The following is a 57,106-nucleotide window of genomic DNA, read 5'->3' as shown; positions in this document are numbered from 1 at the left end:
CGCCGGGGACACACCCCGCCGGCCCGTCCGTGTTCCCGGCGGACCCGGCGGACCCGGCTGCCCCGGCGGTCCCGGCGTTCTCGGTGTTGTCGGTGCCACCCGATAGCCTGCGACAACGCAGGAACACCTGGGCGAACGGCACCACCCGTTCCGCCAGGCACCGGACAGGCGATCGGGCATGAGGGAGGGGGCACCGTGCGGGTACTGGGCGTGGACCCGGGGCTGACGCGCTGCGGCGTCGGAGTCGTCGAGGGCGTGGCCGGCCGCCCGCTGACCATGCTCGGCGTGGGGGTCGTCCGGACGCCCGCCGACGCGGAGCTGGGGCAGCGGCTGGTCGCCATCGAGCGCGGCATCGAGGCGTGGCTGGACGAGCACCGGCCCGAAGTCGTCGCCGTGGAGCGGGTGTTCAGCCAGCACAACGTCAGTACGGTGATGGGCACCGCACAGGCCAGCGCGGTCGCGATGCTCTGTGCCTCACGCCGCGGCATCCCCGTAGCCCTGCACACCCCCAGCGAGGTCAAGGCCGCCGTCTCCGGCAGCGGCAGAGCCGACAAGGCCCAGGTCGGGGCGATGGTGACCCGGCTGCTCCGGCTCGACGCGCCTCCGAAACCGGCCGACGCCGCCGACGCCCTGGCGCTCGCCATCTGCCACATCTGGCGGGCCCCCGCCCAGAACAGGCTCCAGCAGGCCGTCGCCGCCCACCGCACCCTGAAAGGCCGTACCGCATGATCGCCTTCGTCTCCGGACCGGTGGCCGCCCTGGCCCCGACCACCGCCGTCATCGAGGTCGGCGGGATCGGCATGTCGGTCCAGTGCGCACCCAACACGCTGTCCGCCCTGCGCATCGGCCAGCAGGCCAAGCTCGCCACCTCCCTCGTGGTGCGGGAGGACTCCCTCACGCTCTACGGCTTCGCCGACGACGACGAACGCCAGACCTTCGAACTCCTCCAGACCGCGAGCGGCGTCGGCCCCCGGCTCGCCCAGGCCATGCTCGCCGTGCACTCGCCGGACGCCCTGCGGCTCGCCGTCTCCACCGGTGACGAGAAATCGCTCACCGCGGTACCGGGCATCGGCAAGAAGGGCGCCCAGAAGCTCCTCCTGGAGCTCAAGGACCGGCTCGGAGCCCCGCTCGGCACCGGCGGCGCGCACCTCGCAGCGCAGCGCACCGCATCCGGACCCGCGCCGTGGAGCGAGCAGCTGCACTCCGCGCTGGTCGGCCTCGGGTACGCGCCGCGTGACGCGGAGGAGGCCGTCGCCGCTGTCACTCCCCAGGCCGAGGCCGCCGCCGAGCCCAACGTCGGCGCGCTCCTCAAGGCCGCCCTGCAGACCCTCAACCGCGCCCGCTGATCGAGAGACCCGCATGCTGCCTCCTCAGAACGAGTGGGACGACACCGTCCCCGACACCGAAGAGCGCCTGGTGGGAGCCGACGCCGACGGTGAGGACCAGGCTGTCGAAGCCGCACTGCGCCCCAAGGACCTGGACGAGTTCGTGGGCCAGGAGAAGGTCAGACTCCAGCTCGACCTGGTCCTGCGGGCGGCCAGGCAGCGCGGCGCCACCGCCGACCATGTGCTGCTCTCCGGCGCCCCGGGCCTCGGCAAGACCACTCTTTCGATGATCATCGCGGCCGAGATGGGCGCTCCCATCCGGATCACGTCCGGCCCCGCGATCCAGCACGCCGGGGATCTGGCTGCGATCCTCTCGTCCCTCCAGGAGGGCGAGGTCCTCTTCCTGGACGAGATCCACCGGATGTCCAGGCCCGCCGAGGAAATGCTCTACATGGCGATGGAGGACTTCCGGGTCGACGTCATCGTCGGCAAGGGGCCAGGCGCCACCGCCATCCCGCTGGAGCTGCCGCCCTTCACCCTGGTCGGCGCCACCACCAGGGCGGGCCTGCTGCCGCCGCCGCTGCGCGACCGCTTCGGCTTCACCGGGCACATGGAGTTCTACGAACCGGCCGAGCTGGAGCGTGTCATCCACCGCTCGGCCCGGCTGCTCGACGTCGAGATCGGCGAGGACGGCGCAGGGGAGATCGCCGGACGCTCCCGCGGCACCCCCCGGATCGCCAACCGGCTGCTGCGCCGGGTCCGCGACTACGCCCAGGTGGAGGCCGACGGAGTGATCACCCGGGAGATCGCCCGTACGGCGCTCGCGGTGTACGAGGTTGACGCCCGCGGACTCGACCGGCTGGACCGTGCGGTGCTCCAGGCCCTGCTCAAGCTCTTCGGGGGCGGACCCGTGGGACTCTCCACACTCGCCGTCGCCGTGGGGGAGGAGCGCGAGACGGTCGAGGAGGTCGCCGAGCCGTTCCTGGTCCGCGAGGGGCTGCTGGCCCGGACCCCGCGCGGCCGGGTGGCCACACCGGCCGCCTGGGCGCACCTGGGACTCGTACCCCCGCAGGGTGGCGCGGGAGGCGCCGCGGGAAAGGGACAAGCGGGTCTGTTCGGGGCGTGAGAAGGCTCGGGGGTGCACGCTGCGGAACCCCGGTGCCATGCTGGGCGTTGTTCCATTGATGCGGACTCGCCTAGACTCCGCCGATGCCGCCCTTCCCGGACGGCATGCCCCGCCCCCGAAGATCAGGCCGCGATCCAGCGCGGTCGTGCGAAGGAAGTTCCCTCCCGTGAGTCTCGTGACCCTCCTCCCCTTCATCGTGCTCATCGGGGCCATGTTCCTGATGACCCGGTCCGCCAAGCGGAAGCAGCAGGCGGCTGCAACGATGCGCAATGAGATGCAGCCCGGCACCGGCGTCCGGACGATCGGGGGCATGTACGCCACCGTCAAGGAGATCAACGAGGACTCGGTTCTCCTGGAGATCGCGCCCGGCGTCCACGCCGTCTACGGCAAGAACGCGATCGGCGCGGTCCTGGACGACGCGGAGTACAACCGCATCGTCCACGGCGAGACCGCGATCGTCCCCGACGACGCCTCCTCGCTGACCGAGCTCGACGACGCCAAGGTCGACCTCGGCAAGCACGAGACGCCGTCCGCCGACGATGACGCCGCCTCCGACGAAGCCGAGGACGCCGACCAGGCCGAGGCCACCTCCGAGGACAAGGCCGACAAGGCGGACAAGGCCGAGAAGAAGAACGACGGCGAGGGCGAAGCGAAGTAGTACATCCGGGGACCGCCGGTGCTGCCCGATGGCAGCACCGGCGGTCCCCGAGACCGTGCACTGCTACAGCGGAGCAGGTCCCCCACATCACTTCGTGGCCGCTCACAGCGCATACCCGGCGCGGGCGGTAGGACAGGGAGAATCGACAAGGTGGCAGCACCGAACAAGGGCCGAAGGCAGACGGGAGCCCAGGGCAAGCCCGGGCGGTCCCTGGCCCTGATCCTGATCGCCATGGTTGCGCTCGTCGGCGGGATGTTCTGGGCGAAGCAGGTCACGCCACGTCTCGGCATCGACCTCGCGGGCGGTACGAGCATCACGCTCCAGGCCAAGCCCCAGCCGGGCAAGCCCAACGCGATCAACCAGAAGAACATGGACACCGCGGTCAGCATCATCGAGCGCCGTGTCAATGGACTCGGGGTCTCCGAGGCCGAGGTCCAGACGCAGGGCAAGGACCAGATCCTCGTCAACATCCCCAAGGGGACGAACGAGAAGCAGGCCAGGCAGCAGGTCGGTACCACCGCCCAGCTGTACTTCCGCCCTGTGGTGACGGTCGCTGCGGGCAAGCCCACGCCCGCCGGCAAGCCCTCCACCACGCCCTCCCCGAGCGCCTCGTCGAAGTCCAAGGCCACCGACAAGTCGTCCTCGTCGTCGAAGAAGTCGACCTCGTCCCCCCAGGGCCGTGCGGTGACCGACGCGCTGAAGGCCGGTCCCACGCCCAACCCGTCGACGCCTCCCCAGTCCAGCCCCACCCCGTCGACCGCCGATAGCGCGGCCGCCGCCAAGCTGGAGAAGAAGTTCGCCGCGCTCGACTGCTCCACCAAGGCCGGCCGTGCCAAGGCCGGCGGCGACAACGTCAAGCCCAGCGACCCGACCGTGGCGTGCAGCCAGTCCGGTGACGCGAAGTACATCCTCGACGCCGCAGCCGTGGACGGCACCGACGTCTCCGGCGCCAAGGCCGTCATCGACCAGCAGCAGGGTCAGTGGATCGTCCAGATGGACTTCACGAGCAAGGGCTCGAAGAAGTTCCAGGCGATCACCAGCAAGCTCTCGAAGCAGCAGTCCCCGCAGAACCAGTTCGCCATCGCGCTGGACGGCGCCGTCGTCTCGGCCCCCAGCGTGAGCCAGACGCTCAGCGGCAGCGCCCAGATCTCCGGCAGCTTCACCCAGCAGTCGGCCGAGGACCTCGGCAACGTGCTGTCCTACGGTGCGCTCCCGCTCTCCTTCAAGGAGGAGACGGTCACCACCGTGACCGCGGCGCTCGGCGGCGAGCAGCTCCAGGCGGGCATCATCGCCGGTGCGATCGGCCTCGCGCTGGTCATCATCTACCTGGTGGCCTACTACCGCGGCCTGTCGTTCATCGCGATCCTCAGCCTCCTGGTCTCCGCGATCCTCACGTACTCACTGATGTCGCTGCTCGGCAAGGGCATCGGCTTCGCACTCAACCTGCCCGCGGTGTGTGGTGCGATCGTTGCGATCGGCATCACCGCGGACTCGTTCATCGTCTACTTCGAACGCATCCGTGACGAGATCCGCGAGGGCCGCACGCTGCGGCCCGCCGTCGAGCGCGCCTGGCCGCGCGCCCGGCGCACCATCCTGGTCTCGGACTTCGTGTCCTTCCTCGCCGCCGCGGTGCTGTACATCGTGACGGTCGGCAAGGTGCAGGGCTTCGCGTTCACGCTGGGCCTGACCACGCTGCTCGACGTCGTCGTGGTCTTCCTCTTCACCAAGCCGGTGATGACGCTGCTGGCCCGCAAGAAGTTCTTCTACAGCGGCCACCCGTGGTCCGGACTCGACCCGAAGCGGCTCGGCGCCAAACCTCCGCTCCGCCGTTCGCGCCGTGCCGCCTCCTCCGCCCCCACCGACCCGAAGGAGGCGTGAGATGTCGCGACTCGGCAGCATGGGCGCCCGGCTGTACCGCGGCGAGGTCGGCTACGACTTCGTGGCCAAGCGCAAGATCTGGTACGGCATCTCGATCCTGATCACCATCACGGCCATCGTCGGCCTGGCGGTGCGCGGTCTGAACCTGGGCATCGAGTTCCAGGGCGGTGCGGTCTTCACCACCACCCAGAGCAGCAGCGTCTCGGTGACGCGCGCCCAGGACGTGGCGGAGCAGCTCTCCGGACATGACGCGTCCGTCCAGAAGCTCGGCAACGGCGGGATGCGGATCCAGGTCTCCGGGATCGACACCGACACGGCCGACAAGATCCACGGCACGCTCGCCAAGGACCTGAAGCTCCCGATCGACAAGATCGCCGCCGACGTGGTCGGTCCCAGCTGGGGAGCGACGATCGCCAACAAGGCCTGGGAGGGCCTGGCGATCTTCATGATCCTGGTGGTGGTCTATCTGGCCATCGCCTTCGAGTGGCGGATGGCCCTCGCCGCCCTCGTCGCCCTGATCCACGACCTCACGATCACGGTCGGGATCTACGCGCTCGTCGGCTTCGAGGTCACCGAGGGCACGGTGATCGGTCTGCTGACCATCCTCGGTTACTCCCTCTACGACACCGTGGTCGTCTTCGACGGTCTCAAGGAGGCGTCGAAGGATCTCAAGAAGCAGACCCGCTTCACCTACAGCGAGATCGCCAACCGCAGCCTCAACGGCACCCTGGTGCGTTCCATCAACACCACGGTCGTCGCGCTGCTCCCGGTGGCGGGCCTGCTCTTCATCGGCGGCGGTTTCCTCGGCGCCGGAATGCTGAACGACATCTCGCTCGCGCTGTTCGTGGGCCTCGCGGCCGGTGCGTACTCCTCGATCTTCATCGCCACCCCGCTCGTCGCCGACCTCAAGGAACGCGACCCCGCGATGCAGGCCCTCAAGAAGCGGGTGCTCGCCAAGCGGGCCGCCGCCGCGGCGAAGGGCGAACCGTCCGACCAGGACGACGACACCCTCCAGCCGGAGGACGGCGCCCCGGCCCCGGCCGGCGCCGTGGCCGGCGGCCGGCGCGCTCCCGCCCCGCGGGGCCGCGGGCGTACCCAGGGGAAGCGCCGATGACGGACACCCGGAGCATCCAGGACCTGCTGCTCAGCAGGATCAGGGATGTGCAGGACTATCCGCAGCCGGGTGTGGTGTTCAAGGACATCACCCCGCTCCTCGCGGACCCGGAGGCCTTCACGGCGCTGACCGACGCCCTCGCGGAGCTCTGCCTGCGGCACGGCGCCACGAAGATCGTCGGCCTGGAAGCGCGCGGCTTCATCCTGGCCGCACCGGTCGCGGTCCGCGCCGGAATCGGCTTCATCCCGGTCCGCAAGGCCGGGAAGCTGCCGGGCGCGACGCTCTCCCAGACGTACGACCTGGAGTACGGCAGCGCCGAGATCGAGGTGCACGCCGAGGACCTCTGCGCCGACGACCGCGTCATGGTCATCGACGACGTGCTCGCCACCGGCGGCACGGCCGAGGCCTCGCTGGACCTGATCCGGCGGGCCGGTGCGCAGGTCATCGGAGTGGCCGTACTGATGGAGCTGGGCTTCCTGGACGGGCGTGCCCGGCTGGAGCCCGCACTGCACGGCGCCCCGCTGGACGCCCTGATCACGGTCTGATCGCGGCCTGATCCGTACGCCGTACCGCTGAGGCGGGCCCCCGGAACCCCGGGCGGTCCGCCTCTCGCGTACGGTGCCGGCACCGGCCCGGGGCGAGCGGATCGCCCGGGATCGTTACCATGGGCTTCCGGACCTGACACGGGGACCCGGACCCTCCCCCAGGCTCCGTCCGGGGGGACCCCCAGAGGAGTGCCCTTGCCAGACGAGGACCGGCCCGCAGCCGCCGCACAGCCCGAGAAGCAGGACCAGAAGGCCGCGGCGGCCCCAGCGACGCCCGAGAAGCCGCCTGCCGGTCAGCCGAAGCCCTCGGCTCCCGTGGTGCGCCCCGGCGGCGCCGCCCCCCTCTCCACGCCGAAGCCCGCCGCCCAGGCGCCCCCGCCGGGACCGGCCGCGCAGGGTGCCACCGCTCGCCCGGCCCCGCAGGGCCCCGTGGCGCGCTCCGGCGGCTCGTCCAACCGCGTCAGGGCCAGGCTCGCCCGGCTGGGCGTCCAGCGCTCCTCGCCGTACAACCCGGTGCTTGAACCGCTGCTGCGGGCCGTGCGCGGCAACGACCCGAAGATCGAGTCGGCGACGCTGCGGCAGATCGAGCGCGCCTACCAGGTGGCCGAGCGCTGGCACCGCGGGCAGAAGCGCAAGAGCGGCGACCCGTACATCACGCACCCGCTCGCCGTCACCACGATCCTCGCCGAGCTGGGCATGGACCCGGCCACCCTGATGGCGGGGCTGCTGCACGACACCGTCGAGGACACCGAGTACGGCCTGGACACCCTGCGCCGCGACTTCGGCGACCAGGTCGCCCTCCTCGTCGACGGCGTCACCAAGCTCGACAAGGTCAAGTTCGGTGAGGCCGCGCAGGCCGAGACCGTACGCAAGATGGTCGTCGCCATGGCCAAGGACCCGCGCGTCCTGGTCATCAAGCTCGCCGACCGGCTGCACAACATGCGCACCATGCGGTATCTCAAGCGGGAGAAGCAGGAGAAGAAGGCCCGCGAGACCCTGGAGATCTACGCGCCGCTCGCGCACCGCCTGGGCATGAACACCATCAAGTGGGAGCTGGAGGACCTCGCCTTCGCGATCCTCTACCCGAAGATGTACGACGAGATCGTGCGGCTGGTCGCCGAGCGGGCGCCCAAGCGCGACGAGTACCTCGCCATAGTGACCGACGAGGTCCAGTCGGATCTTCGCGCCGCCCGCATCAAGGCCACCGTCACCGGGCGCCCCAAGCACTACTACAGCGTCTACCAGAAGATGATCGTGCGCGGCCGCGACTTCGCGGAGATCTACGACCTGGTGGGCATCCGCATCCTTGTCGACACCGTCCGCGACTGCTACGCGGCGCTCGGCACCGTCCACGCCCGGTGGAACCCGGTCCCGGGGCGGTTCAAGGACTACATCGCGATGCCCAAGTTCAACATGTACCAGTCGCTGCACACCACGGTGATCGGTCCCAGCGGCAAGCCCGTCGAGCTCCAGATCCGTACGTTCGACATGCACCGCCGGGCCGAGTACGGCATCGCCGCGCACTGGAAGTACAAGCAGGAGGCCGTCGCGGGCGCCTCCAAGGTGCGCACCGACGCACCGAAGAGCACCGGCAAGGGCTCCCGTCAGGACACCGTCAACGACATGGCCTGGCTGCGGCAGCTGCTCGACTGGCAGAAGGAGACCGAGGACCCCAGCGAGTTCCTGGAGTCGCTGCGCTTCGACCTGTCGCGCAACGAGGTCTTCGTGTTCACGCCGAAGGGCGACGTCATCGCGCTGCCCGCCGGCGCCACCCCCGTCGACTTCGCGTACGCCGTCCACACGGAGGTCGGCCACCGGACCATAGGGGCACGGGTCAACGGGCGGCTCGTCCCGCTCGAATCCACCCTCGACAACGGCGACCTGGTCGAGGTCTTCACCTCCAAGGCCGCGGGCGCCGGACCCTCCAGGGACTGGCTGGGCTTCGTCAAGTCGCCCCGGGCGCGCAACAAGATCCGCGCCTGGTTCTCCAAGGAGCGCCGCGACGAGGCGATCGAGCAGGGCAAGGACGCCATCGCGCGGGCCATGCGCAAGCAGAACCTGCCGATCCAGCGCATCCTCACCGGCGACTCGCTCGTCACACTGGCGCACGAGATGCGCTACCCGGACATCTCCTCGCTGTACGCGGCGATCGGCGAGGGCCATGTGGCCGCGCAGGGCGTCGTGCAGAAACTGGTGCAGGCCCTCGGCGGCGAGGAAGCGGCCAACGAGGACATCGCCGAGAGCACACCGCCGTCGCACGGCCGCAGCAAGCGGCGCGCCAACGCGGACCCCGGTGTGGTCGTCAAGGGCGTCGACGACGTCTGGGTGAAGCTCGCCCGGTGCTGCACACCCGTCCCCGGCGACCCCATCATCGGGTTCGTCACCCGGGGGAGCGGGGTCTCCGTGCACCGCGCGGACTGCGTCAACGTGGACTCGCTGTCGCAGCAGCCCGAACGGATCCTCGAAGTCGAGTGGGCACCCACCCAGTCCTCGGTCTTCCTGGTCGCCATCCAGGTCGAGGCCCTGGACCGCTCCCGGCTGCTCTCGGACGTCACCCGCGTCCTCTCCGACCAGCACGTGAACATCCTGTCGGCGGCGGTCCAGACCTCCCGCGACCGGGTGGCCACCTCACGCTTCACCTTCGAGATGGGCGACCCGAAGCACCTCGGACACGTCCTGAAGGCGGTACGGGGCGTGGAGGGCGTCTACGACGTCTACCGGGTGACCTCCGCCCGCAGGCCCTGACGCCGGAGCCGCACCACGACATGGGTGAGGGCCCTCCGCTCGGCGGAGGGCCCTCACCCATGTCCGGGATGCTTCGGGCTTCTCAGCCGCCGAACTCCTCCAGGCCCTTCATCGCCTGGTCGAGCAGCGCCTGGCGCCCCTCCAGCTCACGGGCCAGCTTGTCGGCCCTGGCGTTGTTGCCGGCCGCACGCGCCGTGTCGATCTGCTTGCGCAGCTTGTCGACCGCGTCCTGGAGCTGACCCGTCAGACCCGCGGCCCGTGCGCGTGCCTCCGGGTTGGTGCGCCGCCACTCGGTCTCCTCGGCCTCCTGGAGCGCCCGCTCCACCGTGTGCATCCGGCCCTCCACCTTCGGCCGTGCGTCACGCGGTACGTGGCCGATGGCCTCCCAGCGCTCGTTCAGCGCCCGGAACGCGGACCTGGCCGACTTGAGATCCCGTACCGGGAGCAGCTTCTCGGCCTCGACCGCGAGCTCCTCCTTCAGCTTGAGGTTCTCGGACTGCTCGGCGTCCCGCTCGGCGAAGACCTCGCTGCGGGCGGCGAAGAAGACGTCCTGGGCGCCGCGGAAGCGGTTCCACAGGTCGTCCTCGGACTCGCGCTGGGCGCGGCCCGCGGCCTTCCACTCGGTCATCAGATCGCGGTAACGGGCCGCCGTCGCACCCCAGTCGGTCGACCCGGAGAGCGACTCCGCCTCGGCGACCAGCTTCTCCTTGGCCTTGCGGGCGTCCTCGCGCTGGGCGTCCAGCGAGGCGAAGTGCGCCTTGCGCCGCTTGGAGAACGCCGACCTGGCGTGCGAGAAGCGGTGCCACAGCTCGTCGTCGGACTTCCGGTCGAGCCGGGGGAGACCCTTCCAGGTGTCCACCAGCGCCCGCAGCCGTTCACCCGCGGACCGCCACTGGTCGCTCTGCGCGAGCTCCTCGGCCTCCACGACCAGGGCTTCCTTGGCGTGCTTCGCCTCATCGGTCTGCCTGGCCTTCTGGACCTTGCGCTCCTCACGGCGCGCCTCGACCGTCGAGACCAGCCCGTCCAGCCGCACCCGCAGAGCGTTCAGGTCGCCGACTGCATGGTGCTCATCGACCTGCCCGCGCAGGTGGTCGATCGCGGTCTGGGCGTCCTTGGCCGACAGATCGGTGGTCTTCACCCGGCGTTCGAGGAGGCCGATCTCGACGACCAGGCCCTCGTACTTGCGCTCGAAGTAGGCCAGGGCCTCCTCGGGAGAGCCTGCCTGCCAAGAACCGACGACCTTCTCGCCGTCGGCCGTACGCACGTATACGGTGCCGGTCTCGTCGACACGGCCCCACGGGTCGCTGCTCACAGCGCCTCCATCCACATGATGTCTGCGGAGACTTGTGGGCCCCCGGACATCGTCCACAGTTTCTTCGGCCGGGCTGCTTGCGCCCCGCACACCGCCAACATAGGCGAACGGCGGGGCGGCTGTCCGCATCCGGCCCATCCGAATATCCCCATATCCCCTGTCCCCGTTCCTGGTTTACCCGTTTCCCCGTCGCCCCGATTCGCCGCTACGGCCCCGGCTCAGTCCTTGGTGACGGTGGCCTTCGAGACGGTGACGGCCTTCTTGGGCGCCCCGTCCTGGCTTCCGCCGGTCACTCCCGCCTTGGCCACGGCCTTCACCGTCTTCAGTCCCGCCGCGTCCATCGTCCCGAACGGGGTGTAGGTCGGCGGCAGTTTGCTGTCCTTGTACACGAGGAAGAACTGGCTGCCGCCGGTGTGCGGCTGGCCGGTGTTGGCCATCGCCACCGTGCCCGCCGGGTACGTCACCGTACCGTCGCTGCCCGCCTTGCCGAGCGCGGTCAGGTTCTCGTCAGGGATGGTGTAGCCGGGCCCGCCCGAGCCGTCGCCCTTGGGGTCGCCGCACTGGAGTACGTAGATGCCGCTCGTGGTGAGGCGGTGGCACTTGGTCTTGTCGAAGAAGCCCTTGTCCGCGAGCGACTTGAAGGAGTTCACGGTGTGCGGGGTCTTCGCGGCATCCATGACCAGGGAGACCGCACCCTGGTTCGTCTTGAGGGCGAAGGTGTACTTGGCCTTCTTGTCGATCTTCATCGCGGGCTCGGGGGGACCGGTGCTGCTCGCCGACGGCGACGGGTCCGCGGCCTTGGCGGGGGCGGCCTTGCCGTCGTCGCCCTTGAAGGCCCCGGCTCCCCACGCGATGCCGCCCGCCACGACCACCACGGCGACCGCCGACGCGATCACCGCGTTGCGGCGGCGTGCGTTGCGCCGGGCCGTGATGCGGCGTTCCTGCTGCCGCTCGAACTTTTCCCTGGCGAGCTGCCGCCGCCGCTGATCGCTGTTGACCACCGGGTGTTCTCCCTCGTCCGTATGCATGCGTGATTCGCGCGTGTCGTATACCTGTCCGGGCTAGGCCGTACCGTATATGGGTTCGCTGTGCGATGAGCGGCGCCGGTAGGCTCTCATCTGCTGCATTCTCCCGCTGGACCGACATTTAAGGACGATCGTGCTCATTGCCGGGTTCCCCGCCGGGGCCTGGGGGACCAACTGCTATCTGGTCGCCCCCGCCGCAGGTGAGGAGTGCGTGATCATCGACCCGGGCCACCAGGCGGCCCAGGGAGTCGAGGACGCGCTCAGGAAGCATCGGCTCAAGCCAGTGGCGGTCGTTCTCACCCATGGCCACATCGACCATGTGGCATCGGTCGTCCCGGTGTGCGGAGCGCATGACGTCCCGGCGTGGATCCACCCCGCCGACCGCTTCATGATGAGCGACCCGGAGAAGGGCATCGGCCGTTCCATCGGGATGCCGCTGATGGGCGAACTGACCGTCGGTGAACCGGACGACGTCAAGGAACTGGCCGACGGGAGCGAGCTGACCCTCGCCGGCCTGGAGTTCGCCGTCTCGCATGCGCCCGGCCATACCAAGGGGTCGGTGACGTTCAGGATGCCCGAGGCTGCGGACATTCCGCAGATTCTCTTCTCGGGCGACCTGCTCTTCGCCGGCTCCATCGGCCGCACCGACATGCCCGGTGGCGACCACGCCGAGATCCTTGAGTCGCTGGCCCGTGTGTGCCTGCCGCTCGACGACTCGACCGTGGTGCTGCCCGGTCACAACGAGCAGACGACCATCGGCCGCGAGCGCGCCACCAACCCGTATCTGCGGGGCCTGGCCGCTCCCCGACGAGGAATGTGACGACTTTTCCGTGAGTACTTTCCAGGCCCCCAAGGGCACGTACGACCTGCTGCCGCCCTCGTCCGCGAAGTTCCTCGCGGTACGCGAGGCGCTCGCGGCCCCGCTGCGGAACTCCGGCTACGAGTACATCGAGACGCCCGGCTTCGAGAACGTCGAGCTCTTCTCGCGCGGGGTGGGCGAATCGACCGACATCGTCTCCAAGGAGATGTACGTCTTCGAGACGCGCGGCGGTGACCGGCTCGCGCTGCGCCCCGAGGGCACCGCTTCCGTACTGCGCGCCGCGCTGGAGGCCAACCTCCACAAGGCCGGGAATCTGCCGGTCAAGCTCTGGTACTCCGGCTCGTACTACCGCTACGAGCGCCCGCAGAAGGGGCGCTACCGCCACTTCTCGCAGGTGGGCGCCGAGGCGATCGGCACCGAGGATCCCGCGCTCGACGCCGAGATGATCATCCTCGCCGACCAGGCCTACCGTTCGCTCGGCCTGCGGCAGTTCCGCATCCTGCTCAACTCGCTCGGGGACCGCGAGTGCCGTCCGCTCTACCGCGACGCGCTCCAGGGCTTCCTGCGCGGTCTCGACCTGGACGAGGACACCCGGCGGCGGGCCGAGATCAACCCGCTGCGCGTGCTCGACGACAAGCGGGCCGACGTACAGAAGCAGCTGGCCGGCGCGCCGATGCTGCGGGACTACCTGTGCGAGGCGTGCAAGGCGTACCACGAGGAGGTCCGCGCCCTGCTGACCGCCGCGGGCGTCGCGTACGAGGACGACGTGAAGCTGGTCCGCGGCCTCGACTACTACACCCGCACCACCTTCGAGTTCGTCCACGACGGACTCGGCTCGCAGTCCGCGGTGGGCGGCGGCGGCCGCTACGACGGGCTCTCCGAGATGATCGGCGGCCCCGCGCTGCCGTCGGTGGGCTGGGCGCTCGGCGTGGACCGCACCGTGCTGGCGCTGGAGGCGGAGGGCGTCGAGCTCGAACTGCCCGCCACGACAAGCGTGTTCGCCGTGCCGCTCGGCGAGGAGGCCCGGCGGGTGCTCTTCGGGGCGGTCACCGAGCTGCGCAGGGCGGGCGTCGCCACCGACTTCGCGTTCGGCGGGCGCGGCCTCAAGGGCGCGATGAAGAGCGCCAACCGCAGCGGGGCCCGCTTCACCGTGGTCGCGGGTGAGCGGGATCTCGCCGAGGGCGTCGTCCAGCTCAAGGACATGGAGTCCGGCGAGCAGAGCGCGGTGCCGCTCGACGCCCTCGTCGGAGAGGTCCGCAAGCGGCTCGGCTGAGACCGGCACCACTGCTGAACCCGGCACACACACCCTGCGGCCCGGGCGGAGACTCTCCGCCCGGGCCGCAGGCGCAGGACCGCAATGGAAAATCCTGCCCATTCGGGACAAGAGGGACGGTGGCGTCAACCCGGCGCGTGCCGGTTCGCTCCGCCGGGCAATTGCGACACATGATCGCCGGGTACGGTTCACGGCGCCCGGTCAGGCCGCACGCCGGACGGCTCCGGCTCGCGTCCCCGGAGCGAGAGCCTGCCGTTTCCCGGTCGCACCGGCCCCTGACGGTCCTCCGGCACCCGCGTCCCCGGACGCCTTCCCCGGATCGAATGCCCAGGTCGCAGAGGGTCGGCCAGGACGGCGCCACTGGATCCGGGGCGTCGCCCGCGTCCGCCGGCCGTGCACGCCACACGGCCGGAAGGCCTTCCGGCGGGCGGGCCGCCCGGCGCAGGGGTCCGTACCTCCTTATCTCCATCGAACAGTGCGAACCCCGCGCGGTGCGGCACAATGAGCCTGCCCACAGGCCACAGGAGCGATGGATCGGCATGATGACGACGACAGTGGTTGACGACGTGTCCGCGCAGCAGGACGGGAAGACCGGCGCGAGCCGTGCCTTCGGCTGGCTTCTGGTGATCACCGGAGCCGCCGGGCTACTCGCGGCGTGGGTCATCACCCTCGACGAGTTCAAGCTCCTGAAGAACCCGAACTTCACCCCCGGCTGCAGCCTCAACCCGGTGGTGTCCTGCGGGAACGTGATGAAGAGCGCGCAGGCCTCGGTCTTCGGCTTCCCCAATCCGATGCTGGGCCTCGCCACCTACGCCGTCGTGATCGGCGTCGGCATGAGCCTGATCGCGGGCGGGCGCTACAGCCGCTGGTACTGGCTGACGTTCAACGCGGGCTGCCTCTTCGGCGTCGGCTTCGTCACCTGGCTCCAGTACCAGTCCCTGTACAACATCAACTCGCTCTGCCTCTGGTGCTGCCTGGCCTGGGTGGGCACGATCACCCTCTTCTGGTATGTCACCTCGCACAACATCCGGCACGGCCTGCTGGCCGCCCCGGGCTGGCTGCGGAGCTTCTTCGGCGAGTTCACCTGGGTGCTGCCCGTCGTGCACATCGGGATCATCGGCATGCTGATCCTCACCCGCTGGTGGGACTTCTGGACCGGGGCGCACTGACCTCTCGTACTCCGGCCCCGGACGGGCCGGTCCCGGGCGGCGACAGCGGCCCGGGACCGTTGTCAGTGGCGTGACATAGGGTTTTGCACGTGGAACCCGATCTGTTCACCGCCGCGGCCGAAGAGCGCCAGGAGAAGGACCCGTCCAGCAGCCCCCTGGCTGTACGGATGCGCCCGCGCACCCTGGACGAAGTGGTGGGCCAGCAGCATCTCCTGAAGCAGGGCTCACCGCTGCGACGGCTCGTCGGCGAGTCCGGCGGCGGACCTGCCGGGCCCTCGTCCGTGCTGCTCTGGGGGCCGCCGGGCATCGGCAAGACGACCCTCGCCTACGTCGTGAGCCAGGCCACCCGGAAACGTTTCGTGGAGCTCTCCGCCATCACGGCGGGCGTCAAGGAAGTCCGCGCCGTCATCGACGGCGCGCGCAGGGCCTCGGGGGGATACGGCAAGGAGACCGTCCTCTTCCTCGACGAGATCCACCGCTTCAGCAAGGCCCAGCAGGACTCACTGCTCCCCGCGGTGGAGAACCGCTGGGTCACGCTGGTCGCCGCGACCACCGAGAACCCGTACTTCTCGATCATCTCGCCGCTGCTCTCCAGGTCCCTGCTGCTCACGCTCGAATCGCTCACCGACGACGACCTGCGGTCGCTGCTGCACCGGGCACTCACCGAGGAGCGCGGGCTCGGCGGCGCCGTCACGCTGGCGCCCGCGGCCGAGACGCATCTGCTGCGGATCTCCGGCGGCGACGCCCGCCGCGCCCTCACCGCACTCGAAGCGGCGGCCGGCGCGGCCATGGCCAAGTCCGAGCCGGAGATCACGCTCGGGACGCTGGAGGAGACGGTCGACCGCGCCGCGGTGGCGTACGACCGCGACGGCGATCAGCACTACGACGTGGCGAGCGCCCTGATCAAGTCGATCCGCGGCTCCGACGTGGACGCCGCCCTGCACTATCTGGCCCGCATGATCGAAGCGGGGGAGGACCCGAGGTTCATCGCCAGACGGCTGATGATCTCGGCCAGTGAGGACATCGGACTCGCCGACCCCACCGCGCTGCCGACCGCGGTCGCCGCCGCCCAGGCTGTCGCGCTGATCGGCTTCCCCGAGGCCGCGCTCACCCTCAGCCACGCCACGATCGCGCTGGCGCTGGCCCCCAAGTCGAACGCGGCGACGACAGCGATCTCCGCCGCGCGCGCCGATGTGCGCGCGGGTCTTGTCGGGCCGGTTCCGGCGCATCTGCGCGACGGGCACTACAAGGGCGCGGCCAAGCTCGGCCACGCCCAGGGCTACGTCTATCCGCACGATGTCCCGGGCGCCATCGCCGCCCAGCAGTACGCCCCGGACTCCGTGCGGGGCAAGCGTTACTACGAGCCCACCCGGTACGGCGCCGAGGCGCGCTACGCGGACGTGGTCGAGAAGGTGCGGGAGCGGCTGTCGGGCGAAGGCGCGGACGGACGTCAGTGACGGCCCGCCGGTCTCACCCGGCCGCCGCGTCGAAGAGCGTGTACATGGCGCGTTGCAGCCCGGTCACATCGCTCACCGGCTCGGGGAAGTCGAAGCGCGCGTCGAAGCACCGGGCGCCGGTGAACCGCACCCGCAGCCCGAACCGGTCGAGCGCCAACGGCACCGCCGCGGTCCCGTCCGGCACCCGGTCGCCGAGCAGCCCGGACAGCCCGGACACCTGGTCGCCGTGGGCGGAGTGCAGATGCTGGAGCAGTTCGGCCTCATGGCCGACCAGGGGATCGGCGACAGCCTCCGCGAACTCCTCGGGCTCGGCACTCCCGTGCCCCCAGAGGTCGTCCACGTACACCTCTCCGACCTCCAGCCGCAGCATCATGCGGCCCGGAGCCGCCATGCCGGGAACGGAGGTGAGCCAGCCGGAGACCCGGGCCCGGCCGCGGATCCGGTGGGGCACGGAGACCGGGGCGACATCTGTGATCTCCAGCACCGCGGCCAGCTCGTCGTCCTGGGCGTGGGTCGCCGCCCGGACGGCCGGGGACGCGGCGGGGAAGAGCAGATACAGCTCGCCGTCGGGTCCGGTGCTGCGGGTGAGCGGGACCAGCTGGTCGCTGAGGGCGGCTTCGACCCCGGTCACCAGCAGTACCGCGGAGCAGGTACTCTGTACGAGAGTTCGTGTGCGCTCGGCTGCTGACGGCATCCGGGCGGATTCAAGTCCGCTGGGACGCGGCTGACCACGATCTGATCGGACCTCCGTCGCGTCGACGCCCAGAGCGTCGGCCTTCTTTGTGCTGTCCGTGATGTGACTGGTGTTCCCCGGACGAGACATACGATCTCCTTGAGTAAGGTGAGCCTAACCTAACCCAACCATGGAGGTTTGGAGAACGTGCCTAACCAGTCGCGTCCCAAGGTCAAGAAGTCACGCGCGCTCGGTATCGCGCTGACGCCGAAGGCTGTCAAGTACTTCGAGGCCCGTCCGTACCCGCCGGGCGAGCACGGCCGTGGCCGCAAGCAGAACTCGGACTACAAGGTCCGTCTGCTGGAGAAGCAGCGTCTGCGCGCCCAGTACGACATCAGCGAGCGCCAGATGGCCCGCGCCTACGACCGCGCCAAGAAGGCCGAAGGCAAGACGGGCGAGGCGCTGGTCGTCGAGCTTGAGCGCCGTCTCGACGCCCTGGTCCTGCGTTCGGGCATCGCCCGGACCATCTACCAGGCCCGCCAGATGGTCGTCCACGGTCACATCCAGGTCAACGGCGGCAAGGTCGACAAGCCGTCGTTCCGCGTCCGTCCCGACGACGTCGTGATGGTCCGCGAGCGCAGCCGCGAGAAGGTCCCCTTCCAGGTTGCCCGTGAGGGTGGCTACGACACCGAGGGCGAGACCCCGCGCTACCTCCAGGTGAACCTGAAGGCCCTGGCCTTCCGCCTGGACCGCGACCCGAACCGCAAGGAAATCCCGGTCATCTGCGACGAGCAGCTGGTCGTCGAGTACTACGCCCGCTGATCCGGACGTACCTCGCGCTTCATCGCTTCGGCCCGTCGTCCCCTCGCTCCTCGCGGAGCCGGGGGCGGCGGGTCTTCGCGTGCTGCCGGGCCGTGCAGCGCACGCGCCACCGCGGCGTCCCGGCCCAGCTGTGCACCCCGCGACAGGAAACTCTCGTAGACCTCGGGACCCAGCTTGCGGCGGGCCCCCTCCTCGCACCGCTGATGCGGCGCGTTGTAGTACGCCGAGCCGAAGAGCGGCAGCCCCACCGACGACCAGAGCCGCCCGGCCGCGCCCTGCAGCAGCGCGGCCTCCGTGGCCTCGCCGCCCTCCAGGGCGAGCAGCGCCATCAGCTCCAGGGCGAGCACCGTGCCCAGCTGGTCGTGGAAGGCATGGCTGGTCGCGAGGGACTCGGACAGCAGCTCGCGGGAGCGCGCCGCCCGGCCGTCCGACCAGGCCTCGAAAGCCAGTACATACAGCGCGTAGGCCCGCGCCCAGCGCTCGCCGTGGTCCTCGCAGACCGTCACGACGTCCTGGCAGATGGCGACCGCCTCGGCGAGCCGGCCGCGGAAGCACACCGCCATCGCCAGCTCGACCTGTCCCATCAGGACGTTGCTGTTGAGTTCACCGAGCTCCCGGTACTGCCCGATCGCCTCGCGCAGCAGTTCCTCCGCGCGCGGCATGTCATCGGTGACCAGCGCCAGACAGCCGGTCCTGTGCAGCGCGTACGCGGCCGCCACCTCGTCACCGGTGTGCTGTGCCGCCTCGTGGCACTCGTGGAGGGCGGCCACCGCGGCCACCGCGTCGCCCTGGAGCACCGCCACGTAGCCCAGGACCCAGAGGGCTTTGAGCCGTGAGCCGTCGTGCCCGCTCTCCGCCTCCAGCACATGCTCCAGCCAGTGCCGGCCCTCGGCGAGCCGTCCGCAGCCCGCCCAGTAGAACCAGAGCGTCCCCGCCAGGTACTGCGCCAGATGAACGTCACCGGAGTGCTCCAGCGAGAACTCCAGCGCGCCCCGCAGATTGGGCAGTTCACTGTCCACCCGGGCCGCGATCCCGGTCTGCCGTGGGCTGAACCAGTCGAGCTCGCACCAGGTGGCCAGCCCCAGGAACCAGTCGCGGTGGCGCCGCCGGAGCTGCTCGGTGTCCCCGGTCGCGGCGAGCCACTGCGCCCCGTAGTCCCGGATGGTGTCGAGCATCCGGTAGCGGACGCCCGCCGGGGTGTCCTCCCGTACCAGCACGGACTGTGCGAGCAGCTCGTCCAGCACCTCCAGGACGCCGTCGGAGGGGAGTTCGGGGCCGGCGCAGATGTACTCGGCCGCCTCCAGGTCGAACTGCCCGGGGAACACGGAGAGCCGCGCCCAGAGCAACCGCTGTTCCGGGGTGCACAGTTCATGGCTCCAGCCGATCGCCGTGCGCAGCGTCCGGTGGCGCGGCAGCACACCCCTGCCGCCCCCGGTCAGCACCCGGAACCGGTCGTCCAGCCTGGCCAGCAGCTGCTCGACCGAGAGGGCCCGCATCCGTCCCGCCGCCAGTTCCAGCGCGAGCGGGATCCCGTCCAGCCGCCGGCACACCTCCGCCACCAGCGCGGTGTCGCTCCGGGCGAACCGGAATCCGGGCCGGCCAGCCGAGACGCGTTCGGTGAAGAGCCGCACGGCGTCCCGGTCCCGCATCGGCCCCAGCGGGAGGGGCAACTCACCCTCGATCTCCAGGGGCCGCCTGCCGACCGCGATCACCCGCAGTCCCGGTGCGCTGCGCAGCAGTGCGAGGAGCAGCCCGGCGCACGCGTCGACCAGGAACTCGAAGCCGTCGACCACCAACAGCAGCTCCCGCCCGGCGAGATGGCGGGTCAGCACCTCGCGCGGCGGCCTGCTCGTGTGGTCGGTCAGCCCCAGGGCCTCGACGAGGGTGTGCTCGACCAGCTCCGGGTCGCGCAGGGCGGACAGTTCGGCCAGCCACACTCCGTCGCAGAACCGTTCCTGCAGTGTCTCCGCCACCTGCGTCGCCAGCCGTGTCTTGCCCACGCCACCGACTCCGACCACCGTGACCAGCCGGGACGAGCCGATGAGTCTCTCCAGCTCGGCGGCCTCGCTCCGGCGCCCCACGAACCGGCTGAGCTCTGCCGGAAGGCTGCCGGGGGCGGTCCGATGGCCGGTCGAGTCACTTCGCATAGAACACGGAGAGTACGCGGCGGTGAGCACTACGTACAATCCGATGCCGGACTCCCGGCGCGCACACCGGATATCCGGTACAGGGGCGGAGTCCCGGCGCGATAGGCTCGGAAACCGCAATCGATGTGACCAACGACGTGACTTCCGACGACCAGAGAGCGGTGCAACGTGTCCGGTGGAGAGGTGGCCGGCATCCTGGTGGCCGTCTTCTGGGCGATCCTGGTCTCCTTCCTCGCCGTGGTGCTGGTGAGGCTGGCCCAGACGCTCAGGACGACCACCAAGCTGGTGGCGGACGTGACCGACCAGGCCGTGCCCCTGCTCGCCGACGCCTCCACGGCCGTCCGGTCGGCGCAGACCCAGCTGGAGCGGGTCGACGCCATCGCGAGCGACGTGCAGGAGGTCACCTCCAACGCGTCGGCGCTCTCCACCACCGTCGCATCGACCTTCGGCGGACCGCTGGTGAAGGTCGCGGCCTTCGGCTACGGCGTCCGCCGGGCCCTCGGGCGCAAGGGCGAAGCGGAGCCCGAGAGCCCGCGCCGCCCGGTGATCGTCGGCCGCACGGTGCCGGCCCCACGGCGTAGGAAGCGGAAGGGCTGACGCTGCAATGTTCCGCCGTACGTTCTGGTTCGCCACCGGCGCCGCAGCCGGTGTGTGGGCCACCACCAAGGTCAACCGCAAGATCAAGCAGCTGAGCCCGGAGAGCCTCGCGGCGCAGGCGGCGAACAAGGCCGTCGACGCGGGCCACCGGCTGAAGGACTTCGCCGTCGACGTACGGGCCGGAATGGTCCAGCGCGAGGCGGAGCTGGGGGAGGCGCTCGGGATCGACGCGCAGCCCGGACCGGCCGAGCTTCCCGCGCGGCGACGTCTCGCCGCCATCGAATACACCAAGCACTCGCACAACCGGAATGAGGACCACTGATGGAGTCGGCTGAAATTCGCCGCCGCTGGCTGAGCTTCTTCGAGGAGCGCGGGCACACCGTCGTCCCTTCGGCGTCGCTCATCGCGGACGACCCGACTCTGCTCCTTGTGCCCGCGGGCATGGTCCCGTTCAAGCCGTACTTCCTGGGCGAGGCCAAGCCGCCGGCCCCGCGCGCCACCAGCGTGCAGAAGTGCGTGCGTACACCGGACATCGAAGAGGTCGGCAAGACCACCCGGCACGGCACGTTCTTCCAGATGTGCGGCAACTTCTCCTTCGGCGACTACTTCAAGGAAGGCGCCATCCAGTACGCCTGGGAGCTGCTCACCAGCTCCGTGGCGGACGGCGGTTACGGTCTTGAGCCCGAGCGGCTCTGGATCACCGTCTACCTGGACGACGACGAGGCCGAGCAGATCTGGCGCGAGAAGATCGGCGTACCGGCCGAGCGCATCCAGCGGCTGGGCAAGAAGGACAACTTCTGGTCCATGGGCGTCCCCGGCCCCTGCGGACCGTGCTCCGAGATCAACTACGACCGCGGCCCGGAGTTCGGCGTCGAGGGCGGCCCCGCCGTCAACGACGAGCGCTACGTGGAGATCTGGAACCTGGTCTTCATGCAGTACGAGCGCGGCGCCGGAGACGGGAAGGAGGACTTCCCGATCCTCGGCGACCTGCCGTCCAGGAACATCGACACCGGCCTGGGCCTCGAACGCCTGGCGATGATCCTCCAGGACGTGCCGAACCTGTACGAGATCGACACCTCACAGGTCGTCATCGACAAGGCCACCGAGCTGACCGGCGTCAGGTACGGCCAGGCCGAGGGCTCGGACGTCTCGCTGCGGGTCGTCACCGACCACATGCGTACGTCCGTGATGCTCATCGGCGACGGTGTGACCCCCGGCAACGAGGGCCGCGGCTATGTCCTGCGCCGCATCATGCGCCGGGCCATCCGCAACATGCGGCTGCTGGGCGCCACCGGGCCGGTCGTCGCCGAGCTGGTCGACGTGGTGATCAACACGATGGGCCACCAGTACCCGGAGCTCATCACCGACCGCAAGCGCATCGAGACCGTCGCCCTCGCCGAGGAGGCCGCCTTCGTCAAGACGCTGAAGGCCGGCACCAACATCCTCGACACCGCCGTCAGCGAGACCAAGGCCGCCGGCGGCCGGATCCTCGCCGGTGACAAGGCGTTCCTGCTCCACGACACCTGGGGCTTCCCGATCGACCTCACCCTGGAGATGGCCGCCGAACAGGGCGTCTCGGTGGACGAGGACGGCTTCCGGCGGCTGATGAAGGAGCAGCGCGAGCGGGCCAAGGCCGACGCCAGGTCGAAGAAGACCGGCCACGCCGACCTCTCCGCCTACCGCGCCGTCGCCGACAGCTCCGGCGCCACCGAGTTCACCGGATACACCTCCACCGAGGGCGAGTCGACCATCGTCGGACTGCTCGTCGACGGGGTGCCGTCGCCCGCCGCCACCGAGGGCGACGAGGTCGAGATCGTCCTGGACCGGACCCCGTTCTACGCCGAGGGCGGCGGCCAGCTCGCCGACACCGGCCGGATCAGGCTCGACTCGGGCGCTGTCGTGGAGGTCCGCGACGTCCAGCAGCCGGTCCCCGGGGTCTCCGTGCACAAGGGCTCGGTCCAGGTGGGCGAGGTGACGGTGGGAGCCGCCGCCTACGCCGCCATCGACCAGCGCCGCCGCCGGGCCATCGCCCGCGCCCACAGCGCCACCCACCTCACCCACCAGGCGCTGCGCGACGCCCTCGGCCCGACGGCCGCCCAGGCCGGCTCGGAGAACTCGCCCGGTCGCTTCCGCTTCGACTTCGGTTCGCCCAACGCCGTTCCCGGCACGGTCCTCACCGACGTCGAGCAGAAGATCAACGATGTCCTCGCCCATGAACTCGACGTCCACGCCGAGGTCATGTCCATCGACGAGGCCAAGAAGCAGGGCGCCATCGCCGAGTTCGGCGAGAAGTACGGCGAGCGCGTCCGTGTCGTCACCATCGGAGACTTCTCCAAGGAGCTGTGCGGCGGGACGCATGTCCGCAACACGGCCCAGCTCGGACTGGTGAAGCTGCTCGGCGAGTCCTCGATCGGCTCCGGTGTGCGCCGGATCGAGGCTCTGGTGGGCGTCGACGCGTACAACTTCCTGGCCAGGGAGCACACGGTGGTCGCCCAGCTCCAGGAGCTGGTCAAGGGCCGCTCCGAGGAGCTGCCCGAGAAGATCTCCGGGATGCTCTCGAAGCTCAAGGACGCCGAGAAGGAGATCGAGAAGTTCCGCGCGGAGAAGGTCCTCCAGGCCGCCGCCGGTCTCGCCGCCGGGGCCAAGGACGTGCGTGGTGTCGCCGTGGTGACCGGCCAGGTCCCCGACGGCACGGGCGCCGACGACCTGCGCAGGCTCGTTCTCGACGTACGGGGCCGTATCCAGGGCGACCGCCCCGCCGTGGTGGCCCTCTTCACCACGGCCAACGGCCGCCCGCTGACGGTCATCGCCACCAATGAGGCCGCCAGGGGTCGCGGTCTCAAGGCCGGCGAGCTGGTCCGTACGGCTGCCAAGACCCTCGGTGGCGGCGGTGGCGGCAAGCCGGACGTCGCCCAGGGCGGCGGGCAGAACCCGGACGCCATCGGCGACGCCGTGGCCGCCGTCGAGCGCCTGGTCGGAGAGACCGCCTGATGCGACGGGGCCGCCGGCTTTCGATCGATGTCGGGGACGCCCGGATCGGGGTCGCCTCGTGCGACCCCGACGGGGTCCTCGCCACACCGGTGGAGACCGTGCCCGGACGTGATGTCCCGGCCGCCCACCGGCGGTTGAAACAATTGATCGCCGAGTACGAACCGATTGAGGTCGTGGTCGGCCTTCCCCGTTCCCTGAATGGGGGAGAGGGCCCGGCGGCCGCCAAGGTCCGCGGATTCGCCCAGGAACTCGCTCGTGGTATCGCACCCATTCCGGTGCGATTGATCGACGAGAGGATGACCACAGTGACAGCGAGTCAGAGTTTGCGGGCCTCAGGCGTAAAGTCCCGAAAGGGTCGTTCTGTCATCGACCAGGCGGCGGCCGTTGTCATCCTGCAGAATGCACTGGAGTCCGAACGGGCGTCAGGCGTTGCTCCAGGTGAGGGCGTCGAAGTGGTTGTCTGACCGGGTTACGGTAACGTTCCGCGCCATGCGGCGGTTTTCGAACAGCTGCCGCACAGCACAAGAGGCGGACCGTCCGGAGGCCTCGCGGCTCTAGGGGACCGATGACTGAGTATGGCCGGGGCGCAGGCTCCGAACCGTGGCATCCCGAGGACCCGTTGTACGGGGACCAGGGATGGGGAGGTCAGCAGGACGCCTCCGGTCAGACGCCGTACAACGGCCAGGCGCAGCAGTACGCCCAGGCGCAGCAGTACGACCAGTACGGCAACCCGGTGTACAGCCCGCCGCAGGACCCGTACCAGCAGCAGTACCCGCAGCAGCAGGGGCAGTACCCGCAGGACCCGCAGCAGCACGGCGCGGGTCAGGGCCAGTACGGCCAGGGCCAGTACGGCCAGAACCAGGGCCAGGTCCAGTACGGCCGGGACCAGCAGCAGTACCCGCAGGACCCGAACCAGCAGCAGTACGCGCAGAATTCGAATGCGCAGCAGTACCCGCCGACCCCGCACCAGCAGGCCCCCGACCAGCAGGCGCAGTACCAGCAGCAGTACGGGCAGCCCCCGTACCAGCAGGACGCGTACCCGCAGCAGGCCCAGCCGCAGCAGAACGGCGGCTGGGACGGCGCAGCGCAGACCGGTGTGGCGTACGGCGCGGATCCGCACACGCCGTACGGCGGACAGCCGGTGCACCACAACGGGGAGAACCCCGACTTCTACCGGACGCCCGACGCCTATCCGCCGCCGCAGCCCCCCGGCCGCCGGGACGAGTGGCAGCAGGAGCCGCCCGCGGAGCCCGAGGCCGAGCCGCAGCACGAGCCCGAGACGCATCCTTTCTTCACCGGCGCCGACAGTCCTGTCGGCGGCGGCGGCGATGACGACGACTACGACGACGACCCCGCCGAGACACGTGACGGCACCCGGGACCGCCGGGGCAAGAGCGGAAAGCCCAAACGCCGCAACGGCTGCGCCTGCTTCGTGGTCTCACTCGTCATGGTCGCCGGCCTCGGCGGCGTGGGCTATGTGGGTTACAGCTTCTACCAGTCCCGCTACGCACCGCCGCCCGACTACACCGGCGTCGGCAGCACGCCGGTCGAGGTCGAGGTCCCGCAGGGCACGGGCCTCGGCGGGATCGGCCGGCTGCTGAAGCAGAAGGGCGTCGTCAAGAGCGTCCAGGCGTTCGTCACCGCGGCCGGGAAGAACCCGAAGGGCAAGGCGCTGCAGGCCGGGGTGTACAGCCTCAACCAGCAGATGTCCGCGGCGAACGCGGTCACCGCGATGGTGGACCCGAACAGCCTGAACCAGCTGATCATCCCGCCCGGCTGGCGGAACGCCAATGTGTACGCGGCCATCGACAAACGGCTGGAGCTCAAGGCCGGGACCACCGCCGGCGTCGCCAGGTCGCAGGCCGACAAGCTGGGTCTGCCCGGCTGGGCCAAGGGGCACAAGAACCTCAAGGACCCGCTGGAGGGCTTCCTGGCGCCGGCGAGCTACCCGATCGCCAAGGGGATGAAGCCGGAGGACCTCCTCAAGAAGATGGTCGGCCAGTCGGACAAGACGTACGGGGACGACAACCTCGTAGCGGCGGCGCACCGGCTGGGGCTGAAGGACTCGTTCCAGGTCGTCACCGTGGCGAGCATGCTCCAGGCCGAGGGGAAGACGAACGACGACTTCCGGCGGATGGCCGAGGTCATTTACAACAGGCTGAAACCCAGCAATCTCCAGAACACCAATCAGCGGCTTCAGTTCGACTCCACGTACAACTATCTCAAGGGCCAGAGCAAGATCAATATCGGCTCCACCGAGATCAACAAGAACACGGATCCGTACAACACCTATAAGCAGAGAGGGCTGCCCCCCGGACCCATTGGGAATCCGGGCAAGGACGCCATGGCGGCAGCGTTGAATCCGACAAAGGACGGCTACTACTTCTTTGTTTCGATCGACGGGCACCAAACCGAATTCGCCAAGACGTATGCGGAGTTCATGAAGTTGAAGACGCAGTTCGATGCCAAACAGAGCAGCAATGGCTGAGGCTCGCAGGGCGGCCGTTCTGGGCTCGCCGATCGCGCACTCGCTCTCGCCGGTGCTGCACCGTGCCGCGTACCGGGAACTCGGCCTCGGTGACTGGTCGTACGACCGTTTCGAGGTGGACGAGGCGGCCCTCCCGGCGTTCGTCGACGGGCTGGGCGCGTCCTGGGCCGGGCTCTCGCTGACCATGCCGCTCAAGCGGGCGGTCATCCCGCTGCTCGACGAGGTGACCGCGACGGCCGCATCCGTCGAAGCGGTCAACACGGTGGTGTTCACCGCCGACGGGCGCCGGGTGGGTGACAACACCGACATCCCGGGGATGATCGCCGCGATGCGTGAGCGCGGCGTCGAGAAGGTCGAGTCGGCCGCCGTCCTGGGCGCGGGCGCCACCGCCTCGTCCGCCCTCGCGGCCCTCTCCCTCATCTGTACGGGCCCGGTCACCGCCTACGTACGCAGTGCCGCCCGCGCCCAGGAGATGCGCGGCTGGGGCGAACGGCTGGGCGTCGACGTGCGCACGGCCGACTGGGCGGAGGCCGCCGGGGCGTTCGACGCGCCGCTGGTCATCGCGACCACCCCGGCCGGCACCACCGACGCGCTCGCCGCCGCCGTCCCCGACGCGCCCGGCACGCTCTTCGACGTGCTGTACGAGCCGTGGCCGACACCGCTCGCCACCGCCTGGCAGTCCCGCGGCGGGGCCGTCGTCGGCGGCCTCGACCTGCTGGTGCACCAGGCGGTGCTCCAGGTCGAGCAGATGACCGGGAGCAGCCCCGCACCGCTGGCCGCCATGCGGGAAGCGGGAGAGCGGGCGCTCGCCTCCCGGTGAGGCTCGGCCTGCCGTACGTACACACGGCATCCGGCAGTGCGGCGGGTCAGCCGCGGTGCCGGATGCCGATGCCCGTACCCGCCGCGTAGTCCTGGGTCCAGCTGCGGCCCGCGTCGGACTTCCAGGTGACCTGGACGGTGTCGCCCAGGGCCCTGACGCGCTCCACTGTCATGGAGCGGTCACTGTCCCTGACATCGCCGCGGCGCAGTTCCCGCGCCTCCACGGTGACGCGCTCGGTGGGCTGTGCGCGCTGTGCCTCGCCGGCCGCCCGCACCAGGGCGGCGGCCAGCTCCCTGGCCTGTGCGGGGGAGCAGTGCAGCACGGTCTCCGGGGCCTGCGGCGACGTCCGCGCGGTGAGCCGTACTCCGGCGGCGCCCGCCGTCAGGGTCACCCCCGCGCCGTCCGCGAGATCCAGTTCCACGCGCTCTCCGTCTCTCTCCGGGGGCCCGCGTCCGGGGGCCGCCCCGCTCTCCGGTGACCTCCGCATTGGAGCACACCGCGCGCCCCTGCCCCGGCGCCGGACGCCGGATCCGGCGGCGCCCGGACGGGCCGTACGGGGACCGGGCCGACGTCCGCCAGCTGGACCCGTGACCGCCCGGCGCCCCGGTCGTGGGAGGATCGGGTCAGGCGGGCCAGGGCCGCGCACCCGGTCGCGCCGTCGCAGATCGAGGCGCGAGCATGAGGAGCACCGTTGAGCAGGTTGCGTTGGCTGACCGCGGGGGAGTCGCACGGACCCGCACTGGTGGCGACGCTGGAGGGGCTTCCCGCCGGCGTCCCGGTCACCACGGACATGGTGGCGGACGCGCTCGCCCGGCGGCGGCTCGGATACGGCCGCGGCGCCCGGATGAAGTTCGAGAAGGACGAGGTCACCTTCCTCGGCGGGGTCCGGCACGGGCTGACCATGGGCGGCCCGGTGGCCGTCATGATCGGCAACACCGAGTGGCCCAAGTGGGAGAAGGTCATGTCGGCCGACCCGGTCGACCCCGACGAGCTGGCCCAGCTGGCCCGCAACGCCCCGCTGACCCGGCCCCGCCCCGGCCACGCGGACCTCGCGGGTATGCAGAAGTACGCGCTGGACGAGGCCCGGCCGATCCTGGAGCGCGCCAGCGCCCGTGAGACGGCGGCCCGCGTCGCCCTCGGCACGGTGGCCCGCTCCTACCTGAAGGAGACGACCGGCATCGAACTCGTCTCGCACGTCGTGGAGCTGGCTGGAGCGAAGGCCCCCTACGGCGTCGTCCCAGTCCCCGCCGACGAGGCGCGGCTGGACGAGGACCCGGTGCGCTGCCTGGACGCGGACGCGTCCAAGGCGATGGTCGCCGAGATCGACCAGGCCCACAAGGACGGTGACACCCTCGGCGGTGTGGTCGAGGTGCTCGCCTACGGCGTACCGGTCGGCCTCGGTTCGCATGTCCACTGGGACCGCAGGCTCGACGCCAGGCTCGCCGCCGCTCTGATGGGCATCCAGGCCATCAAGGGCGTCGAGGTCGGCGACGGCTTCGACCTGGCCCGGGTGCCGGGCTCCAAGGCCCACGACGAGATCGTGCCGACCGATGAGGGCGTACGCCGCACATCGGGCCGCTCCGGTGGTACCGAGGGCGGAATGTCCACCGGTGAACTGCTGCGCGTCCGGGCCGCGATGAAGCCGATCGCGACCGTGCCCCGCGCGCTCGCCACCATCGACGTGGTCACCGGGGAGGTCGCCGCCGCGCACCACCAGCGCTCGGACGTCTGCGCGGTGCCTGCCGCCGGGATCGTCGCCGAGGCCATGGTCGCGCTGGTCCTGGCGGACGCGGTCGCGGAGAAGTTCGGCGGCGACAGCGTCGGCGAGACCCGCAGGAACGTCCGGTCGTTCCTCGACAACCTGCAGATCCGATGACCGGGCCGCTGGTCGTCCTCGTCGGCCCGATGGGCGTCGGCAAGTCCACCGTCGGTGAACTGCTCGCCGAGCGGCTCGGCGCGGGCTACCGCGACACCGACGCCGACATCGTGGCCGCCGAGGGCCGCACCATCGCGGACATCTTCGTCGACGACGGCGAGGACCACTTCCGCGCCCTGGAACGCGCGGCGGTACGCGAGGCGGTGACCGGGCACACCGGCGTACTGTCGCTCGGCGGCGGCGCGGTCCTCGACCCGGCCACCCGCGAGCTGCTCGCCGGCCGCCCCGTCGTCTACCTCTCCATGGACGTGGACGAGGCGGTGAAGCGGGTCGGGCTCAACACCGCGCGCCCGCTGCTCGCCGTCAACCCGCGCCGTCAGTGGCGTGAGCTGATGGACGCGCGGCGGTCCCTGTACACCGAAGTCGCCCGTGCCGTCGTCGCCACCGACGGCCTGTTCCCCGAAGAGGTCGCCGAGGCGGTCCTCGACGCCCTGGAGCTCCGGCTCCCCGCAGGGGACATCACCCCGCCCCCCGGCCAGGAGAAGACCGTATGACGCAGGACGCCCCCATCCGTATCCAGGTCGGCGGCACGGACGGCCACGATCCGTACGAGGTGCTGGTCGGCCGTCAGCTGCTGGGCGAACTGCCCGCGCTGATCGGCGAGCAGACCAGGCGGGTCGCCGTACTGCACCCCGAGGCGCTGGCCGAGACCGGCGAGGCGGTGCGCCAGGACCTCGCCGACCAGGGGTACGAGGCCATCGCGGTCCAGCTGCCCAACGCCGAGGAGGCCAAGACCGTCGAGGTCGCCGCCTACTGCTGGAAGGCACTGGGCCAGACCGGGTTCACCCGCACCGACGTCATCATCGGCGTCGGCGGCGGCGCGACCACCGACGTGGCCGGGTTCGTCGCGGCGACCTGGCTGCGCGGAGTGCGCTGGATCGCCGTCCCCACCACCGTGCTCGGCATGGTGGACGCGGCCGTCGGCGGCAAGACCGGCATCAACACCGCCGAGGGCAAGAACCTGGTGGGCGCCTTCCACCCGCCCGCCGGGGTACTCTGCGACCTCGCCGCGCTGGACTCGCTCCCGGTCAACGACTACGTCTCCGGGATGGCCGAGATCATCAAGGCCGGTTTCATCGCCGACCCGGCCATCCTCGACCTCGTGGAGTCCGACCCCGAGGGGGCCCGTACACCCGCAGGACCGCACACCGCCGAGCTGATCGAGCGGTCCATCCGGGTCAAGGCCGAGGTCGTGTCGAACGACCTCAAGGAGTCGGGGCTGCGGGAGATCCTCAACTACGGCCACACGCTCGCCCACGCCATCGAGAAGAACGAGCGCTACAAGTGGCGGCACGGCGCCGCCGTCTCGGTCGGCATGGTGTTCGCCGCCGAACTCGGCCGTCTCGCGGGGCGCCTCGACGACGCGACCGCCGACCGGCACAGCGCCGTACTCGCCTCCGTCGGGCTGCCGCTGACCTACCGGGGCGACCAGTGGCCCAAGCTCCTGGAGACGATGAAGGTCGACAAGAAGTCCCGGGGCAACGTCCTGCGCTTCATCGTCCTCGACGGACTCGCCAAGCCGACGGTCCTGGAGGGCCCCGACCCGGCCGTCCTGCTCGCCGCGTTCGGTGAGGTCTCCGCGTGAGCGCCCGCGTCCTCGTGCTCAACGGCCCCAACCTGGGCAGGCTGGGCTCCCGCGAGCCCGACGTCTACGGTGCGACGTCGTACGCGGGACTCGTCGAGGCCTGCACCCTGCTGGGCAAGGAGCTCGGTCTCGACGTCGAGGTGCGTGAGACCAACGACGAGGGCGAGATGATCCGCTGGCTGCACGAGGCGGCCGACGGCGCGGTCCCCGTCGTGATCAACCCCGGTGCGTTCACGCACTACTCGTACGCCATGCGGGACGCGGCGGCCCAGCGCACCGCCCCGCTCATCGAGGTGCACATCTCGAATCCGTACGCCCGCGAGGAGTTCCGTCACAACTCGGTAATCGCTGCGGTCGCCAGCGGTACCGTGGCGGGCTTCGGGATCGGCTCCTACCGCCTCGCCCTGCGGGCGCTGGCCGGGGAACTCTCCGGCTGAAGCCGGACTTTGGTCCCTCCCCGGCCGTTCACAGGGTGCCGGCCGGGGAGGGTACCGTTCAGTAGGAGAACCAGTCGGCTGAGCGAGACGGAGTGGCACCGGATGCAGCACGCTGTGGGACCTCCGCTGCCGCCGCCCCCACCGGGCGCCGCAGGCTGGGGACAGAGCGCCCAGCATCCCGGCCGGCCCCCGGGCTGGGTGGCACCCGGCCGGCCGGCGGGCCCGCCCGCGCCGCCGCCCCAGCCGCCGCCCGCGCCGCCGTCCATGGAGACGACCGGCCACATCCAGCTGCCGCCCGGTGGGCCGGTCCCGCTGCCGGCGCCGCCCGTGGCCAGCGCCCCGGCCGACACCGGCAACACCACGCTCGCCGTCCTCCTCATAGGACCGGCGGGCGCCGGCAAGACCACCGTCGCCCGGCACTGGGCGCGGAGCCGCCGGATGCCCACGTCGCACATCAGCCTCGACGACGTACGCGAGTGGGTCTGCTCCGGTTTCGCCGACCCCAAGACCGGCTGGAACGACCACTCCGAGGCCCAGTACCGGCTGGCCCGTCGCACCTGCGGCTTCGCCGCGCGCAACTTCCTGGCCAACGGCATCTCCTGCATCCTCGACGACGCCGTCTTCCCCGACCGCCCGGTCGTCGGCCTCGGCGGCTGGAAGCGCCACGTGGGCCCCGGCCTGCTGCCCGTCGTCCTGCTGCCGGGCCTGGAAGTCGTCCTGGAGCGCAACGCGGCCCGCAGCGGCAACCGCCGCCTCGGCGACGAGGAAGTCGCCCGGATCCACGGCCGGATGGCCGGCTGGTACGGCTCGGGGCTGCCGATCATCGACAACTCGGGCTACGACGTGGCGACCACCGCCCAGGTGCTCGACGACGTACTCGCCCGCTCCATCGCCTCCCCTCCGACCTGGTGAAGCTCCCCGGTCGGACGCGCTGAACCGGCCGGGACCCGCTGCCGCTCCTAGGCTCGGGACCATGGCAGAGGTGTTTGCGGTCCGCCGGGCAAGGCTGCGCGACCGGTGCCTGGCAGCGGGCAGCGGGGCGGCGCTGGTCTCCCGGCCGGCCAACGTCCGGTATCTCGCCGGTGCGGCCCCGGCGGGCGCGGTCCTGCTGCTGGGCCCCGACGGCGATGAGCTTCTCTGCCCTGCCGAGCCGCCGGACGACCACCAGGACGGCCGCCCCGACGAGCATCTGCGGCTCACGGTGCTGCCGGCGCCGGGCGGCGACCCGGCGGTGGCCGCCGCCGGCCGGCTCGGCTCGGTGGGCGCCGTGACGCTGGCCGTCGAGGAGCACCATCTGACCGTCGCGCGGCACCGGGCCCTGCAGTCGGTGGCTCCGCGGGTGCGTCTCGCCGATCTCGCCCGCGCCGTCGAGCAGCAGCGGATCATCAAGGACGAGGACGAGATCCGCTGTCTGCGCACCGCGGGGGAGATCACCGACCAGGCCCTGGGCGAGCTGCTCGAATCGATCCTCGTCGGGCGCACCGAGCGCCATCTCGCCCTGGAGCTGGAGCGCCGCCTGGTCGACCACGGAGCCGCCGGTCCTTCCCTCCCGACCTCGGTGGCCACCGGTCCCAACGCCGGACTGTGCGGCCACCGCCCGACCGACCGCCGGGTCGAGGAGGGCGATCTGCTCTCCGTCCGGCTCGGGGCGGTGTACCGCGGATACCGATGTGAGATCGGCCGGACGTTCGTCATCGGGACGGCGCCCGCGGACTGGCAGATCGAGCTGTACGACCTGGTCTTCGCCGCACAACGGGCAGGTCGGGAGGCACTTGTGCCCGGCGCGGCCTGCCGGGACGTGGACCTCGCGGCACGCCATGTACTGGAGGCCGCGGGCCACGGCGACACCCTCGGTCCGTCGACCGGACACGGTGTCGGGCTCGAAATCGACGAGGACCCGCAGCTGGCACCTGCGGCCATGGGTAAACTGGACGCTTGCGTGCCGGTCACCGTCGAACCGGGGGTCCACCTCCCTGGCCGGGGCGGAGTCCGGATCGATGACACGCTCGTCGTACGCCCTGAGGCGGACGGCGGACCCGAGCTACTCACCATTACGACCAAGGAGCTGCTCGCCCTCTAGTGGCGTGCACCCGCGGTCCCACACACGCTGCAGTCCAGGAGAACCTCAACCGTGGCTTCCACGAACGACCTCAAGAACGGCCTGGTGCTCAAGCTCGACGGGGGCCAGCTCTGGTCCGTCGTCGAGTTCCAGCACGTCAAGCCCGGCAAGGGCCCGGCTTTTGTGCGCACCAAGCTCAAGAACGTGCTTTCCGGCAAGGTCGTCGACAAGACGTTCAACGCCGGTGTGAAGGTCGAGACGGCCACCATTGACCGACGCGACATGCAGTTCTCGTACATGGACGGCGAGTACTTCGTGTTCATGGACATGGACACCTACGACCAGTTGATGGTCGACCGCAAGTCGGTCGGTGACGCGGCCAACTTCCTCATCGAGGGCTTCACCGCCTCGGTCGCCCAGTACGAGGGCGAGGTGCTCTACGTCGAGCTCCCGGCCGCGGTCGAGCTGACGATCCAGCACACCGACCCGGGCGTCCAGGGCGACCGTTCCACCGGTGGCACCAAGCCCGCCACCCTGGAGACCGGTTACGAGATCGGTGTCCCGCTGTTCATCACGACCGGCGAGAAGATCAAGGTCGACACGCGATCCGGTGATTATCTCGGCCGGGTGAACAGCTAACCGTGGCTGCCCGGAACACGGCGCGCAAGCGCGCCTTCCAGATCCTCTTCGAGGCCGACCAGCGCGGGGCGTCCGTGCAGACCGTCCTCGCGGACTGGATCCGTCACGCCCGGACCGACGACCGGCAGCCACCGGTCAGTGAGTACACGATGGAGCTCGTCGAGGGGTACGCGGAGCACGCGGACCGTATCGACGACCTCATCGCCACCTACGCGGTGGGCTGGACCCTCGACCGGATGCCGGTCGTCGACCGCAACATCATCAGGCTCAGCGCGCACGAGCTGGTGTGGGTCGACGGGACGCCGGACGCCGTCGTGATGGACGAGGCGGTGCAGCTCGCCAAGGAGTTCTCCACCGACGAGTCGCCGGCCTTCATCAACGGCCTGCTCGGCCGGTTCAAGGACCTCAAGCCGAGTCTGCGCCGCGACTGACCCGGGTCACGGAGTCCGCCCAGCCGGGCCCGGAGCAGAAGATGAACAATCTTCCGCTCCGGGCCTGGTGCGTTCCGAAGGCCCTAGGGTTGCGCGCATGGCTGACCCAGGTGCACAGACCGGCGAGCCGGGCCCCGCGCGGACCGGACCGTACGCGCCCGCCGACCGGCGCATCCTCGACAGGCTCGGCGCCCTGCGCGCGGCCGATCTGCCCGTCAGGGGCGGACGCACCATGGCGTACGTCTACGACTCGGGCCTGCCGGGCATCGAGGAGCTGGCCAACGCGGCGGCCGCCGCGTTCGCGGGCGTCAACGGCCTCGACATGACGGCCTTCCCCAGTGTGGTGTCCCTGGAGAACGACATCGTGGCGCGCACCGCCCGGCTGCTCGGCGGCGGCCCGGACACCGTGGGCACCTTCACCAGCGGCGGTACGGAGAGCTGTCTGCTCGCCGTCCTCACCGCCCGCGAACACGCACTGCGCACCCGTGGCGTCACCGAACCCGAACTGGTGCTGCCCGAGACCGCGCACGCGGCCTTCCACAAGGCCGCCGCGCTCTTCGGGCTCAGGACCGTGGTGGTCCCGGTGGACCCGCTGACCTACCGGGTGCGCGTCGCCGACCTCACGGCCGCGCTCTCCGACCGCACGGCGCTCGTGGTGGTCTCCGCGCCCTCGTACGCCCACGGGGTGATCGACCCGGTCGCTGAAGCCGCCGCCGAGGCGGCCCGGCACGGCGTCCTCTGCCACGTCGACGCATGTATCGGCGGCTGGTACCTGGGGCATCTGAGGCTGGGCGCCGATGCGCCGGCGCCGCCGCCGTTCGATCTCGCCGTGCCCGGTGTCACCTCGCTCTCGGTCGACCTGCACAAGTACGGATACACGGCCAAGGGCGCGTCGGTCCTGCTGTTCAGGGACGCCGAACTCCGCAGGCACGGCTGGTTCGCGCATGCCTCATGGCCCGGCTACCCGGTGGTCAACGCCACCCTCCAGGGCACCAAACCGGCCGGGCCGCTGGCTGCCGCCTGGGCGGTTCTTGAGCGGATCGGCACCGACGGGTACACGGCGCTCTCGCTGCGCGTCCACGAGGCGGTGACGGCGCTCGTGGCGGGGATCGCGGACATCGACGGGCTCCGGGTGCTCGGCAGCCCCGACTCCTCACTGCTCGCGATCGCCGCCGACGGACCGGGCACCGACCCGTTCGTGGTGGCGGACGAGATGCGCCGCCTGGGCTGGTACGTACAGCCGCAGCCCGCCTTCGCTGGCTCACCGGCCAATCTGCATCTCACCGTGACGGCGGCGATGGCGGGGGAGGACACCGTACGGAAGCTGCTCGGCGCGCTGACCGCCGCGGTGGCCGCAGCCGCGGCCACCGGGCCCGCCGAGGCCGATCCCGCGGTGCTCGCGGCCGCCGCGGCACTCGACCCGGAGACCCTCACCCCCGAGGAGGCGGCTCTCGCGGTCGACTTCGCCGGAGTGGGGGCGCAGGGGGAGCTGCCCGAGCGGATGGCGCCCGTCCTCGCGGTGCTCCAGGCGCTGCCGCCGAAGCTCGCCGAACGGCTGCTGCCCGAACTCGTCGGCCGGCTCTACCGGCCCGCGGGACTGACGGCGGGGACTGACGGCGGGGGACTGACGGTGTCGGACTGAGGTGGGCCGACCGCCACCGGGAGCCGGAAACCCGAAAGGCGGCCACCGGCATATGCGGGGCCGCCCTTCGGACGAGACGTTTCTTCTGTTGAACAATCGGCGAGCGGCTCAGCCCTCGTCGTGCGCGACCGCGCGCCGCGCGTCCGCGTCCAGCACACCCCAGCTGATCAGCTGCTCGGTGAGCACCGAGGGGGACTGGTCGTAGATGACGGCGAGTGTGCGCAGGTCGTCCTGGCGGATCGACAGCACCTTGCCGTTGTAGTCGCCGCGCTGGCTCTGGATCGTGGCCGCGTAGCGCTGGAGCGGCCCGGCCTTCTCCGGCGGGACGTGGGCGAGGCGCTCCAGGTCCAGGACGAGCTTCGGCGGCGGCTCGGCCGCTCCGCCCGGCGTCGTGCCCGGCAGCAGCTCCTGCACCGGAACCCCGTAGAAGTCCGCCAGCTCGGCGAGGCGCTGGACGGTCACGGCGCGGTCGCCACGCTCGTACGAACCCACCACGACGGCCTTCCACCGGCCCTGGGACTTCTCCTCGACACCGTGGAGGGAAAGGCCCTGCTGGGTGCGGATGGCACGGAGCTTGGCCCCGAGCTGTTTTGCGTATTCGCTGGACATATGGCTCCCCGGACGCTGAGATGCACTGCGGCTCCGCCGCGCGGCTGGTAACTCACTGTGAGGTTACGCAGCGTTACTTGGATGCGTCAAGCCGAATGGTCCGGACCGCCTCCGGACCAGGGCGGGAACGCCCGCTCCGCCCCTGGTACGGTGGCTGTTGTAATCCCGACGTCCTTTAAGGTCCGTCCCGTGAGGCGGAGAAGGAGGTCCGTTTCATATGGACACCAGCAGTGCAAGTTCAGCCAGTGGAAGCTCTGCCAGTGCGGCCCCCGACGGTGCCGGCGCAGGCAGCGGTGGTTCCGGCGCGCGCCCCGTTCTGGAGGCCCCGGACATCGCACGGGTACTGACCCGTATCGCTCACGAGATCGTCGAACGCGCCAAGGGCGCCGAGGACGTCGTGCTCCTCGGCATCCCGACCCGCGGTGTGTTCCTGGCCCGCAGGCTCGCGGCCAAGCTCGAAGAGATCACCGGCCGTACGATCCCGGTCGGTTCCCTGGACATCACCATGTACCGCGACGACCTGCGGATGCGGCCCGCCCGCGCGCTGGCCCGTACGGACATCCCCGCGGACGGCGTCGACGGACGCCTGGTGGTCCTCGTCGACGACGTGCTCTTCTCCGGCCGTACGATCCGTGCCGCGCTGGACGCCCTGGGCGACATCGGCCGCCCGCGCGCGGTGCAGCTCGCGGTCCTCGTCGACCGCGGCCACCGCGAACTCCCGATCCGCGCGGACTACGTCGGCAAGAACCTCCCCACGTCGCTGCGGGAGACGGTCAAGGTCCAGCTCGCCGAGGAGGACGGCCGCGACACGGTCCTGCTCGGTACCGAGCGGACCGCCCCGGCCGGCGGCCGTTAGCTCCTCTCCCGTACGGCCCGCGACCCGGGCCGCAGAGCCGTGCCCGCCCGCCTGCCATACCTGAATCCGCTGCGTCCTCCGCGACCCCCGCGAAAACATGGAGAACACCCAGATGAAGCGTCACCTCATCTCGGCCGCCGATCTCACCCGTGACGACGCCGTCCTGATCCTCGACACCGCCGAGGAGATGGCCCGGGTCGCCGACCGGCCGGTCAAGAAGCTTCCGACCCTGCGCGGCCGGACCGTCGTCAACCTCTTCTTCGAGGACTCGACCCGGACCCGCATCTCCTTCGAGGCCGCCGCCAAGCGGCTCTCCGCCGACGTCATCAACTTCTCCGCGAAGGGCTCGTCGGTCTCCAAGGGCGAGTCCCTCAAGGACACCGCGCTGACCCTGGAAGCCATGGGCGCCGACGCCGTCGTCATCCGGCACGGCTCGTCCGGGGCCCCGTACCGGCTCGCCACATCGGGCTGGATCGACGGCGCTGTCGTCAACGCGGGCGACGGCACCCACGAACACCCCACCCAGGCGCTCCTCGACGCGTTCACCATGCGCCGCAGGCTGGTCGGGGCCGACACCGGCATCGGGCGCGACCTCGAAGGCCGCCGGATCACCATCGTCGGTGACGTGCTGCACAGCAGGGTCGCCCGGTCCAACGTCCATCTGCTGCACACCCTCGGCGCCCGGGTGACGCTGGTCGCGCCGCCCACGCTGGTGCCCATCGGCGTCGAGCACTGGCCCTGTGAGGTCTCGTACGACCTCGACCGGGTGCTCCCCGAATCCGACGCCGTCATGATGCTGCGTGTGCAGCGCGAGCGGATGAACGCGGCCTTCTTCCCCACCGAACGCGAGTACTCGCGCCGCTACGGCCTGGACGGCGACCGCATGGCGCGGATGCCCGGCGACTCCATCGTGATGCACCCCGGACCGATGAACCGCGGGATGGAGATCACCGCCGACGTCGCCGACTCGGACCGCTGCACCGCCGTGGAGCAGGTCGCCAACGGCGTCTCGATCCGGATGGCCGTCCTCTATCTGCTGCTGGGCGGCTCCGAGCCCGCCATGACTTCCCGTACCGAGGAGAGCAAGTAATCATGAGCAAGACCCTGATCCGTGGTGCGAAGGTGCTCGGCGGCGAGCCGCAGGACGTCCTGATCGACGGCGAGACCATCGCGGCGGTGGGCCCCGGCCTGTCCGCCGACGGCGCCGATGTCATCGAGGCCGACGGCCGGATCCTGCTGCCCGGCCTCGTCGACCTGCACACCCATCTGCGTGAGCCGGGCCGTGAGGACTCCGAGACCGTGCTCACCGGTACCAAGGCCGCCGCCTCCGGCGGGTTCACCGCAGTCCACGCCATGGCGAACACCTTCCCCGTCGCGGACACCGCCGGCGTCGTGGAGCAGGTCTGGCGCCTGGGCAAGGAGTCCGGCTACTGCGACGTGCAGCCCATCGGCGCCGTCACCGTCGGCCTGGCCGGCAAGCAACTCGCCGAACTCGGCGCGATGCACGACTCGGCCGCCGCCGTCCGGGTCTTCTCCGACGACGGCAAGTGCGTGGACGACGCCGTGATCATGCGCCGCGCCCTGGAGTACGTGAAGGCCTTCGACGGCGTCGTTGCCCAGCACGCCCAGGAGCCCCGGCTCACCGAGGGCGCCCAGATGAACGAGGGCGTCGTCTCCTCCGAACTGGGTCTCGGCGGCTGGCCCGCCGTCGCCGAGGAGTCGATCATCGCCCGCGATGTGCTGCTCGCCGCCCACGTCGGCTCCCGGGTGCACATCTGCCACCTGTCGACGGCCGGTTCCGTGGAGATCGTCCGCTGGGCCAAGTCCAAGGGCTGGAACGTCACGGCCGAGGTGACCCCGCACCACCTCCTCCTCACCGACGAGCTGGTCCGTACGTACAACCCGGTCTACAAGGTCAACCCGCCGCTGCGCACCGAGGCCGATGTGATGGCCCTGCGCGAGGCGCTCGCCGACGGCACGATCGACTGTGTCGCCACCGACCACGCCCCGCACCCGCACGAGGACAAGGACTGCGAGTGGGCCGCGGCCGCCATGGGGATGGTGGGCCTGGAGACCGCGCTCTCCGTCATCCAGCAGACGATGGTCGACACCGGGCTCGTCGACTGGGAGACGGTCGCCGACCGGATGTCCTTCCGCCCCGCTGCCATCGGCCGCCTGGCGGGCCACGGCCGGCCGATCGCCGCCGGTGAGCCCGCGAACCTCACGCTGGTCGACGCGGCTTACCGTGGTGAGGTGGACCCCGCGGGCTTCGCCTCCCGCAGCCGCAACACTCCGTACGAGGGCCGTGAGCTGCCGGGACGCGTCACCCACACCTTCCTGCGGGGCAGGGCAACGGTCGTGGACGGGAAGCTGGCGTGACACCTCTCATCAATCTTCACCTCGCAGCGGAACAGAAGTCGGCGGACGTCACCGACTGGTCGGGCCGCATCGGCTGGATCGTCGGCCTGCTGCTCTTCGTCGCGCTCGTCTACTGGCTGATGCGCGAAGGCTGGAAGTGGCGCGGGACGCTCCAGAGCGACCTCCCCGAGCTGCCTGGAATGCCGGACGAACCGGGTGCGGCCAGACTGGAGATGAGCGGCCGCTACCACGGCTCGACCACGGCAGGGCAGTGGCTCGACCGGATCGTCGCGCACGGCCTGGGCACCCGCAGCAAGGCCGAGGTGACGCTCACGGACGCGGGTGTGGCGGTCGTACGCCCCGGGGCCGAGGACTTCTTCATCCCGGCGGCGCAGCTCCGCGAGGCCCGGCTCGACAAGGGCATCGCGGGCAAGGTCCTCACCGAGGGCGGCATGCTGATCATCACCTGGCAGCACGGCGACAAGCTGCTCGACTCCGGCTTCCGCTCCGACCGGGCGGCGGAACAGGCCGCCTGGGTCGAGGCCGTCAACGCCATGAGCCGCCCGGCGGGCGCGCACACCACGGACAGCACCACCAGCACCACGCACCACCCGATCACGACGGAAGGCACCGCACGATGACGATCTCCAGCCCGGGGAACGCCTCGGAGAGGAAAGCGGCATCCCCCGCCGTACTCGTCCTGGAGGACGGCCGGTGTTTCCGCGGCCGCTCCTACGGGGCCACCGGGGAGACCTTCGGTGAAGCGGTGTTCAACACCGGGATGACCGGTTACCAGGAAACCCTCACCGACCCCTCCTACCACCGCCAGGTCGTCGTGATGACCGCCCCGCACGTGGGCAACACCGGCGTCAACGACGAGGACGACGAGTCCGCGAAGATCTGGGTCGCCGGCTATGTCGTACGCGACCCCGCCCGTATCCCGTCGAACTGGCGCTCGCGCCGCTCCCTCGACGACGAGCTGGTGAAGCAGGGCATCGTCGGCATCAGCGGTATCGACACCCGGGCCCTCACCCGGCATCTGCGGGAGCGCGGCGCGATGCGCGTCGGCATCTTCTCCGGCAACGCGGTCGCCGACGAGGGAATGCTCCTCGCCAAGGTCCGGCAGGCACCCGAGATGAACGGCGCCGACCTCTCCGCCGAGGTCGCCACCACTGAGACGTACGTGGTCCCGGCGGTCGGCGAGAAGAAGTTCACGGTCGCCGCCATCGACCTCGGCATCAAGGGCATGACCCCGCACCGGATGGCCGAGCGCGGCATCGAGGTGCACGTCCTGCCCGCGACCGCCACCGCCGACGACGTGTACGCGGTCGCCCCCGACGGAGTGTTCCTCTCCAACGGCCCCGGCGACCCCGCCACCGCCGACCTGACGGTCATCAAGGCCGTCCTGGAGCGGAAGACCCCGCTCTTCGGCATCTGCTTCGGCAACCAGCTGCTCGGCCGCTCGCTGGGCTTCGGCACCTACAAGCTCAAGTACGGCCACCGCGGCATCAACCAGCCCGTGCAGGACCGTACGACCGGCAAGGTCGAGGTCACCGCGCACAACCACGGCTTCGCCGTCGACGCGCCGCTCGACCAGGTCTCCGACACGCCCTACGGCCGTGCCGAGGTCTCCCACGTCTGTCTCAACGACAACGTGGTCGAAGGACTCCAGCTGCTCGACCAGCCGGCCTTCAGCGTCCAGTACCACCCCGAAGCAGCCGCAGGCCCGCACGACGCCGCGTACCTCTTCGACCGCTTCGTATCCCTGATGGAGGGCCAGCGTGCCTAAGCGCACCGATATCCAGTCCGTTCTGGTGATCGGGTCCGGTCCGATCGTCATTGGTCAGGCTGCCGAGTTCGATTACTCGGGTACCCAGGCGTGCCGGGTGCTCAAGTCGGAGGGCCTGCGGGTCATCCTGGTCAACTCGAACCCGGCCACGATCATGACCGACCCGGAGATCGCCGACGCCACCTACGTCGAGCCGATCACTCCGGAGTTCGTCGAGAAGATCATCGCGAAGGAGCGCCCGGACGCCCTGCTGCCGACCTTGGGCGGGCAGACCGCGCTGAACACCGCGATCTCGATGCACGAGGGCGGGGTGCTGGAGAAGTACGGGGTCGAGCTGATCGGCGCGAACGTCGAGGCGATCAACAAGGGCGAGGACCGCGACCTGTTCAAGGGTGTCGTCGAGGCGGTGCGCACCAAGATCGGTCACGGTGAGTCCGCCCGCTCGGTGATCTGCCACACGATGGACGACATCATCAACGGCGTCGACGAGCTCGGCGGCTACCCCGTCGTCGTCCGCCCCTCCTTCACGATGGGTGGTGCCGGTTCCGGCTTCGCGCACGACGAGGAGGAGCTGCGGCGGATCGCGGGGCAGGGGCTGATGCTGTCGCCGACCACCGAGGTGCTCCTGGAGGAGTCCATCCTGGGATGGAAGGAGTACGAGCTGGAGCTGATGCGGGACAAGCACGACAACGTCGTGGTCGTCTGTTCCATCGAGAACTTCGACCCGATGGGCGTGCACACCGGGGACTCGATCACGGTGGCTCCGGCGATGACGCTGACCGACCGTGAGTATCAGCGGCTGCGGGACATCGGTATCGCGATCATCCGTGAGGTGGGCGTCGACACCGGTGGCTGCAACATCCAGTTCGCCGTCAACCCCGAAGACGGCCGGATCATCGTCATCGAGATGAACCCGCGTGTTTCGCGGTCCTCGGCGCTGGCGTCGAAGGCGACGGGGTTCCCGATCGCGAAGATCGCGGCCCGGCTCGCTGTCGGATACACGCTGGACGAGATCCCGAACGACATCACGGAGAAGACTCCGGCGTCGTTCGAGCCGACGCTCGACTACGTGGTGGTGAAGGTCCCGCGGTTCGCGTTCGAGAAGTTCCCCGCCGCGGATGCCACGCTCACCACGACCATGAAGTCGGTGGGTGAGGCGATGGCGATCGGCCGTAACTTCTCCGAGGCGCTCAACAAGGCGCTGCGTTCGCTGGAGAAGAAGGGTTCGCAGTTCACCTTCACCGGTGACCCCGGCGACAAGACCGCACTGCTGGAGAAGGCCGGGGTTCCGACCGACGGGCGGATCAACACGGTCATGCAGGCGATGCGGGCCGGCGCGACACCCGAAGAGGTCTTCGACGCGACGAAGATCGACCCGTGGTTCGTCGACCAGCTGTTCCTGATCCTGGAGCACGCGCAGGAGCTGGCCGCCGCCGAGAAGCTCGACCCGCAGCTGTTGGCGGATGCGAAGCGGCATGGTTTCTCCGATGCGCAGATCGCGGGGATCCGGGGCCTGCGTGAGGACGTCGTCCGCGAGGTGCGGCACGCGCTGGGGGTGCGCCCGGTCTACAAGACGGTCGACACCTGCGCCGCCGAGTTCGCCGCGAAGACCCCGTACTTCTACTCCTCCTACGACGAGGAGAGCGAGGTCGCACCGCGCGAGAAGCCCGCCGTGATCATCCTCGGCTCGGGCCCGAACCGGATCGGCCAGGGCATCGAGTTCGACTACTCCTGTGTCCACGCCTCCTTCGCGCTCAGCGACGCCGGCTACGAGACCGTGATGGTCAACTGCAACCCCGAGACGGTCTCCACCGACTACGACACCTCCGACCGGCTCTACTTCGAGCCGCTCACCCTCGAAGACGTCCTGGAGATCGTGCACGCCGAGATGCTGGCGGGGCCCGTCGCCGGTGTCATCGTCCAGCTCGGCGGCCAGACCCCGCTGGGCCTGGCACAGGCCCTCAAGGACAACGGCGTGCCGGTCGTCGGCACCCCGCCGGAGGCCATCCACGCCGCTGAGGACCGCGGCGCGTTCGGGCAGGTCCTCGCCGAGGCCGGGCTGCCCGCGCCCAAGCACGGCACGGCCACCACGTTCGACGAGGCCAAGGCCATCGCCGACGAGATCGGCTACCCGGTCCTGGTCCGCCCGTCCTACGTGCTCGGCGGACGCGGCATGGAGATCGTCTACGACGAGACCCGACTCGCCTCCTACATCGCCGAGTCCACGGAGATCAGTCCTACCCGCCCGGTGCTGGTCGACCGGTTCCTCGACGACGCGATCGAGATCGACGTCGACGCGCTCTACGACGGCACCGAGCTCTACCTCGGCGGCGTCATGGAACACATCGAGGAAGCCGGGATCCACTCCGGTGACTCCGCCTGCGCGCTGCCCCCCATCACCCTCGGCGGCTTCGACATCAAACGGCTGCGCACCTCGACCGAGGCCATCGCCAAGGGCGTCGGTGTCCGCGGGCTGATCAATATCCAGTTCGCGCTGGCCGGGGACATCCTCTACGTCCTGGAAGCCAACCCGCGCGCCTCCCGTACGGTGCCCTTCACCTCGAAGGCCACCGCGGTCCCGCTGGCCAAGGCCGCAGCCCGCATCTCACTCGGCGCGACCGTCGCCGAGCTGCGCGCGGAGGGGATGCTCCCGGCGACCGGCGACGGTGGGACTCTGCCGCAGGACGCGCCGATCTCGGTGAAGGAGGCGGTGATGCCGTGGTCGCGTTTCCGTGACATGCACGGCCGTGGCGTCGACACCGTCCTCGGCCCGGAGATGCGTTCCACCGGTGAGGTCATGGGCATCGACTCGGTCTTCGGGACCGCGTACGCGAAGTCGCAGGCGGGGGCGTACGGGCCGCTGCCGACCAAGGGGCGGGCGTTCATCTCGGTCGCCAACCGGGACAAACGCTCGATGATCTTCCCGGCCCGTGAGCTGGTCGCGCACGGCTTCGAGCTCCTGGCCACCTCGGGGACCGCGGAGGTACTGCGGCGTAACGGGATCAACGCGACCGTGGTCCGCAAGCTCTCCGAGGGCGAGGGCCCCGGTGGTGAGCGGACCATCGTCCAGCTCATCCACGACGGGGACGTCGACCTGATCGTCAACACCCCCTACGGCACCGGTGGCCGGCTCGACGGCTACGAGATCCGTACCGCGGCCGTGGCCCGCTCCGTGCCCTGCCTCACCACGGTCCAGGCACTCGCCGCCGCCGTGCAAGGCATCGACGCACTCAACGGCGGCGACGTCGGCGTTCGTTCCCTCCAGGAACACGCACGCCATCTGACCGCGGCACGCGAGGCGTAGCAGCCCACGAGGGGGACACCGGAAACGGTGTCCCCCTCTTCATGAGCCCCCGTACGTGAGTTCCCGCCCGGGGGCTCGTCATGAGGAAAGCCGGATGTACAAACTCTTCTTCGACCTGGTCTTCAAGCGGATGGACCCCGAGCGCGCCCACCACCTGGCCTTCCGCTGGATCCGCACCGCGGCACGGATCCCGGTGCTGCGCACCTTCGCAGCCGCCGCTCTCGCGCCCCGCCACAAGGAACTGCGTACGGAGGCCCTCGGTCTGCGGATGCACGGACCCTTCGGCCTCGCCGCCGGCTTCGACAAGAACGCGGTCGCCATCGACGGCATGACCATGCTCGGCTTCGACCACGTCGAGATCGGCACCGTCACCGCGCAGCCCCAGCCCGGCAACCCCAGGAAGCGGCTCTTCCGCCTGGTGGCGGACCGCGCGCTCATCAACCGCATGGGCTTCAACAATGAGGGCTCCGCGGCCGTGGCGGCCCGTCTGGCGGCCCGTAACCCCGTCTTCAGGACCACCGTCGGCGTCAACATCGGCAAGACCAAGGTCGTCCCCGAGGAGGAAGCCACCGGCGACTACGTCACATCGACCGAACGGCTGGCCCGCCACGCCGACTATCTGGTCGTCAATGTGTCGTCGCCGAACACCCCGGGGCTGCGGAACCTCCAGGCCACGGAAGCGCTGCGCCCGCTGCTGACCGCCGTACGCGAGGCGGCCGACCGCACCGTCACGGAGCGGCGGGTCCCGCTCCTGGTGAAGATCGCCCCCGACCTGGCCGACGAGGACGTGGACGCCGTCGCCGACCTGGCGGTGGAACTGGGCCTGGACGGCATCATCGCCACCAACACCACCATCGCGCGCGACAGCCTCGGCCTGCGGTCCGCCCCCGAGCTCACGGAGGAGACCGGCGGCCTCTCCGGCGCACCGCTCAAGGAACGCTCCCTGGAGGTCCTGCGCCGTCTGCACGGGCGCGTGGGCGGCGACCTCACCCTGATCGGGGTCGGCGGCATCGAGACCGCCGACGACGCCTGGCAGCGGATCCTGGCAGGGGCCACGCTGGTCCAGGGCTACAGCGCCTTCATCTACCAGGGCCCGTTCTGGGCCCGCGCGATCCACAAGGGCCTCGCGGCCCGGCTGCGCAACAGCCCGTACGCCACCCTCGCCGAAGCCGTCGGCGCCGACACCCGGAAGGCCACCCGATGACGCCCCAGCAGCCACTCGAACCGTTCGGCACCCGGCTGCGCCGGGCGATGGACACCCGCGGGCCGCTCTGCGTCGGTATCGACCCGCACGCCTCCCTGCTGACCGCCTGGGGCCTCGGCGACGACATCGCCGGTCTGGAGCGCTTCACACGCACGGTCGTGGAGGCGCTGGCCGACCGGGTCGCGGTGCTCAAGCCGCAGTCCGCCTTCTTCGAGCGGTTCGGCTCACGCGGCATCGCTGTCCTGGAGAAGGCCGTCGCCGAGGCGCGTTCGGCCGGGGCCCTGGTGCTCATGGACGCCAAGCGCGGCGACATCGGCTCGACCATGGGCGCCTACGCCGCCACCTATCTGGACCAGGGCTCGCCGCTCTTCTCGGACGCGGTGACCCTCTCGCCGTACCTCGGCTTCGGCTCGCTGCGGCCGGCCCTGGACGCGGCGGTGCTCAGCGGCGCGGGTGTCTTCGTCCTCGCGCTGACCTCCAACCCGGAGGGCGCCGAGGTCCAGCGGGCCACGGTGCCCGACGGCCGGCCGCTCGCCCGGGTGATGCTCGACCACATGGCGGCCGAGAACGAGGGCGCCGACCCTCTCGGCTCGGTGGGCGCCGTCGTCGGTGCGACGCTCGGCGACCCGGGGGTACGCCTGGACATCAACGGCCCGCTGCTCGCCCCCGGCATCGGCGCCCAGGGGGCGACGCCCGCGGATCTGCCCCGGGTGTTCGGTTCGGCGGTCGGCAACGTGGTGCCGAGCGTCAGCCGGGGAGTCCTGCGCCACGGGCCCGACACCGCGGCCCTCCGCGATTCGGCCGCCCGGTTCGCCGACGAAGTGCGTACCGCGGTCGCCGGTTAGCGAGCGTCCGGCCGGTCAGCGAGGTCCGGGGCCGGGCCGGGCGCGAAACCCGGGCCGGAAACCCGGGGCGGTGCGGCGAGATTCAGCCAGTTCCGGTCCGGTGGGCCGAAAACCGGGGTGTTATGCCCTAAATATCCCCTCCGGCCAAGGCTGACCAGGACTTTTCGTCTGTTCTCGCTGACTGGAGCGGCCCTGGCCGCTAGTCTCCGTCGAGAGCCGACGTGCAATTCTCTTGTTCGTCGCTCCGCAGGTGTGGGGCGATCAGGTTCCTCACCGGTCCGTATCCGACAGTTCGACATCCGAGGTGACGTAGGCGTGGCTCTTCCGCCCCTTACCCCTGAACAGCGCGCAGCCGCGCTCGAAAAGGCCGCCGCGGCTCGCCGGGAGCGGGCCGAGGTCAAGAATCGACTCAAGCACTCCGGCGCCTCCCTGCACGAGGTCATCAAGCAGGGCCAGGAGAATGGCGTCATCGGGAAGATGAAGGTCTCCGCTCTCCTTGAGTCCCTGCCCGGTGTGGGCAAGGTCCGCGCCAAGCAGATCATGGAGCGGCTCGGCATCTCCGAGAGCCGCCGAGTGCGCGGTCTCGGCTCCAATCAGATCGCCTCTTTGGAGCGCGAGTTCGGTGGCGGCGCTGCCTGACGTCCCGGGCACCCCCGGGAAGCTGGAATAATCGCCGCATGGCTGCAACACCCCGGGGGACGACCCCCGTACCCCCGGACCCCCATCCGCGGTTGACCGTGCTCTCCGGCCCCTCCGGGGTCGGCAAGAGCACGGTCGTCGCCCATATGCGCAAGGTTCACCCCGAGGTCTGGCTCTCGGTGTCGGCGACGACCCGCAAGCCACGCCCCGGCGAGCGCCACGGCGTCCAGTACTTTTTCGTGGACGACGAGGAGTTCGACAAGCTCGTCGCCAACGGTGAGCTGCTGGAGTGGGCCGAATTCGCGGGCAATCGGTACGGCACCCCGCGCCGGGCCGTCCTGGACCGCCTGGCAGCGGGGGAGCCGGTGCTCCTGGAGATCGATCTCCAGGGCGCCCGGCTCGTACGGGATTCGATGCCCGAGGCCCAGCTGGTCTTCCTGGCACCGCCCAGCTGGGACGAGCTGGTCCGCCGGCTCACCGGGCGCGGGACCGAACCGCCCGATGTCATCGAACGCAGGCTGGCGGCCGCGAAGATCGAACTGGCCGCGGAGTCGGAGTTCGATACGACTCTTGTCAATACCTCCGTCGAGGACGTGGCCCGCGAGCTGCTAGCCTTGGTCAAGGTTCTTTGATTTTCACTCCATCGGAAGGCAGAGAGTGTCCTCTTCCATCACCACGCCCGAGGGCATCATCAACCCGCCGATTGATGAGCTGCTCGAGGCAACCGACTCCAAGTACAGCCTTGTGATCTACGCCGCCAAGCGCGCGCGTCAGATCAACGCGTACTACTCGCAGCTCGGCGAAGGCCTGCTGGAGTACGTCGGTCCGCTGGTGGACACTCACGTCCACGAGAAGCCCCTCTCGATCGCGCTCCGCGAGATCAACGCGGGTCTGCTGACCTCCGAGGCCATCGAAGGCCCCGCGCAGTAACGCAGACAGTGATTTCTTTCACTCCGGGCCCGGCAGCACAGCTGCCGGGCCCGGAGTGTTTCCCGGGGCCCCCCGGAGCGCTGCCCTGCCCGTGATGCAGCATGGGGGTGTACGAATCCGAATGCGGAGCGAAGCCGGGGAGACGTGGACGTGGCGGAGAAGCCGAAGGTCGTTCTGGGGGTCAGCGGAGGCATCGCCGCGTACAAGGCGTGCGAGGTGCTGCGCAGGCTGACCGAGTCCGGCCATGACGTACGGGTCGTGCCGACCGGTTCCGCCCTCCACTTCGTCGGCGCCGCGACCTGGTCGGCGCTCTCCGGCCACCCGGTGTCCACCGAGGTCTGGTCCGACGTCCACGAGGTCCCGCATGTGCGGATCGGCCAGGGCGCGGATCTGGTGCTGGTCGCCCCCGCCACCGCCGACCTGCTCGCGAAGGCCGCCCACGGGCTCGCCGACGACCTGCTGACCAACACGCTCCTCACCGCCCGATGTCCGGTGGTCTTCGCCCCGGCGATGCACACCGAGATGTGGGAGCACCCGGCCACCCAGGAGAACGTGGCGACGCTGCGCCGTCGCGGCGCCGTCGTGATCGAGCCGGCTGTCGGGCGCCTCACCGGCGTGGACACCGGCAAGGGCAGGCTGCCCGACCCCGGCGAGATCTTCGAGACCTGCCGCCGGGTGCTCACCCGCGGGACCGCGGAGCCCGACCTCGCGGGCCGCCATGTCGTCGTCAGCGCCGGCGGCACCCGTGAACCGCTCGACCCGGTCCGCTATCTGGGGAACCGCTCGTCGGGCAAACAGGGGTACGCCCTGGCCCGTACGGCTGTCGCACGCGGCGCCCGGGTGACGCTGATCGAGGCCAACACCGGACTGCCCGCACCGGCCGGGGCCGATGTGGTGCACGTGGGGACGGCGGTGCAGCTGCGGGAGGCGGTACTGAAGGCCGCGGCCGACGCCGACGCGGTGGTCATGGCGGCAGCGGTGGCCGACTTCCGGCCCGCGGCCTACGCCCGGGGCAAGATCAAGAAGCGGGACGGCCAGGAGCCCGCACCCATCGCGCTGGTCCGCAATCCGGACATCCTCGCCGAGATCTCCGCGGAGCGCGCCACGCCCGGACAGGTCGTGGTCGGATTCGCGGCGGAGACGGACGACGTGCTCTCCAACGGACGGCACAAGCTGCGGCGCAAGGGCTGTGATCTGCTCGTCGTCAACGAGGTCGGGGAGGACAAGACCTTCGGCTCCGAGGAGAACGAAGCGGTCGTCCTCGCGGCCGGGGGTGACGAGACCGCCGTGCCGTACGGCTCCAAGGAAGCCCTTGCCGATACCGTCTGGGATCTGGTGGTATCGCGCTTCGGATGAAAATCTGGTGACAGCCACCGGGTCGGAGGAAGCCGGTGGAGGCCGTTTTCCACCCCATTTCGGCGGTCGTAAGGCCGTACCGCCGGTGCAGTGCCTCTGGTCACACGACTCCCACGGAGCGAGACACGTTCCCCGTTGACCGGAGGCGACCGATAAACTGGTCACGGAATGAGCCGGGCGCAGCCCCCGGCCCACTCCACCCATGATCAGCCAGCAGCCGCTGCAACCCCAGGGAGCGTTGTGTCCCGTCGTCTGTTCACCTCGGAATCTGTTACCGAGGGCCACCCTGACAAGATCGCTGACCAGATCAGCGACACGATTCTCGACGCGCTTCTGCGTGAGGACCCCGCTTCCCGTGTGGCCGTGGAGACGCTGATCACCACGGGCCAGGTGCATGTGGCCGGTGAGGTCACCACGAAGGCGTACGCGCCGATCGCGCAGCTCGTGCGGGAGAAGATCCTGGAGATCGGTTACGACTCGTCGAAGAAGGGCTTCGACGGTGCTTCCTGTGGTGTGTCGGTGTCGATCGGGGCGCAGTCCCCGGACATCGCGCAGGGTGTCGACACCGCGTACGAGAAGCGGGTGGCCGCTTCGGGTACCGAGGATGATGATCTCGACAAGCAGGGCGCGGGCGACCAGGGCCTGATGTTCGGCTACGCGTGTGACGAGACGCCCGAGCTGATGCCGCTGCCGATCCATCTGGCGCACCGGTTGTCGCGTCGTCTGTCCGAGGTTCGTAAGAACGGGACGATCCCGTATCTGCGTCCGGACGGGAAGACTCAGGTCACCATTGAGTACGACGGTGACAAGGCGCTGCGGCTGGACACGGTCGTGGTCTCCTCGCAGCATGCGAGTGATATCGATCTGGACTCGCTGCTCGCCCCGGACATTCGTGAGTTCGTTGTCGAGCATGTGCTGAAGCAGCTGATCGATGACGGCATCAAGCTGGACACCGAGGGGTACCGGCTGCTGGTCAATCCGACCGGTCGTTTCGAGATCGGTGGCCCGATGGGTGACGCGGGTCTGACCGGTCGCAAGATCATCATCGACACGTACGGCGGGATGGCCCGCCACGGCGGCGGCGCGTTCTCGGGTAAGGACCCGTCGAAGGTGGACCGCTCGGCGGCGTACGCGATGCGCTGGGTCGCCAAGAACGTGGTGGCCGCAGGCCTCGCCACCCGCTGCGAGGTCCAGGTCGCCTACGCGATCGGCAAGGCCGAGCCGGTGGGCCTGTTCGTCGAGACCTTCGGCACCGCCGCCACCGACGTCGAGAAGATCGAGCACGCCATCTCGGAGGTCTTCGACCTCCGTCCGGCCGCGATCATCCGCGACCTGGACCTGCTGCGCCCGATCTACGCCCAGACCGCCGCGTACGGCCACTTCGGCCGCGAACTCCCCGACTTCACCTGGGAGCGCACGGACCGCGTGGACGCACTGCGCAAGGCCGCGGGGCTGTAAGCCCGCTCGTTCCTGACACAGCACTGCCCGGCCCCTCCCGACGGAGGCGCCGGGCAGCGCTGTGTCGTACCCCGGAACGGGCCGGATCCGAACCCGGTCAGAACCGGATCGGAACGGATCAGGAGGAGATCAGAACGGGACCGACTCCGCAGGCGGGGGAGGCCCGGCGGGTCCCGCTCCATTGACGTGGGGCGAGGGCCGGCCGGGAGACGAGCCGAACCTCGTGTGGATCTCGGCCGCGGGGTCCCCGTCGAGATAGCGCAGTGTCCCGGCGACCTGCCCGGCGAGCAGGGAGACCACCGGGTCCTCCGGCCCCAGTCCGGCGGCGTGCACCAGCTGAGCGAAGGCGTCGCCCAGCCCAGCCCCGGCCGGTGACGTCGGGGGCGCTGCCTCTCCGGGGGCAGTTCCCGGAGCGCCGCCCGGCCCGGTGGGCGGCGCCGGTGTCCCGATGGGCGGAATCCCCGGCCCCTCCTCGGGCGGGCGTTCCACCAGATGCCGGAACTTCTCGTCGACGTCCTGGTTGTTGGCGGCCGATGTGAGCTGGGCGAGCAGGCCGATGTCCTTGACGGTCCTGTCCACGCGGTCGTCGTTCCGGTGCAGCCACCACACCACCGCGCTGCCGGTGTCCCGCAGGACGTCCTCACCCAGATAGGTCCGACGGCTCTGCTCGAACTTCCGCTCGTGCTCCCAGACCGCTTCGTCCTTGCGCACGGAGGCCAGCGCGGCCAGCCGCTCCTGGTCCCGGGCCAGCAGAACGCCCCGGCATCAGCCGAGCCACGATGAACCGGGCCCCCGACATCCTCACCGAGTGGAACGCGCGGACAGTCGCGACCGGCGCCCGAACCCCCGGCGAAGTCCGCCGAGACACCGAACTTGGTGAAGTCCGATGCCAGTTGAAAGAACTGAGACGTGAGCGGACCCAGCCCAGGGGCGCTTCGACGCAGCAGCCACCGTGATCACTGCCCTGCACCGTGACAAAGCGGGCCTACGCGAAGAACTCGCCGGACGCGGCGCCATCATCGCACGCGACGAACGACGCGCCTCTCGAACCGAAACGATCGGCCCATGCTGCCCCCGGGCCCACCCAGAACTGTCAGTGCTGGGTGCAAGCATCTCCTGCATGCATAGCGAACCCCTCGACCTGCGACAGGTCACAGCCCCAGGTGACGTCACGCCGGAGCTGAGGCAAGCACTCATCGGATGCTGGATTGAGGTCACCAACGCCGGCGGAGCAGCAGGGTTCCCCTTCCCGCCCATCGACGCGAGCCAGGCCGCCCCTGCGGTCGACTCCCTCGTCAAGGGCCTTGTCCCTGAGACGAGCCGCCTCGTGGTCGCATCGATCAACGGCAACCTCGCCGGGTGGCTGAACGTTCGGCGTGATCCCTTTGAGGTCATCTCCCACTGGGGGACGCTCCACCATGTCCAGACACGGACGGGCCTGCGGGGCCGCGGCATCGGGGCTGCTCTCATGAATCACGTTCGTGACATCGCCCGCGACGAGATGGGGCTGGAACAACTCCACTTGGCTGCCCGCGGCGGCGTTGGACTGGAGGACTTCTACGGCCGCTTGGGCTGGAAGGAGATCGGTTGTTGGCCGGGCGCTCTTCGCCTCGCCCCCGGCGATGATCGCGACGAAATCCTGATGATCCTGGCACCGCTCTGACGCCAAGCATCTGTCTCAACACCATCGCGGCAAAAGATCCCGTGTTCGCCCCGATGAACACGGGATCTTGCATGTCAGGCAGACCTCACGATGTCTCGTGAGACACCGAAATGGTGGGGAACGTTGCCGGTTCTGGAGGGAACCGGAAACGGTCAGCCATGTCGAGAAGGCGATTTCGGCCACCGCAGCGACGCGTGCGGGGTGCGGGTCCGGCTCAGCGGATCAGGGTGAAACGGAGTTCCGTTCCGGGTGTTGCCTGGGCGGCTGCGGACAGGGACGGTTCCGGGACGACGCCGATCACCGGGTAGCCGCCCGTCGTCGGGTGGTCGTTGAGGAAGACCACCGGGCGGCCGTCCGGCGGGACCTGTACCGAGCCCAGGACGACGCCCTCGCTGGGGAGTTCGCCGTGCCGGGACCGTTCCAGGGCGGGGCCCTCGGTGCGCAGGCCGATGCGGTTGCTGTGCGGCGACACCCGGTATCCGGCCGTCGCCAGGGTGCGCAGGGCGGCCGGTGTGAACCAGTCGTGGCGGGGGCCGGGCCGCACCGGCAGTACCAGCGAGGTGGGGATGCCGGGCCACGGGGCGGTGTCCGCGCCCGGGGTCGTTCCGTGGTCCTGCGGTGTGCCGAGCGGGAGGGCGTCGCCGTCGCGCAGGGGGGCCGGGCCGAGGCCCGAGAGCAGGTCGGCCGAGCGGCTGCCCAGTACGGGCTCGGGGCGCAGGCCGCCCCCGAAGGCCAGATAGCTGCGGACCCCGTGCTGCGCCGGATGCGCTTCCAGTACCGCACCGGCGGGCACGAAGACCGGTGCGCCCCAGGGGGCGGGCCGTCCGTCGACCGTCACCCGGCAGGGCGCGCCCCCGACGACCGCGGTCACCGCCCGGGTGGGGCGGACCGCGCAGCCGGTGAGTGTCGTCTCCAAGACGGCGGCGTCCGCCGGGTTGCCGGTCAGGCGGTTGGCCAGTTGCCGGGCCGGGGCGTCCAGGGCGCCCGCGCGGGGGACGCCGAGATGGGCGTACCCGGTGCGGCCGCCGTCCTGCACCGTGGTCAGGGCGCCCGCGCGGACCACCTGGAGCATGGGCGGCAGCACAGCTGTCACTGTCAGCGCTGTCGTCGCTTGTGTCTCTGGCGTCACTGGCACTGGGCTGCTTCCTCCTCCGTACGCGTTCCGGCAGCGCGGTGGCGGTCCGGGGCCTCGGTGAAACGGACCCGGGTGCCGGGGGTCAGCAGTGCGGCGGGGTCGCGGTCCTGGTTCCAGAGGCAGTCCGGGTCGGGTGTCCGGCCGATGAGCTGCCAGCCGCCGGGCGACGCGCGCGGGTACACGCCGGTGTACGGACCGGCCAGCGCCAGCGATCCAACGGGGACCCGGGTGCGCGGGGTGGCGCGGCGGGGGACCCGGAAGCGCTCGGGGAGACCGGTCAGATAGCCGAAACCGGGAGCGAAGCCCGAGAACGCGACCCGGAATTCGATGCCGCTGTGGATCCGGGCCACATCGCCGGGCTCGACGCCCCAGACGGCTGCCACATCGGCGAGGTCGGGGCCGTCGTACACCACGGGGACCTCGACGGCCGGGCCCGCGTCGCGCGGCAGCGGCGGTATCCGCCAGGAGACGAGAGACCGGGCCAGGCGCTCGGGGGCGCCGGGCGGACCGTCGGCGATGCCGTCGAGCAGGACGGTTCGGGCGCCCGGGACGATCTCGCGTACGCCGGGGAGCACGCCGAGGGTGCGACGGCGCAGCAGTTCGGCGTGGAACGCCTCGGCGGCCGCGCCGCTGGGGAGCTCCACGAGCAGGCCATGGCGCCCTGCGGGCAGCACCCGGATGCTGTCGGTGCGGGCTGCTTCGGCCTTCTTCATGCGAACGCCCCGACCCGGACGCCGGCTTCTTCGAGCGCCGCTCTGATCCGGCGGGCGACGTCGGCCGCACCGGGGGTGTCGCCGTGCACGCACAGGGAGCGGGCTCCGGCCGGCACCTGGCTGCCGTCGACGGCGGTGACCGTACCGTCGACAGCCATCCCGACGGACCGGCGAACGACCGTTCCGGCGTCCTCGATCACCGCGCCGGGTTCGCGGCGTGGCACGAGTGTGCCCTGCGGGGTGTACGCACGGTCGGCGAACGCCTCCTCGACCACGGGCAGGCCCGCGGCCCGGGCGGACGCGAGCAGCCGTGAACCCGGCAGGCCCAGGACGGCGAGGCCGCCGCCCGCGAGGCGGATGCCTTCGACGACCGCCTCGGCCTGCTCCTCGTCCCGGACGGTGCGGTTGTAGAGGGCGCCGTGCGGTTTGACGTACGAGACACCCGGCCCGGCGGCCTCCGCGAAGACCCGCAGCGCGCCGATCTGGTAGGCCACCTCGGCGGCCAGTTCGCCGGCCGGCACATCCATGGAGCGGCGGCCGAAACCGGCGAGATCCCGGTACGAGACATGGGCGCCGATACGTACCCCGCGCGCGGCGGCCGTATCGCACACCCGGCGCATCACGGAGGCGTCGCCCGCGTGGAATCCGCAGGCGACGTTGGCGCTCGTCACACAGGAGAGCAGGGCCTCGTCATCGGTGAGCTGCCACCGGCCGAAGCCCTCGCCGAGGTCCGCGTTGAGATCCATCACGTGCGTACGCTAACGAATTGTTGAACAATCTGACAAGGGTGAGGAGGGAAGCCGGCCGTACGCCGGTACGGGGCCGGTCGGGGTCGGCTTGGGTGCGGGCGCGCGACTGCGGTTGACTTGGCGGCGTTGCCCGGCGCGGGGCGGAGCGGCGAACGACTGATGGACAGGGGTCGAGACATGGCGGAGACAGCGGGCCGGACTTCTCCGGACCTCTCGGAGCTGACCGCAGGCAGTGCCGCTCCGGCCGGAACGGGCGCGGGCACCGCGGAGCGGGTGGCCGCGATCCTGCGGGAGCGGATCACCGAGGGGTACTTCCAGCCCGGCAGCCGTCTGTCCGAGGAGAGCCTCAGTGCCGCGCTCGCGGTGTCCCGCAACACGCTGCGGGAGGCGTTCAGGCTGCTCACCCATGAGCGGCTGCTGGAGCACCGGCTGAACCGAGGTGTCTTCGTCCGTGTCCTGGCGGTCGAGGACCTCGTCGACATCTACCAGGTCAGGCTGCTGGTCGAGTGCTCCGCGCTGCGGGCCCTGGGGGAGCCGCCGTACCGGCTGGACGACGTGGAGGCCGCGGTGGCCACCGGGGAGCGGGCCGCGGCCGTGGACGAGTGGGCGGCCTGCTCCACCGCCAACATCCGCTTCCACCAGGCGCTCGCGGCGCTCGCCGGGAGCCCCCGGGTGAACGAGCTGATGCGCAATGTGCTGGCCGAGCTGCGCCTCGCTTTCCATGTGATGGCGGATCCGCGGCGTTTCCACGAGCCCTATCTCACCCGGAACAGGCAGCTCGTCGACCGGCTGGCCGCGGGCGACGCGGTGGGCGCCGAACGGATGCTGGGCTTCTATCTGGAGGACTCCCGCCGCCAGCTCGCCGAGGCCTATGCGATGCGCCTCGCCGCCGAGTGAGCGGACCGGGTGAGTGGCGGGCCGGCCCGGGTGATGTGCCCTGCGGGTGAGCCGGGGTGTGGATGCGTGTGGTGCGGAGGTGTGTGGTGATGCGCGTGGTGGGTGCGGATGTGCGGGCAGGTCTGTGCTCGTCCTTCCGCTCGCTCCGTGCTGTTCCCCCTTCCGTCCGCTCCGTACTGGGTGACGAACACCTCTTGTGTGTTTGTTCAACAATCGCCTAGGGTCTCGCGCAGCATCCCCGTCTGATCAGGGCCGACAGGTCCATGCGCGGAAGAAGGCCGACGCGTGATCGTTCTCCTCGGCGTGCTTGTGGTGATCCTCGGATTCGCCACGCGCCGCAACCCCCTCCTCGTGGTGGGCGCCGCCGGCATCGTGACCGGACTGCTCGGCAAGATGTCGCCGCAGGAAGTGCTGGCCGCGTTCGGCACCAGTTTCGCCTCGTCCCGTTCCGTCACCGTCTTCGTCATCACCCTCCCGGTCATCGGGCTCCTGGAGCGCTACGGCCTTCAGGAACAGGCCCGCAACCTCATCGGACGACTCGGCTCGCTGACCACCGGCCGGTTCCTCGCCCTCTATCTGCTCATCCGCCAGCTGACCGCCTCCGTCGGACTGACCAGCATCGGCGGTCCCGCGCAGAGCGTGCGCCCGCTGATCGCCCCGATGGCCGAGGCCGCCGCAGAGACCAGGGCGGGCGGTCCGCTGCCGAAGCGGCTCCGCGAGAAGATCCGCTCGCACGCCTCGGGCGCCGACACCATCGGCATGTTCTTCGGCGAGGACTGCTTCATAGCCATCGGCTCGATCCTGCTGATCACCGGCTTCGTCAACTCGACGTACAACCAGCACCTCGAACCGCTCAGCCTCGCCCTCTGGGCCATCCCCTCCGCGGT

Annotated in this window: 54 protein-coding genes (1 of these 54 cut by a window edge); 44 read left to right on the top strand and 10 right to left on the bottom strand. The window is 70.5% G+C overall.

The window, feature by feature from the left end; genetic code table 11:
* Nucleotides 1–195 precede the first annotated feature (195 nt).
* From ruvC to OHB13_RS05075, 8 genes are all read left to right on the top strand, one after another.
* Nucleotides 196–729, top strand: coding sequence for a crossover junction endodeoxyribonuclease RuvC (ruvC, locus tag OHB13_RS05110; RefSeq protein ID WP_266858922.1), 534 nt, complete (start codon nucleotides 196–198; stop codon nucleotides 727–729).
* Nucleotides 726–1,346, top strand: a complete 621-nt coding sequence (gene ruvA / locus OHB13_RS05105; RefSeq protein WP_266858924.1) for a Holliday junction branch migration protein RuvA — start codon at nucleotides 726–728, stop codon at nucleotides 1,344–1,346. Before ruvC ends, ruvA begins: the two co-directional genes overlap by 4 nt.
* A 13-nt stretch (nucleotides 1,347–1,359) precedes the next feature.
* Nucleotides 1,360–2,451: a Holliday junction branch migration DNA helicase RuvB gene (gene ruvB, locus OHB13_RS05100; protein ID WP_266858925.1), complete on the top strand. Its 1,092-nt coding sequence runs from the start codon at nucleotides 1,360–1,362 to the stop codon at nucleotides 2,449–2,451.
* 166 nt (nucleotides 2,452–2,617) lie between these two features.
* Nucleotides 2,618–3,109, top strand: a complete 492-nt coding sequence (gene yajC, locus OHB13_RS05095; RefSeq protein WP_328375928.1) for a preprotein translocase subunit YajC — start codon at nucleotides 2,618–2,620, stop codon at nucleotides 3,107–3,109.
* 150 nt (nucleotides 3,110–3,259) lie between these two features.
* Nucleotides 3,260–4,987 carry a protein translocase subunit SecD gene (secD, locus tag OHB13_RS05090; RefSeq protein ID WP_266858927.1) on the top strand — a complete coding sequence of 576 codons (1,728 nt, stop codon included), beginning with the start codon at nucleotides 3,260–3,262 and terminating at the stop codon, nucleotides 4,985–4,987.
* 1 nt (nucleotide 4,988) lies between these two features.
* Nucleotides 4,989–6,101 carry a protein translocase subunit SecF gene (secF, locus tag OHB13_RS05085; RefSeq protein ID WP_266858928.1) on the top strand — a complete coding sequence of 371 codons (1,113 nt, stop codon included), beginning with the start codon at nucleotides 4,989–4,991 and terminating at the stop codon, nucleotides 6,099–6,101.
* On the top strand, nucleotides 6,098–6,646 hold the full coding sequence (locus OHB13_RS05080; protein ID WP_266858929.1) for an adenine phosphoribosyltransferase: 549 nt from the start codon (nucleotides 6,098–6,100) through the stop codon (nucleotides 6,644–6,646). The genes secF and OHB13_RS05080 overlap by 4 nt, the downstream gene beginning before the upstream one ends.
* 195 nt (nucleotides 6,647–6,841) lie before the next feature.
* Nucleotides 6,842–9,391, top strand: a complete 2,550-nt coding sequence (locus OHB13_RS05075; protein WP_266858930.1) for a RelA/SpoT family protein — start codon at nucleotides 6,842–6,844, stop codon at nucleotides 9,389–9,391.
* A gap of 82 nt (nucleotides 9,392–9,473) precedes the next feature.
* On the opposite strand, the gene OHB13_RS05070 is transcribed toward OHB13_RS05075, so the two are convergent.
* Nucleotides 9,474–10,703 carry a DUF349 domain-containing protein gene (locus tag OHB13_RS05070; RefSeq protein WP_266858931.1) on the bottom strand — a complete coding sequence of 410 codons (1,230 nt, stop codon included), beginning with the start codon at nucleotides 10,701–10,703 and terminating at the stop codon, nucleotides 9,474–9,476.
* A 218-nt stretch (nucleotides 10,704–10,921) separates the two neighbouring features.
* Nucleotides 10,922–11,704 carry a peptidylprolyl isomerase gene (locus tag OHB13_RS05065; RefSeq protein ID WP_266861225.1) on the bottom strand — a complete coding sequence of 261 codons (783 nt, stop codon included), beginning with the start codon at nucleotides 11,702–11,704 and terminating at the stop codon, nucleotides 10,922–10,924.
* 157 nt (nucleotides 11,705–11,861) lie between these two features.
* Between OHB13_RS05065 and OHB13_RS05060 the strand changes: the two genes are divergently transcribed.
* The 4 genes from OHB13_RS05060 to OHB13_RS05045 all read left to right on the top strand — a co-directional run bounded on the left by OHB13_RS05060 (nucleotide 11,862) and on the right by OHB13_RS05045 (nucleotide 16,447).
* Nucleotides 11,862–12,548: an MBL fold metallo-hydrolase gene (locus OHB13_RS05060; protein ID WP_266858932.1), complete on the top strand. Its 687-nt coding sequence runs from the start codon at nucleotides 11,862–11,864 to the stop codon at nucleotides 12,546–12,548.
* 10 nt (nucleotides 12,549–12,558) lie between these two features.
* Nucleotides 12,559–13,821, top strand: a complete 1,263-nt coding sequence (gene hisS / locus OHB13_RS05055; protein WP_266858933.1) for a histidine--tRNA ligase — start codon at nucleotides 12,559–12,561, stop codon at nucleotides 13,819–13,821.
* A gap of 542 nt (nucleotides 13,822–14,363) precedes the next feature.
* Nucleotides 14,364–14,990: a vitamin K epoxide reductase family protein gene (locus OHB13_RS05050; protein ID WP_266861227.1), complete on the top strand. Its 627-nt coding sequence runs from the start codon at nucleotides 14,364–14,366 to the stop codon at nucleotides 14,988–14,990.
* 89 nt (nucleotides 14,991–15,079) lie between these two features.
* A complete protein-coding gene (locus OHB13_RS05045; protein WP_266858934.1) occupies nucleotides 15,080–16,447 on the top strand; it encodes a replication-associated recombination protein A in 1,368 nt (455 codons plus the stop codon).
* A 13-nt stretch (nucleotides 16,448–16,460) separates the two neighbouring features.
* Here OHB13_RS05045 and OHB13_RS05040 read toward each other — a convergent pair whose 3' ends face one another.
* Nucleotides 16,461–17,141 (bottom strand): DUF2470 domain-containing protein, encoded by a 681-nt coding sequence (locus OHB13_RS05040; RefSeq protein ID WP_328375925.1) that lies wholly within the window; start codon nucleotides 17,139–17,141, stop codon nucleotides 16,461–16,463.
* A gap of 186 nt (nucleotides 17,142–17,327) precedes the next feature.
* Between OHB13_RS05040 and rpsD the strand changes: the two genes are divergently transcribed.
* Nucleotides 17,328–17,942: a 30S ribosomal protein S4 gene (gene rpsD, locus OHB13_RS05035; RefSeq protein WP_164265384.1), complete on the top strand. Its 615-nt coding sequence runs from the start codon at nucleotides 17,328–17,330 to the stop codon at nucleotides 17,940–17,942.
* Here rpsD and OHB13_RS05030 read toward each other — a convergent pair.
* Nucleotides 17,930–20,089, bottom strand: a complete 2,160-nt coding sequence (locus tag OHB13_RS05030; protein WP_328375924.1) for an ATP-binding protein — start codon at nucleotides 20,087–20,089, stop codon at nucleotides 17,930–17,932. The two genes, rpsD and OHB13_RS05030, sit on opposite strands and share 13 nt — an antisense overlap.
* A gap of 168 nt (nucleotides 20,090–20,257) precedes the next feature.
* On the opposite strand from OHB13_RS05030, the gene OHB13_RS05025 reads away from it, so the two are divergent.
* The 6 genes from OHB13_RS05025 to OHB13_RS05000 all read left to right on the top strand — a co-directional run bounded on the left by OHB13_RS05025 (nucleotide 20,258) and on the right by OHB13_RS05000 (nucleotide 26,985).
* Nucleotides 20,258–20,686 carry a DUF948 domain-containing protein gene (locus OHB13_RS05025; protein ID WP_266858936.1) on the top strand — a complete coding sequence of 143 codons (429 nt, stop codon included), beginning with the start codon at nucleotides 20,258–20,260 and terminating at the stop codon, nucleotides 20,684–20,686.
* Between the two features lie 7 nt (nucleotides 20,687–20,693).
* The gene (locus OHB13_RS05020; RefSeq protein WP_266858937.1) at nucleotides 20,694–21,008 is read left to right on the top strand and encodes a DUF6167 family protein; all 315 of its coding nucleotides are present in this window, start codon (nucleotides 20,694–20,696) and stop codon (nucleotides 21,006–21,008) included.
* Nucleotides 21,008–23,677, top strand: a complete 2,670-nt coding sequence (gene alaS, locus OHB13_RS05015; RefSeq protein WP_328375923.1) for an alanine--tRNA ligase — start codon at nucleotides 21,008–21,010, stop codon at nucleotides 23,675–23,677. Before OHB13_RS05020 ends, alaS begins: the two co-directional genes overlap by 1 nt.
* On the top strand, nucleotides 23,677–24,141 hold the full coding sequence (ruvX, locus tag OHB13_RS05010) for a Holliday junction resolvase RuvX (protein ID WP_266858941.1): 465 nt from the start codon (nucleotides 23,677–23,679) through the stop codon (nucleotides 24,139–24,141). Before alaS ends, ruvX begins: the two co-directional genes overlap by 1 nt.
* A gap of 101 nt (nucleotides 24,142–24,242) precedes the next feature.
* Complete coding sequence (gene mltG, locus OHB13_RS05005) at nucleotides 24,243–26,165, top strand: endolytic transglycosylase MltG (protein ID WP_328375920.1); 1,923 nt, start codon at nucleotides 24,243–24,245, stop codon at nucleotides 26,163–26,165.
* Complete coding sequence (locus OHB13_RS05000) at nucleotides 26,158–26,985, top strand: shikimate dehydrogenase (protein ID WP_328375918.1); 828 nt, start codon at nucleotides 26,158–26,160, stop codon at nucleotides 26,983–26,985. The genes mltG and OHB13_RS05000 overlap by 8 nt, the downstream gene beginning before the upstream one ends.
* Before the next feature lie 46 nt (nucleotides 26,986–27,031).
* Here OHB13_RS05000 and OHB13_RS04995 read toward each other — a convergent pair whose 3' ends face one another.
* Nucleotides 27,032–27,406, bottom strand: a complete 375-nt coding sequence (locus OHB13_RS04995; RefSeq protein WP_328375916.1) for a hypothetical protein — start codon at nucleotides 27,404–27,406, stop codon at nucleotides 27,032–27,034.
* 270 nt (nucleotides 27,407–27,676) lie between these two features.
* Between OHB13_RS04995 and aroC the strand changes: the two genes are divergently transcribed.
* From aroC to OHB13_RS04950, 9 genes are all read left to right on the top strand, one after another.
* Complete coding sequence (gene aroC / locus OHB13_RS04990; RefSeq protein WP_328375914.1) at nucleotides 27,677–28,861, top strand: chorismate synthase; 1,185 nt, start codon at nucleotides 27,677–27,679, stop codon at nucleotides 28,859–28,861.
* Entirely contained in the window at nucleotides 28,858–29,415 is a 558-nt protein-coding gene (locus tag OHB13_RS04985) for a shikimate kinase (RefSeq protein WP_266858949.1), read from the top strand. The genes aroC and OHB13_RS04985 overlap by 4 nt, the downstream gene beginning before the upstream one ends.
* Nucleotides 29,412–30,506 (top strand): 3-dehydroquinate synthase, encoded by a 1,095-nt coding sequence (gene aroB / locus OHB13_RS04980; protein ID WP_266858951.1) that lies wholly within the window; start codon nucleotides 29,412–29,414, stop codon nucleotides 30,504–30,506. The genes OHB13_RS04985 and aroB overlap by 4 nt, the downstream gene beginning before the upstream one ends.
* Nucleotides 30,503–30,943, top strand: a complete 441-nt coding sequence (gene aroQ / locus OHB13_RS04975; RefSeq protein ID WP_328375912.1) for a type II 3-dehydroquinate dehydratase — start codon at nucleotides 30,503–30,505, stop codon at nucleotides 30,941–30,943. Before aroB ends, aroQ begins: the two co-directional genes overlap by 4 nt.
* A gap of 102 nt (nucleotides 30,944–31,045) precedes the next feature.
* Nucleotides 31,046–31,855, top strand: coding sequence for an AAA family ATPase (locus OHB13_RS04970; RefSeq protein WP_328375910.1), 810 nt, complete (start codon nucleotides 31,046–31,048; stop codon nucleotides 31,853–31,855).
* A gap of 61 nt (nucleotides 31,856–31,916) precedes the next feature.
* Nucleotides 31,917–33,023, top strand: coding sequence for an aminopeptidase P family protein (locus OHB13_RS04965; RefSeq protein ID WP_266858956.1), 1,107 nt, complete (start codon nucleotides 31,917–31,919; stop codon nucleotides 33,021–33,023).
* A gap of 51 nt (nucleotides 33,024–33,074) precedes the next feature.
* Complete coding sequence (gene efp, locus OHB13_RS04960) at nucleotides 33,075–33,641, top strand: elongation factor P (RefSeq protein ID WP_164264558.1); 567 nt, start codon at nucleotides 33,075–33,077, stop codon at nucleotides 33,639–33,641.
* Nucleotides 33,642–33,643: 2 nt separating this feature from the next.
* A complete protein-coding gene (nusB, locus tag OHB13_RS04955) occupies nucleotides 33,644–34,072 on the top strand; it encodes a transcription antitermination factor NusB (protein WP_266858958.1) in 429 nt (142 codons plus the stop codon).
* A gap of 97 nt (nucleotides 34,073–34,169) precedes the next feature.
* Nucleotides 34,170–35,714, top strand: a complete 1,545-nt coding sequence (locus OHB13_RS04950) for a pyridoxal phosphate-dependent decarboxylase family protein (RefSeq protein ID WP_328375907.1) — start codon at nucleotides 34,170–34,172, stop codon at nucleotides 35,712–35,714.
* 108 nt (nucleotides 35,715–35,822) lie between these two features.
* On the opposite strand, the gene bldD is transcribed toward OHB13_RS04950, so the two are convergent.
* A complete protein-coding gene (gene bldD, locus OHB13_RS04945) occupies nucleotides 35,823–36,323 on the bottom strand; it encodes a transcriptional regulator BldD (protein ID WP_014157378.1) in 501 nt (166 codons plus the stop codon).
* Nucleotides 36,324–36,540: 217 nt separating this feature from the next.
* Between bldD and pyrR the strand changes: the two genes are divergently transcribed.
* From pyrR to metK, 13 genes are all read left to right on the top strand, one after another.
* Nucleotides 36,541–37,179: a bifunctional pyr operon transcriptional regulator/uracil phosphoribosyltransferase PyrR gene (pyrR, locus tag OHB13_RS04940; protein ID WP_328375906.1), complete on the top strand. Its 639-nt coding sequence runs from the start codon at nucleotides 36,541–36,543 to the stop codon at nucleotides 37,177–37,179.
* A gap of 112 nt (nucleotides 37,180–37,291) precedes the next feature.
* Nucleotides 37,292–38,269, top strand: coding sequence for an aspartate carbamoyltransferase catalytic subunit (locus OHB13_RS04935; protein ID WP_266858961.1), 978 nt, complete (start codon nucleotides 37,292–37,294; stop codon nucleotides 38,267–38,269).
* 2 nt (nucleotides 38,270–38,271) lie between these two features.
* Nucleotides 38,272–39,558 (top strand): dihydroorotase, encoded by a 1,287-nt coding sequence (locus OHB13_RS04930; protein WP_328375904.1) that lies wholly within the window; start codon nucleotides 38,272–38,274, stop codon nucleotides 39,556–39,558.
* Nucleotides 39,555–40,178, top strand: a complete 624-nt coding sequence (locus tag OHB13_RS04925) for a PH-like domain-containing protein (RefSeq protein WP_328375902.1) — start codon at nucleotides 39,555–39,557, stop codon at nucleotides 40,176–40,178. Before OHB13_RS04930 ends, OHB13_RS04925 begins: the two co-directional genes overlap by 4 nt.
* Nucleotides 40,175–41,326, top strand: a complete 1,152-nt coding sequence (gene carA / locus OHB13_RS04920) for a glutamine-hydrolyzing carbamoyl-phosphate synthase small subunit (protein ID WP_266858965.1) — start codon at nucleotides 40,175–40,177, stop codon at nucleotides 41,324–41,326. The genes OHB13_RS04925 and carA overlap by 4 nt, the downstream gene beginning before the upstream one ends.
* On the top strand, nucleotides 41,319–44,630 hold the full coding sequence (carB, locus tag OHB13_RS04915) for a carbamoyl-phosphate synthase large subunit (protein WP_328375899.1): 3,312 nt from the start codon (nucleotides 41,319–41,321) through the stop codon (nucleotides 44,628–44,630). Before carA ends, carB begins: the two co-directional genes overlap by 8 nt.
* A 94-nt stretch (nucleotides 44,631–44,724) precedes the next feature.
* Nucleotides 44,725–45,834: a quinone-dependent dihydroorotate dehydrogenase gene (locus OHB13_RS04910; protein ID WP_328375898.1), complete on the top strand. Its 1,110-nt coding sequence runs from the start codon at nucleotides 44,725–44,727 to the stop codon at nucleotides 45,832–45,834.
* On the top strand, nucleotides 45,831–46,679 hold the full coding sequence (gene pyrF, locus OHB13_RS04905) for an orotidine-5'-phosphate decarboxylase (protein WP_328375896.1): 849 nt from the start codon (nucleotides 45,831–45,833) through the stop codon (nucleotides 46,677–46,679). The genes OHB13_RS04910 and pyrF overlap by 4 nt, the downstream gene beginning before the upstream one ends.
* A gap of 315 nt (nucleotides 46,680–46,994) precedes the next feature.
* The gene (locus tag OHB13_RS04900) at nucleotides 46,995–47,318 is read left to right on the top strand and encodes an integration host factor (protein WP_266858973.1); all 324 of its coding nucleotides are present in this window, start codon (nucleotides 46,995–46,997) and stop codon (nucleotides 47,316–47,318) included.
* 38 nt (nucleotides 47,319–47,356) lie between these two features.
* Nucleotides 47,357–47,950, top strand: coding sequence for a guanylate kinase (gene gmk, locus OHB13_RS04895; RefSeq protein ID WP_328375894.1), 594 nt, complete (start codon nucleotides 47,357–47,359; stop codon nucleotides 47,948–47,950).
* Between the two features lie 25 nt (nucleotides 47,951–47,975).
* The gene (rpoZ, locus tag OHB13_RS04890; RefSeq protein WP_003970369.1) at nucleotides 47,976–48,248 is read left to right on the top strand and encodes a DNA-directed RNA polymerase subunit omega; all 273 of its coding nucleotides are present in this window, start codon (nucleotides 47,976–47,978) and stop codon (nucleotides 48,246–48,248) included.
* 144 nt (nucleotides 48,249–48,392) lie between these two features.
* Nucleotides 48,393–49,604: a bifunctional phosphopantothenoylcysteine decarboxylase/phosphopantothenate--cysteine ligase CoaBC gene (gene coaBC / locus OHB13_RS04885; RefSeq protein WP_405749782.1), complete on the top strand. Its 1,212-nt coding sequence runs from the start codon at nucleotides 48,393–48,395 to the stop codon at nucleotides 49,602–49,604.
* Between the two features lie 240 nt (nucleotides 49,605–49,844).
* On the top strand, nucleotides 49,845–51,062 hold the full coding sequence (gene metK / locus OHB13_RS04880; RefSeq protein ID WP_266858979.1) for a methionine adenosyltransferase: 1,218 nt from the start codon (nucleotides 49,845–49,847) through the stop codon (nucleotides 51,060–51,062).
* 129 nt (nucleotides 51,063–51,191) lie between these two features.
* On the opposite strand, the gene OHB13_RS04875 is transcribed toward metK, so the two are convergent.
* Nucleotides 51,192–51,773 carry a hypothetical protein gene (locus OHB13_RS04875; RefSeq protein WP_328375890.1) on the bottom strand — a complete coding sequence of 194 codons (582 nt, stop codon included), beginning with the start codon at nucleotides 51,771–51,773 and terminating at the stop codon, nucleotides 51,192–51,194.
* Nucleotides 51,774–52,182: 409 nt separating this feature from the next.
* On the opposite strand from OHB13_RS04875, the gene OHB13_RS04870 reads away from it, so the two are divergent.
* Nucleotides 52,183–52,725 (top strand): GNAT family N-acetyltransferase, encoded by a 543-nt coding sequence (locus OHB13_RS04870; RefSeq protein WP_328375888.1) that lies wholly within the window; start codon nucleotides 52,183–52,185, stop codon nucleotides 52,723–52,725.
* 214 nt (nucleotides 52,726–52,939) lie between these two features.
* Here OHB13_RS04870 and OHB13_RS04865 read toward each other — a convergent pair whose 3' ends face one another.
* From OHB13_RS04865 to OHB13_RS04855, 3 genes are read right to left on the bottom strand one after another with little or no spacing between them, the layout of a single operon-like run.
* Entirely contained in the window at nucleotides 52,940–53,797 is an 858-nt protein-coding gene (locus tag OHB13_RS04865) for a biotin-dependent carboxyltransferase family protein (RefSeq protein WP_328380217.1), read from the bottom strand.
* Nucleotides 53,798–53,850: 53 nt separating this feature from the next.
* On the bottom strand, nucleotides 53,851–54,573 hold the full coding sequence (locus tag OHB13_RS04860; protein WP_328375886.1) for a 5-oxoprolinase subunit B family protein: 723 nt from the start codon (nucleotides 54,571–54,573) through the stop codon (nucleotides 53,851–53,853).
* The gene (locus OHB13_RS04855) at nucleotides 54,570–55,319 is read right to left on the bottom strand and encodes a LamB/YcsF family protein (RefSeq protein ID WP_328380216.1); all 750 of its coding nucleotides are present in this window, start codon (nucleotides 55,317–55,319) and stop codon (nucleotides 54,570–54,572) included. Before OHB13_RS04855 ends, OHB13_RS04860 begins: the two co-directional genes overlap by 4 nt.
* A 180-nt stretch (nucleotides 55,320–55,499) precedes the next feature.
* On the opposite strand from OHB13_RS04855, the gene OHB13_RS04850 reads away from it, so the two are divergent.
* Nucleotides 55,500–56,219: a GntR family transcriptional regulator gene (locus OHB13_RS04850; RefSeq protein ID WP_328375884.1), complete on the top strand. Its 720-nt coding sequence runs from the start codon at nucleotides 55,500–55,502 to the stop codon at nucleotides 56,217–56,219.
* A gap of 285 nt (nucleotides 56,220–56,504) precedes the next feature.
* Nucleotides 56,505–57,106, top strand: partial view of a DUF969 domain-containing protein gene (locus OHB13_RS04845; protein WP_266858987.1) — the 5' portion only. It continues 136 nt past the right edge of the window; 602 of the gene's 738 nt are visible here — the first part of the coding sequence; it begins with the start codon at nucleotides 56,505–56,507; the stop codon falls past the right edge of the window.

Origin of the sequence: Streptomyces sp. NBC_00440 (assembly GCF_036014215.1) — a bacterium.
Taxonomy (GTDB): Bacteria; Actinomycetota; Actinomycetes; order Streptomycetales; family Streptomycetaceae; genus Streptomyces.
This window is presented reverse-complemented; position numbering and strand designations above follow the sequence as displayed.

Excerpts from the sequence above, each read along its gene's own strand:
- ruvA (WP_266858924.1), top strand. The coding sequence starts at position 726 with ATGATCGCCTTCGTCTCCGGACCGGTGGCCGCCCTGGCCCCGACCACC.
- ruvB (WP_266858925.1), top strand. The coding sequence starts at position 1,360 with ATGCTGCCTCCTCAGAACGAGTGGGACGACACCGTCCCCGACACCGAA.
- secF (WP_266858928.1), top strand. The coding sequence starts at position 4,989 with ATGTCGCGACTCGGCAGCATGGGCGCCCGGCTGTACCGCGGCGAGGTC.
- OHB13_RS05080 (WP_266858929.1), top strand. The coding sequence starts at position 6,098 with ATGACGGACACCCGGAGCATCCAGGACCTGCTGCTCAGCAGGATCAGG.
- OHB13_RS05050 (WP_266861227.1), top strand. The coding sequence starts at position 14,364 with ATGACGACGACAGTGGTTGACGACGTGTCCGCGCAGCAGGACGGGAAG.
- OHB13_RS05040 (WP_328375925.1), bottom strand. The coding sequence starts at position 17,141 with ATGCCGTCAGCAGCCGAGCGCACACGAACTCTCGTACAGAGTACCTGC.
- OHB13_RS05030 (WP_328375924.1), bottom strand. The coding sequence starts at position 20,089 with ATGCGAAGTGACTCGACCGGCCATCGGACCGCCCCCGGCAGCCTTCCG.
- OHB13_RS05020 (WP_266858937.1), top strand. The coding sequence starts at position 20,694 with ATGTTCCGCCGTACGTTCTGGTTCGCCACCGGCGCCGCAGCCGGTGTG.
- alaS (WP_328375923.1), top strand. The coding sequence starts at position 21,008 with ATGGAGTCGGCTGAAATTCGCCGCCGCTGGCTGAGCTTCTTCGAGGAG.
- ruvX (WP_266858941.1), top strand. The coding sequence starts at position 23,677 with ATGCGACGGGGCCGCCGGCTTTCGATCGATGTCGGGGACGCCCGGATC.
- mltG (WP_328375920.1), top strand. The coding sequence starts at position 24,243 with ATGACTGAGTATGGCCGGGGCGCAGGCTCCGAACCGTGGCATCCCGAG.
- OHB13_RS05000 (WP_328375918.1), top strand. The coding sequence starts at position 26,158 with ATGGCTGAGGCTCGCAGGGCGGCCGTTCTGGGCTCGCCGATCGCGCAC.
- OHB13_RS04985 (WP_266858949.1), top strand. The coding sequence starts at position 28,858 with ATGACCGGGCCGCTGGTCGTCCTCGTCGGCCCGATGGGCGTCGGCAAG.
- aroB (WP_266858951.1), top strand. The coding sequence starts at position 29,412 with ATGACGCAGGACGCCCCCATCCGTATCCAGGTCGGCGGCACGGACGGC.
- OHB13_RS04970 (WP_328375910.1), top strand. The coding sequence starts at position 31,046 with ATGCAGCACGCTGTGGGACCTCCGCTGCCGCCGCCCCCACCGGGCGCC.
- OHB13_RS04965 (WP_266858956.1), top strand. The coding sequence starts at position 31,917 with ATGGCAGAGGTGTTTGCGGTCCGCCGGGCAAGGCTGCGCGACCGGTGC.
- OHB13_RS04950 (WP_328375907.1), top strand. The coding sequence starts at position 34,170 with ATGGCTGACCCAGGTGCACAGACCGGCGAGCCGGGCCCCGCGCGGACC.
- bldD (WP_014157378.1), bottom strand. The coding sequence starts at position 36,323 with ATGTCCAGCGAATACGCAAAACAGCTCGGGGCCAAGCTCCGTGCCATC.
- pyrR (WP_328375906.1), top strand. The coding sequence starts at position 36,541 with ATGGACACCAGCAGTGCAAGTTCAGCCAGTGGAAGCTCTGCCAGTGCG.
- OHB13_RS04935 (WP_266858961.1), top strand. The coding sequence starts at position 37,292 with ATGAAGCGTCACCTCATCTCGGCCGCCGATCTCACCCGTGACGACGCC.
- OHB13_RS04930 (WP_328375904.1), top strand. The coding sequence starts at position 38,272 with ATGAGCAAGACCCTGATCCGTGGTGCGAAGGTGCTCGGCGGCGAGCCG.
- carA (WP_266858965.1), top strand. The coding sequence starts at position 40,175 with ATGACGATCTCCAGCCCGGGGAACGCCTCGGAGAGGAAAGCGGCATCC.
- OHB13_RS04910 (WP_328375898.1), top strand. The coding sequence starts at position 44,725 with ATGTACAAACTCTTCTTCGACCTGGTCTTCAAGCGGATGGACCCCGAG.
- pyrF (WP_328375896.1), top strand. The coding sequence starts at position 45,831 with ATGACGCCCCAGCAGCCACTCGAACCGTTCGGCACCCGGCTGCGCCGG.
- gmk (WP_328375894.1), top strand. The coding sequence starts at position 47,357 with ATGGCTGCAACACCCCGGGGGACGACCCCCGTACCCCCGGACCCCCAT.
- OHB13_RS04870 (WP_328375888.1), top strand. The coding sequence starts at position 52,183 with ATGCATAGCGAACCCCTCGACCTGCGACAGGTCACAGCCCCAGGTGAC.
- OHB13_RS04865 (WP_328380217.1), bottom strand. The coding sequence starts at position 53,797 with ATGCTCCAGGTGGTCCGCGCGGGCGCCCTGACCACGGTGCAGGACGGC.
- OHB13_RS04860 (WP_328375886.1), bottom strand. The coding sequence starts at position 54,573 with ATGAAGAAGGCCGAAGCAGCCCGCACCGACAGCATCCGGGTGCTGCCC.
- OHB13_RS04855 (WP_328380216.1), bottom strand. The coding sequence starts at position 55,319 with ATGGATCTCAACGCGGACCTCGGCGAGGGCTTCGGCCGGTGGCAGCTC.
- OHB13_RS04850 (WP_328375884.1), top strand. The coding sequence starts at position 55,500 with ATGGCGGAGACAGCGGGCCGGACTTCTCCGGACCTCTCGGAGCTGACC.